Genomic DNA, 57,671 nt, shown 5'->3' with positions numbered 1-57,671 from the left:
GTGCCGGAAACTCTTCATCTCCTGCATACCGAAGTGCAATAATCTGAGCTAATTCAAGCTTTGGATTTAATGCTTCGCCTGTCAATCGGAAATACCGGAACTGCTCCTCCACCCTCACTACTCGATCCTGATTTTTTGTGGCATAAATTCGAATTCGAGTAATCGCAAATAACAGGCATAGAGATAAACCAAATAATAGCAAGGGCACTGTTAAAGCACCATCATCACGTAACACCTGAACGACATAAATTCCCGACCACACAAATATAATCAGCGCTAGCGGCATAGTTACAAAATGATAAGGCCAATCAAAACGCATAAAACCTTTAGGCTTCCCCTTGTTCATAATTCATCTCCATATTTATATGACTTGTATATTGCTTAAAGCTTAGTCTCTCCGGGAATAGCTACGACAAAAGGTTCATTATTCCCCCAGTACAGAGACTGTCCTGAAACTTTAGTAGTTCCATCCGCATTAACCATTCCATAAATAATCTGACTTCCCCAAACACTCGTATAAAAAGAGGCATAGGATGGAGCTAGAACAGGTGCTTTACCATATTCCTTCGCAACTGGGTAACCGAATATCGCGGTAAAATCTTTATTTGTAGCCTCCTTGGACATATCCAGATCAGCTTCCCAAACTAATTTTACAATATTATCCTTGATCTCATAATACTTTACGAAATGTCCATACAATATAAAATAATCATCAGATCTGCCTTCAGGAAAATAATACGTCATAGACAATGCTTCATTATCACCCGTCAAGTTGGAGGGTTCTCTTTCTTCAACCGGGAATTGCAAAGCAGCTATGCGGGAAACAACTAAGTCATTACTATTATAATTCTGCACAAGTTTAGCATTGGCCCGTTCCTGAACCCAGACTGTATTCGTAGCAGCATCTACTGTTACTCTCGCTCCAAGAGCCTCCGCGATAAACCGCAGGGGTACCGCTACTCTTCCATCCACTATTTTGGCCGATACATCCAGTTGTACAGCATCCGAGTTCTTCCAAGCCGTCCGTGAGCCAACCGCAAGCTTAATCTTCATAGAATCTCTAGCAATCGTAGCTTGCTTGGTATTGGCATCCCATTGAATAGAAGTATTCTTGAATCTTTCAAAAGCCTTCAGCGGAACCAGCGTCTTCCCCGACACGATTTGCACACCAACATCCACACTTGAATTGTTCACCATAATGCGAAGCTTGGGGGCAGCTGAGACCGTACCGATCATACTTAAAGATAACAACATGACTATAAAAAACAGAAGCCCTTTCCGTTTCACTATTCGTTCACCCCTAGTCATAATATGAAAAAACTATACCCATTTATAGTTTCATTATAACATTCTCCCAAATTATGGATTACAAAAATCTCCGTTTGATCTCTGGGGTAGGGAGCATACACTGCTCATCACGTCCGAACCAACGATAGCGGTTCTTGGCTACATACCGATAAAGGGCATTGCGCAATGGGCGTGGTACTAAGATGAACACGTATGCGGCAGGCCAAGGAAATCTCAATTTACGGGCAATTCTTAGCACAGCGGCCGACTCTGTATAATACACTCCGTTCTCCAGTAAAATCACTGTGTTTAATTGTCCAGGCTGAAGTCCGGACTCTTTCATTAGCTTTGCCGCAATCTCATTCTGTAATGGTGCGAATAGAAATTTAGCGTCGGGGTCACGCGGGATAATGAAACGAACTACCCCCTGGCAAAGATGACACACTCCGTCTATCAACACGATAGACTTATCTTTCATAAGGTTCAGTTCCTCGTTCATGGCTCCCCCTCCGTCTTAAAGGCGTAAATTTCTGCTTTTTTGGGTAAACAAAAACGCGGGATAACCTCCCGCGCCATCAAGTGCCGTTCTTTAATTATTCTGCGATTGCTTTCTCAATCCATTGATCCCCGATCATTTGCCCTTCGAAATCAGCAGTGAATGCCTCCATGCATTTGCAGATGAAATCTTTGCGGCAAATTGGACATGGAGTTTTAAGCAGGCGGCTGATGTTCGTCATTTTCCATTCCGGAAACCGATGATAAAACGCGCGGCACTCCGTTCCATCAGCAAGCTTGATAATGAACTCGTACAATCCTTCCTTATCGTTGCTGCTGGCTTTGGTCACATTCGTAATATTCGGTCTGTAAGACATCTTCATCACCCATTATTTAAATTTTTGGTTGTAAATTGCACACGCAGGCACATTCTCAGATACTTAGACATATTAAAGAATTTTAAGGGTGATGTCAACCAAAGACGCCTAACACGGCAGCTATTTATTACTCTTTTATGATTTACGTCTCTATTTAGCCATTATTTCCATAAAATATATACAGATACATTTAATCGACAATCTTTAATTCAACCTCGATATTACCTCTGGTTGCTTTGGAGTAAGGACAGAATTCGTGAGCCTTCTTCGCCAGTTCCTCTGCTTTGTCGTGTTCAATCCCTGGCAGCTTCACATCCATTCTCACAGCAAGTCTAAAGCCTCCATCGCTGTCATCCTTCCCAATGGACACATTACAAGTTACCTCCACGTCATGGAGTTTCACGCCCTCTTTACGGGCGATATTCGCTAGTGCACTCTCGTAACACGCTCCATAACCAGCCGAGAATAGTTGCTCTGGATTGGTACCGGAACCTCCCGGCCCTCCAAGCTCTTTAGGCATGCTTAGATTATGCTTTAACACGCCATCCGAGGATTCAATGGAGCCTTCACGACCGCCATGGACTGTTGTAGTTGCTGTGTATAATGCTTTCATGAGTCATCTTCTCCTTCATCAAGCTGTATTGGTCATGCTCATACTTTATACTTTAAACAACAGGTATGATTTGAAACGATGATGAGGAATGATTCATAATACTTTCTTATTTGGCTCCAGACCATAAATAGTGTACAATTAAATTGTTAAAAACTTAAATTAGCTATGGAGGTGTCATCCATGAGTATTTATGATTTTGAGGTCAACACTCTTAAGGGTGAAGAGGAATCATTGTCAAAGTACAAGGGTAAAGTACTCCTGGTTGTGAATACTGCCAGCAAATGTGGATTTACTCCCCAGTATAAAGGTCTTCAGGAAGTGTACGAGAAATTCAAGGACCGCGGGTTCGAAGTTTTAGGATTTCCAAGCAATCAATTTGCTGGACAAGAGCCTGGCGAAAGTGATGAAATTGCGGAATACTGCGAGATTAATTATGGGGTAACCTTCCCTATGTTCGAGAAGATTGACGTAAAAGGCGATGAAGCACATCCATTATTCAAATACTTATCCAAAGAAGCCCCTGGTGTCTTAGGCTCAAAAAGCGTGAAATGGAACTTTACGAAGTTTCTGGTTGACCAAGATGGCCGTGTTCTAAAACGGTTTGCTCCTAAAACCACTCCACAGCAGATCGAATCCGATATCTCCAAGCTTTTAAAATAATTCATTAGAAAAAGGATACTCACCACATCACACAGCCCCCTGTTGTTATGCGGTAAAGTATCCTTTTTAACTAGAAAGAACGTCATAATATCGCTATATATCAGCACCCTTTAATCTCTTGGAATATTTTATAATATTGTTGAAATATTTTTGCTGGGAGGGACAATCGGTGACTGTTCAACTGCTTGATATACCCGAACTAAATGTTATTGGCTGGGCAAATGTAAACTCATCCGGGGAGCCATACGCGAATCTTTGGGAATATGTTTTTGGCGAGCTGGATATTGATACAAAATTTGATACTATACACACAAAAGTTCAAAGCAGCGGTTGTTATCTCGGTCTATTTCAGAACCGTACATCCGTGCCTAAACTGTGGGAGCATACCGCATGGGATATTGATTTTTTCCTTTGTGTTGAAGTCGAGCAGTTAGATTGTATCCCTGAAGGCCTTGTTCATAAGAAACTTCCTGCGTCTACCTATGCTATATTTACTGCTAACGGATTCCCTCAGTTGGCTTTTCAACATACCTGGAATTATATATATAATGAATGGCTGCCGGATTCCGGTTATAAGTTCAACCCTGATGGAGTCTTTTACATCCAATACACGGAAAAGTCCGGTCCGGATGATGAAGGATTCGAAGCCAATCTATGCGTGCCGCTTGTAAAGAAGTAGGTTGTGTGATTGAGGATTGAACAAAAAAAGAAGCCTTGCATCGCAAGGCCTCTTTCTTCATTCTGTATGCGGTAGAGAGGACTCGAACCTCCACGGGTATACACCCACTACCCCCTCAAGATAGCGTGTCTGCCATTCCACCACTACCGCGCGGTGTGTTAAACATAGAACATAAATTTGTTTGAGGTCAACATTCATTATTATAAATGTACTTTTCTCAAAAGTAAAGATGCAGATTTTAAGATTCTTCGTCGACCATTTTCTGTTTACGATATTCAGCAAAAGCTATATATTCCTTGATAAAATTCTTTTCTGCTGGAAGTAATTCATCTACTCGGCTTTCCGATAGCTGAACATCACTCAAATCATAGTCTACGCCGCTCTCTCGTACAGTATCCGGTGTATCTTTGCCGAGAATGAGCCAGTCCAGACTAACATGAAAAAAATCACCGATCTCAATCAGCTTATGTGTTCCTGGAGTAGTCTTCCCCCGCTTCCAATCTCCCATATTACCTGTGCTGATATTTAACTGCTCACAGAATGATTTTTTGGTCAAACCTTTCTGCTTAATCAGGTATTCTATACGTTCGTATATGGTCTGCATCGGTGAATCGCCCTCCATCTAAAAATAAATTACTTATTTACGTAATTACCTATTGCAAAATAACGTAAAAAAGTATATAATTAGTATTGTTATGTATTATCCGATTATATCATATGGCTGGAGTGACGATAAGAGGCGACTCAGGTGACAAGTATCTGTAGAATACCGTCTGGCCCCCTTTGTTAACTTATCATCCTGAATGATCTCTAGGAGGGAGCGGTGACTTTTGTCAAAATGCTTATCATCTTCCATTATCCATTCACTTGAAGCTTTACCGCACAATGCGGTGGTAATCAACAGTCATGGGATTATCCAGTTCACCAACAGTAGGTGGAAGACCTTTAGTCATGAATATGGTCTTTCTACTAATAAGAAATGGATTGGCGCGTATTACTCAGAGCTCATGCAAGATGTGATTGTCGATCCCGATCAATGGGCCAAGCTTTATGAATCAGTGAAATATATACTCCGCAGAGAGCATCAGGTTTATACTTCCGAATTCTCCATACAAACCGCTAATAAAGGGAAACGAATCTTCCGTTTGGAGATCTACCCATTTCTCTCAGATCCGCACCCAGAAGCCACTTTTATAATTTCACTATATGATGTGGGCCCCTATAAAGAAGAACCTCTTCATCCGGAGATCATAAACCTCCGTTCAACCTTACCATCATCTTTTGAGCTAATCCCAATCTGTGCTTCCTGTAAATGTATTCGTAATCCCAAGGATGAATGGATCACCATTGAACATTTCTTAAAGCATCAGCTTTCTTTGCAATTCACTCATGATATCTGCCCAGACTGCATAAGACAGCTCTATCCCCAGTATGCTGGGGCTTTTAAGAGATGACCTGACGTCACTGAATTTCACTTCTAATCTTATAAAAAAAAGTAAGAAATCCTCTGCGAACAAAGGGTTTCTTACTTTTTATTTGTATGCGGTAGAGAGGACTCGAACCTCCACGGGTATACACCCACTACCCCCTCAAGATAGCGTGTCTGCCATTCCACCACTACCGCATAATATGACCCGTATGGGATTCGAACCCATGTTACCTCCGTGAAAGGGAGGTGTCTTAACCCCTTGACCAACGGGCCATGCTTTACAAGTTATTTTCTTGTCACAACAAAAATGAGTATATCAAACCATAAGAATTTTGACAAGCCTTTTTTTAAAAAAAGTTTAAACTAAAAGAAACGCGCACCAATAAAGGTACGCGCGTCTAATCACAACACTTATGGATTTACTTTTGCCTCAAAGGTTTGTACCCCATCTACAAACTTTAGCACCACAGCTGCTTTTACCGGGTCATGCGTTTCATTCATTGTGATTTTACCCGTGGCCAGTTGTAAATCCTTTGTCCCCGCCAGTGCATCCTTCAGCTTCTCAGGTTCTGTGGAATCCGCACGTGTAATCGCGTCTGCCACTAGTTTCACAGCATCATATCCAAGCGCAGCCATCCCATCTGGAACAAGATCACCGTTAGCAGCCTTGAAGGCATCTACGAACGATTTTACTTCTGGCGAGCTATCTTCAGGTGAATAGTGATTGGACATAAACGTATTGTTTAGGGCATCCGCTCCGGCAATCTCAGCCAGCTGAGGTGAATCCCAGCCATCCCCGCCCATAAACGGAACGGTGATCCCCATTTCGCGAGCTTGCTTTACGATTTTGCCGACCTCCTCATAATAGCCTGGAAGATAAATAACATCGGGATTAGCTTCTTTAATACGTGTTAATACGGCTTTAAAATCAGAATCTTTTTGTTGATAGGATTCTTCGCTTAAGATTGAGCCACCGTTCTTAGTAAACGTTGCTTTAAAGAAGGTCTGCAGCCCTTTGGAATAATCGCTTGAAGCATCCGTATAAATAACAGCCGTCTTCGCTTTAAGTGTATCCTTAGCAAAGTTAGCCATTACTTCGCCTTGGAAAGGATCAATAAATGAGGCCCGGAATACCCATTCGTTCAAATCTCCAGTACGTTCATCAACTGTTACTTTGGGATTGGTGGCTGAGGAGCTAACCAGCGGGATGCCTTTTTCTTGAGCAACGGGAACAATCCCGAGTGTATTCGTAGATGTAGTTGCACCTATAATAGCTACAACTTTATTGGTAGTAATCAGCTTTTGCGCTGCGCGTGTCGCCTCTTCCGACTTGGAGGCATTATCCGCTTCAATCAGTTCAAGTTTTTTGCCGAGTATTCCACCTGCGTCATTAATTTCTTTTACCGCCAGCTTTGCCCCTTTGAGTGCAGAATCACCGAAGGAAGCCTGGCCGCCTGTAAGCTCAAGGTCTGCTCCAATCTTGATGGTCCCTCCACCAGCATTCCCACCTTCAGCAGAAGTGTTGTCTGTCTTGTTCCCACAGCCTGCCAGCAATCCACCAGCCAGCAATGCAGTCAGCAATATGGCCCCGATTTTCTTCATCCTCTTCCAGCCTCCCAAAATAAATATTTTATAGGTTCTTTCTGTGATACTGTTGTGAACTAGCCGATGAATTAATGTCCCAGATAAGCCATTCTGATCTCTTCCGAATCTGCCAATTCCTTGGCATCTCCCTCAAGCACCACTCTGCCCGTCTCAAGAACGTAAGCCCGATGAGCAATTTTAAGCGCCTGATGGGCATTTTGTTCTACAAGAAGCACTGTTGTTCCAGAGGCATTTACTTCCTGGATGATCCGAAAAATATCCTGAACGAGCAATGGAGCAAGCCCCATCGAGGGTTCATCTAATAATAAAAGCTTGGGATGCCCCATCATCGCGCGCCCCATAGCAAGCATCTGCTGCTCCCCGCCGGATAATGTGCCGGCAAGCTGTTTTTTTCTTTCTAAAAGACGCGGGAAGGTGGAGTAAACCTTGGCAAAATCAGCAGCTAAGCTGCCTGAATCCTGTAAAAAAGCTCCTAGCTCCAGATTTTCTTCCACAAACATATTAGCAAATACACGCCTGCCTTCCGGACAATGAATAAGCCCCTGTTTTACGATGGACTGAACACTCTGATTCGTAATAGATTTATCCATGAAATCTATACTGCCTGTTTTGGGTTTCAGCAGTCCCGAAAGCGTCTTAAGCAACGTGGACTTGCCTGCTCCATTTGCGCCGATTAGAGTTACAATCTCGCCTTTTTTTACATTCATACTTAAATCCTTCAAGGCATGAATAGCCCCATAATATACATTGATCCCCTGTACGCTAAGCATGGTCCACTACGCCTCCTGTCCCAAATAGGCTTCTATGACTTTGGGATGATTCCGTATTTCAACGGGCGTACCTTCAGCAATCAACATTCCGCGATCCAGCACATAAATCCGGTCACACACCCCCATAACCAGGGACATATCGTGCTCGATAAGCAGGATCGTCAGCTCAAACTCTTCACGGATCCAGGCAATAAGATTCATTAGATCCCGAGTTTCATTCGGGTTCATCCCTGCGGCTGGTTCATCCAATAGCAAAAGCTTAGGTCCTGCTGCAAGCGCGCGCGCAATTTCCAAACGCCTTTGATTTCCATAGCTAAGATTCCCGGCACATTCATCACATTGATCGGCAAGATTAAATATTTTGAGAATATCCATAGCCTTTTGCGTAATTTCGTTTTCTTCTACAAAATGCTTAGGCAGACGAAGCATGGAAGTGAACATCGAATGTCTGGCATGCTGGTGAAATGCGATCTTAACGTTATCCAGCACCGTCATAGAAGTAAATAGACGGATATTCTGAAATGTCCGCGCTGCCCCTTTTCGGTTAATCCGATAAGGCTTCATCCCGCCTACTGCCTGATTGCTGAGGATAATATCGCCACTGGAAGGCGGGTATACACCTGTCAGCAAGTTAAAAAGGGTTGTTTTTCCCGCGCCATTAGGTCCGATGAGCCCAATCAACTCGCCTTTATTAATATGGAGAGATACCTCGTTAAGCGCCTTAAGCCCGCCAAATGCACGACTTGCTTGTTGAACATCAAGAAGCACTTCCACTGTTGATGCTGTCACTTGGCTTGACCTCCTTTTTAGACCATTTCAAGAAAGAAAAACCCGTGCTGCCAAGCAGCCCTTTAGGCCGAAAAATCATCATCAGAATTAGAATCGCCGAGTAAATAATCATCCGCAGCTCCGGATATTCCTGAAGCACCGTGAAGAGCACCGTCAGTACAATCGCACCCACGATGGCCCCGCTTGTACTTCCTAGCCCACCTAACACTACCATGACTAGAATTTCGAATGATTTCAGAAAATTAAAGCTGCCAGGATTGATGACGTAGAACTTATGAGCAGAGAGACCACCAGCTATTCCCGCAAATAATGCTCCAAGTGAAAAAGCAATGACTTTGTACAAAGTTGTATTAATCCCCATCGCTTCAGCAGCAATTTCATTCTCCCGAATCGCTATACAAGCCCGGCCGTGAGTGGAACGTATAAAGTTATTGATCACAACAATCGTGACCAGTGTGAACAGAAACATAATCGTCCAAGTCGTTTGATTGGGGATGCCGCTAAGACCTGAAGCTCCGCCCACATATTCTGTATTGAGCAGGACAATCCGGATAATCTCACCAAATCCCAGCGTAGCAATCGCCAGATAGTCTCCATTCAGCCGCAAGGTCGGAATCCCGATAAGTACACCGAAAAATGCAGCAACCAGTCCAGAGATCACTAGCGCCAGCACGAATGGCATCTCAAAGTTCAAAGTTAAAATGGAAGAAACATAAGCACCAATAGACATAAATCCAGCATGCCCGATTGAGAATTGCCCCGTTATCCCATTAATCAGATTCAAAGACACCGCCAGCATGACATTTATACAAATTAGAATTAGCGTAGACTCCATGACATCATCAAATATTCCCGTTGTTAGAAGAACTTGAATGACGATATATAGCATGATAGAAAAGACAATGCCTATCCAAAATGACTTGTTTATCTTCTTCATAGGCATCTCCCTACACTTTCTCGCGGACATTTTTACCAAATAGCCCGGATGGTTTAAAGATAAGGATTAGGATGAGTACAGCAAATGCCACACCATCACGCCATGAAGAGTATCCCAGAGAAGAAACCTCTGTCTCGACTGTGCCCAGCAGAAGTCCCCCTACCAGAGCACCAGGAATACTGCCAATGCCACCTAGAACCGCAGCCACAAAAGCTTTAAGCCCCGGAAGTACCCCCATCATCGGATCCACTGAATTGTAAGTCATTCCGAAAATAACGCCTGCTGCTGCCGCAAGTGCAGAACCTATCGCGAAGGTGGCTGAAATGGTCCGATCTACATTAATCCCCATCAACCGTGCTGCTTCCATATCAAAAGAAACGGCCCGCATCGCTTTACCAATCTTTGTTCGGTGCACAATATACTGAAGGATGATCATCAAAATAACCGTCGTCCCCAAGATCATGATTTGATTGGAGTCCACCTGAATCGAGGAACCAAACAAGTTGTATTGCTGCTTATTAAGAATCTCCGGAAATCCTTTAGCCTGAGGACCAAGCACAAACACACCGCTGTATTCCAACAAAAAAGAAACGCCAATTGCAGTAATCAACACAGCGATTCGCGAAGCTTTTCGTAGAGGTTTGTATGCTAGCCGTTCGATTGACATCCCCAGCAACGCACTGATTGTCATAGAGATCACCAATGAGATAAGTAAGACCAGTATCGGAGGAAGCCCTGCTGAAGCCAAGTACCTGGCACTGAACAATCCAATAAACGACCCAACCATAAACACATCCCCATGGGCGAAATTGATCAATTTAATAATCCCGTAAACCATGGTGTACCCAAGTGCGATCAGAGCATAGATGCTCCCTACAGAAATCCCGTTAATTAACTGTTGAATGAAATACTCCATCGCCGTCCCCCAATCCCCATATTTATTTTTAAAAACACCTTTCTTTAGCTTACATTCATTTTCATCGTTTTATGTCACTTATATTAACACAGTACTATACATGCGTCAGTAAAATTTGTGGTTTTTACTATAATATTCAATATTTTATGTTATATTACATAACATTTTGAGTTAATCCTTTGGGACGTATATAGATAGAAAGTGGGTAAAGAGAAGAAAACAGGAGAATTATGGAGATTTTTAAAGTTTGATTTTCAGAGGGGGAGTCTTTGATTTTACCTACAGATTGCATTTAATGATAAATAATATAACATTTGTCTCTTTGGATATGTGTTTTTCGAGTTTATTATGAGTTACTGGTCAAGTTGTATCTCTATTTTTGCGCAAAAAAACTCTGTCCCACACAATAATCGAGTGAGAGAAAGCTAATTAGGGTGGTCAGCTCCATTCTTTGCACTTCCGTCACGAGTCAATTACTCATCATTTTCTTGTTTAATTCTTTAATCTGCATCATATGATGTAGGTCATGCGATATAAAATCCTTTAAATAGGACTCAAAGGAAAACCTTCCGTCCACATATTTGCCTGAGTATTTTCCCTCCTCAAGACTACTTATACAATCTAATATTAAGTTACGATACTTCACAGTCAATTCTATTAATTCGTCTTTGGTTTTTGTTTTACCATATGTAACAGCATCATTATTGAATTGATCGAAATCAATAAGTTGAAGTGTTATCGCTTTATCGTATGCTATCGGTTCGATCGTCGATTCATAGAAGTATTTATCCCATAACAAAATATGACTAACAACATCATGAATGGTCCATTTTCCTTCAGCGATGGGTGTTTTCCAATCTAAATCAATAATTTCTAGAACAAATCCATTCCATTCCTTAAACTGATTTAGCAAATCTGATCTGTTATTCATTGGCACATCTCCTTTCTGGTAAACATCAAAATTCTAACAAAATCTCTTTAATTCATTCTTATATAGTTCATAGTTCGCTTCATCGAAACATATAAAAATAACCTTATTTATTTCCGACTTATTACCTAGGAAACAGTCGCTAGCATTAGACTCGCGGGGTTGTCCACCTAGCTAACTCTTCTTCAAACCTTTACCTTCTATCGAACCAACACCTCGTGGTCCACAGCGTGAACGTATTGTTCGCAGATATCTAGTTTTTTCGGAGCTACTAATATGTTCTTCAGCATCCAGCTATTTTTTATATATGTAATCGATAAATCCTTGTCGTATCCATTCGCCTTCAAACTTTCTTTCCAGTACTCGATCTTCTTTGTATAATAACTGCAAATCATCAAACATAGAATCCGCCTCATGATAATCATAATATGAGTGTATTACGAATTCATCGTCTTCCATTTGTTCAAACTGATTATCCCCCAAATCAACTCCATCGCCGACTCTAAAATCCTTTAGGGTTAAAAAATTCACAAATAATAATCCATTAGGTTTTAGAACGCGTTTCATTTCATTTATCGCTTTTTCCACATCTTGTTTTCTCATATGAAAAATAGAGTTATATGAATACACAAAACTCATCGACTCATCACTTAGTACCAACTGTCTCATGTCGCCTTGTTGTATATTTAGATTCTGTCCTCTTTCAGTTGCAAACTGACTAGCTCTTTTAATTTGTTCGTCATTCATCTCAATACCGTATGTACTGTATCCATAGTTTGCAAACAAACTTAGTGGAGGTGAATCCCCTCCCGCTCCGCAGTCTAATATGTTTTTTTCCATACCACTTTCATTGCATAATGCCAAAAATCTGTACAAGGGGATCTGCTTAAACAGTTCCATGTTGATTCCACTCCTTTGATCATGTAGTTATTGGATTCACTCATAGATCTCTCCCATATAAATTATTTGAGCACATCTCTTCCATGGGTTTTCAGGTTTACTTTATTGAATCCCCGCAGTTCCAAATGTCTCTTTAATAACTTTTTCGTATTCATCCCATTTAAAGCAAAAAGGGCCTATATCAATAGTCTTATTACCGGATTCTAATTTGAAATCTCTCCATATGATAAGATCCTCTTCTTTCTCAATAAATACGGATATAAAGCCACACTCTTCATCGCCACACCAGGGACAGACTAATATTGGGTACCTGTAGTACAAATATTCATGCATTTCGTTTAACAAAAAATAATTAATCATTTTCCTTTGATGCTCTTCACTACCCCACCCGAGGGAAGGAACCCTATCATATTTTTTTAACATTTGGTAAAGAGATCTACCATCAATTATTACGTCGGCAAAAATAGTATTTTTATTCCCCTCTTGATCCGGATCAAAACTATCATATCGGCTTGACGGTTTTGTTTGTATTTGATTTATTGTTTTCATGCTCCCTCCTTTAAACTCTTCACACTTATCAATTAAACATTCGATCCCTCCACACCATTCCCCTTCCAAAATATTGAATACACCGTTTCTCAGAATCGCATATAGCAACCGAAAAATAAATTCACACACAACAAAAAAGAGCTCCCAGAATGGAAGCTCTTCTTATGTAATTCAGAACGGAGAGAGTGGGATTCGAACCCACGCACCGCTTACGCAGTCTAACCCCTTAGCAGAGGGTCCCCTTATAGCCACTTGGGTATCTCTCCATGAAAATGGCTCCCCGAACAGGACTCGAACCTGTGACAACTCGATTAACAGTCGAGTGCTCTACCAACTGAGCTATCAGGGAACATTACAAGTGAACATGAATTAATTTATCATGATTTCAAGGTCTAGTCAAGCGGGCAAAATAATTTTTGTGATCGTTTTCAAATTTATGCTATTATTCGGCCGCTTGCTAGATTTTTTAAAGAGATTTCCATCCCTCTCCGTCTATAGATTACACCATTCTCCATCCTGCGGAAGCTGTACCCGATCCCCCAACGATTCCTTCTCTAAATGAGCTTTTAGCTTATCTCGGGTAACCAAACAATGGTTAATGGCGTCCATGTGCACAGCAATCACTTTAGTAGAAGGAGCATATTCACATAGGTCTACGACATCCTGCTCATTCATTGTAATATGGCATCCGCTTAAAAACTGCGCACCACCAGCATTCACAACGGTCACCTCAGGTTTAAAAACCTCCAATGCCATTCTCACCTTATCACACCAAATCGTATCCCCAGCCACATATAGAACAGGTTCGCCTTCCGCCTGAAACACAAACCCGGATACCTTACCCATAAGTTTACCAGTCACTCCAGTGCCATGCCGTCCATCAGTACGTGTTATAGTTATTCCATTAAACGTCAGTGAACCGCTAATTTCCGTGGTATGCTCAAACCCCTGCTTCGCTAATTTATCTCCATCTCCTTCCTGACATAATAGTGGTAGATCATGCGGCAACAAAGAAATGGCAGCAGCATCCCAATGATCCTGATGAAGATGTGTGACAAGAATTGCATTAGGACTCAGCCATTGTTCTACGGCTCCCGGCAAAGGAACGAGCGGATTGCGGCGATCATTTTCAGTATTAAAAATAGGCGGATTAGCACCCTGTTCACTCAACATAGGATCAATTAAAAATGTACTGCCACCATACTCTAGCCATAGGGTCGCGTTGCGGATATGCTGTATTTTCATCGGAAGCCCTTCTTTCTTTCAGTTATCTTCTGCTACAATTAATTATAGTTGGACCTTAAAACAGAATACATTGAGATTGGAAAAAGATTGGCCTGTTCTACTTTCACGCAGAAAGGATTTTAGATAATAATGAGTTCTTATTTTATAGATGATGTGGATTTTCGCATCCTGCAGCTTCTAATTGAAGATTCCACGATCAGTCACAAAGATATTGGGCAGCAAGTGCATATGACCGGTCAGGCTGTGGGCGCACGTATTCGCAAAATGCAGGACACCGGAGTGATTGAAGGCTACACGGTCCGCTGGAATCCGGATAAGGTTGGGGAGACTATTCATGCCTTTATTACTGTTTTTTTGGGTTCGAATACGGTTCACCCAGCCTTTCAGACATTCGCAAAGCAGCATGATAGTGTAAAAGAAATACATAGGGTCAGCGGAGAAGGCTGCTACTGGATACGTGTTCGTACCGGAAGCCAAAAGGAGTTGAATAGCTTTCTCGACGAACTGCTGAAGTTCGGAAATTACAGAGTCAATCTATCGATGGGAAAACTGAAATAAGTCTGTATCGGAATCGGATATGAAGCTACTATCGGACCCAGTTGACCTTATACTCAGCATAATCGCATATTTGGCATACTATCGGACCCCATTGCCTCTATTGGCACGAAAAACACCAAATATGAGCCTCTTTCGAACGAATAGCATCACTTGAGTCCGAAACCCTGCCCAAAAGGCTAAAAACTTGCCAATAGCGTCATTGGGGTCCGCAAGCCTCAGCCAATGATAGCTCGGCGATGTTGGTGTTGGTGTTTATGCAAGTGATTGGGTTACTCAAAGTCAATGAGCTTTCGCTTGCCCATAAGCTTTTATAGCAGGCCAGCCATCGTCAAAAACGCAGAGCAGCGATTCTCCAATAACCGGAGGATCGCTGCTCTGCTGTCTTTTTACTTATGCCATATTGTAGCTTCTACCGCGGTAGCTAATTCAATAATTCAGCCGCTCTAAGCAACCGTACAAGAATTACGGCGGCTTCTGCACGGCTAGTATCACTGCTAGGTGCAAAGCTGCCTGATGGTTGACCTTTCATAATACCTTTTGCAACCAGGTCAGACACTGCTTCTTTAGCCCATGAGGAAATAGTTGAAGCGTCTGTGAAAACATCTGTAGCAACGATTGCTCTAGATCCTTCAGCTTCTAGATTCAGCAGCTTCATTGCTCTGGCTGCCATAACAGCCATTTGCTCCCGTGTAATAGGGGCGTTCGGACGGAAGGTTCCATCCTCATAGCCTTGAACCAGTCCTAAGGCTGCAGCAGCTCTGGCGTCCGCTGCATACCAAGATAAATCGGACACATCACTGAAGGTCTTCGTCGTGTTCGCAGCTACAAGACCTAACGATCGAATCAGCATAGCTGCAAACTCGGCACGACTGACAGATTTCTGAGGTGCAAAGGTATCTGTGGATTGTCCGGTCAAGATCAGTCGGCTGGCAAGTCTCTCAATCTCATTTCTCGCCCAATGTGTAGCAATATCCCCAAAAGTCACAGGGTGCAGCGCAGCGACAAATACACCGCTCGCAATACTGCTCTTAACCGTAACCTTGGTCATCCCATTAACGGGCTCATACAATGCAGGTACATAACGGAAGGAACCCGTCTGTTCATCGTAAATAAGGACTACACCTGTCTTCGCATCCAGCGCCTCCTTAAGCATAAATGTACGATCTACATAAGTGGTACCGAACCCGCTTGCTGCTACAGAGGTTTTTCCATCCGTTACCTTTAGAGTGAAATTAGCCGGTGTTCCTTGCACAGTAAAGCCTTGCTGCTTAGCTTTGGCAATCAGTTGTTCCAATCCTTTTCCGCTTAGCGAATTTACATTGAACTCCAGTGTGCCTGCCGGCATTTGTGCGGCTTTGAGCACACTCTCCACAAGCTCTAACGGGAAGCGGTAGCTCATCCCCCCACTTTCAATAACAAGCACAGCTTTGGGGCTAAGTGCCGCCGCCTTACGTAAAGCATCTGCACTAAACCGGGCTGTGCCGTCACCGTTAGCTGAAATCTCGATAACAGCCTGCCCTGCAGTCGCCTTAGCTTTTAGCTGCGCATCATGATTAGCTGCTGGCGTAGGTGCTGGTGTAGCCGTCGGTGTGCCGGGTTGAACAGGGTTCACTGACCCTGTAGGGTCTGTTGGACCAGGAGTACTTGTTGGTTCTGGAGTACTCGTCGGACTGGGAGTACTTGTTGGATCCACAGGATCGATCGGGTCTACAGGATCTGTCCCGCCAGGTGATAGCACCTCAATTGTATATCCCCTCTTATCGTTGCCCACAGTTACCGTGAAGTCTGTGATACCCGCTTTAATTCCATTAAGACTGTCGTTGGTAAATGTAGCAATCTCATTGCTCATAATATTTAGAGTAGCTTGTGCGGTAAGATCTCTGCCTTCTTTATCTAGTACCTTAAGCGTAGCTGACTTACCCTGCTCTAATACCACAGGCCCGCTCTGTCCATCTGCTAGTTTGATAGAGAACGGTTTAATGGCTGAGGCTATTCCTTGATTTTGTTCTTTAATGCTTAAGTCAGGAGAGGCATTGGTCATTAGGTTCATCCGTTCACCACGAATAATCATGTTGTCGACCAGCAGACTCCCTTTCAGATTTTTCGTAACTTCTATACCGCTTGTACCTGCGCCATCCAATACATTATTCGTCAGCACAACTCCATCAATGGAAGTGAGAGTATCTCCCTCTAGATCACCTTGAGCAATCAACCCCGAATAAGTGCTGTCCAGTGCCGTATTGTTGCGAATGAGTACTTTTCCTTTCAGATCACTCTCACCAGCATAAAGCCATAACGCACCCAGATTTACGCCGTAACCGGAATCGTAACTGCCAGTTCTAAGCAAGGTATTTCGCTCCACAACCGTTGTTCCTTGGAAGGGCTCGGCGGTGAAACGGGTAGAGACTGCAATCCCGGCTCCATTAGTCACAGTGTCTTTTACCACGTTGTCCTGGACTTTGTTATCTTTCCCCCCAAAGATTACAATGTTATCCGCTAACCAAGGCAAGGATACCGTATTAAAACGTGCCGTGTTATTATAGCTCGGTGTACGTTCCGTACCATTCACATCCGTCAACTTGCCGTCTGTAAACGACCACATTGCGATTCCATCATCCCCTGGATAGCGGATGTCACTTTGTTCCATCATGCTGTTGCCAGTCCCTACGGCAAAGTTAATTCCGTCTGCCATAAGATTGCGGATCCGCAGACCTGCCATGTACAGACCATTCGTACGCGCCTTTTCACCCATCGGCTGAGTTAACCACAAGCCTGCTTTGGTATGTTCTATCCAAACGTTCTGTATAATCGAACCTTGGCCAAAAGCACCATGGAAAGCGTTGGTGATCGCTTCATCATCCCGTTCGTTAATGCCGCCTTCAATCATCAGATCGTAAACACCAACCTTACCGCCGTGACCATAAAACTTAGCTCCATTCAGAACCGTATACCACATGCCGGCACCACGTATTTCAGCTGTATCCAGATCCAGCAGACCCTCACCGACATTAAAGGTACCCGCCGGGAACCACACACCTTTACCTGTCGCATTCGCTTCGGCAAGGGCTGCCTTGAGGGCTGCGGTATCATCGCCCTCATCATTCGCTGCCGCTCCAAAATCCGTTACGGAAATAAATCCGTCCGGGCGAGCCAACTCAGGGGCAACCTGCTCCATATCCACCAGGTCAATGACGTAAGAAGCTGCGTTGTCTTCTGTTCCCTTCTCTAAGCGAATAGTTGCTCCGGCAGGAGCATCGCCGATCAGAGCATGGATTTCGTCAAAGAAGCGGTGTCCACTGCCTTGGCGAGGGTCATTTGACCATGGGTAGCTGCCATATTCCCAAGCATATTTGGATGTCAGCTTAAGCTGCTTCTTAATTCCATCCACATATAGAGTCAAGGTTTCTTCCGCACCAGCCCCATCTGGACTATCAGGAATAGAATATCGAAGAACGATGGAGTTAGCTGATTCTGCAAGCTTGAACTCTAGATAATCTCCCGTATTCTTTAAGGCCACCGCTTGTCGTCCAGAAGCCTCGGAAGCCATGCTGAGATATTTCCGCGACGAACCAATCAGCGTTCCGTTTGTTGCCGCATCCTCAGCTTCATAGCTGATATATGGAACCGTTGCTCCACGGTATGTTTTGTTTACGCTGTTTTTTACGGTCAGGCTATCAAGGGTTACTTTACTCCAATCCACGTTGTCACTGCTTAGAGAAACCGTGTTGATGCCTGCACGAAGCTGTAGTTTTACCGCTACAGTCTTCCAAGAGGCAGACTTGCCAAGACTAACCTTGCCCCCTTCGTTTAATCCATTCACCTCTAGTGCCAGATCCGTTGCGGCAGCAGCGGTATTTTTGTATCGAATAACAGTATCGTATTCCCCAGCCTGCTGGGCGTTGACTGCAAACCGTATAACACGTTCCCCTTTGAATGCTTCTCCTCCTGCATAAATTGCATCAGCAGGGATAGGTAAGAAGCTCCAGAGCTCACTATCAGTTCCATTTGCAGCAGAACCAAGCTGAACAGCCGATGCGCTGTGAGAAAGAAGACCTGTTCCATTCGCACTTAGCAGAACAGCATAACCTAACTTCTCTTCCAGCTTCCATTGGGATCTTTCTGTATCTCCAGCAGCTAACAAGACCACTTGGCCCGATTCATTGAGTGAAAGATAATGTTGTGTCTGAACATTCATAATTCGTTTGCGTCCGTTTATCTCCTGCACCAGCCACTGGGATTGAGCCGCCACATCGGAAGCATCTGCATATAGGACAGCCCCCTCTTTTTCGGCCAATACTTTACCAGCCATGCCTTTCGGTACAATGGTTATGATGTTGGTATCATTTTGAACTGGAGTTGTTGTATTGTTATTGCGCAGTTCTCCAGATGGAGTAGTAAACTCCTGTGGAGCCGCCTCAAGTGTCCATAGTGCCGTACCCTCACTTTCTAGCAAAAGCGCACGTTCAGCATATCCTGTCTTATTGGCAATGTTTATTAATTCATCGTCGTATTCTCCAAAGAGACTACGAATGGTGTAATGTGTATAATCGGAAGCCAAGCTTACTTCCCAGGCGGATGCTCCGTCTACAGCAGGATCTGTACTACTGCTCTCCAAATATGAATAATCACCATTCAGCGTTAAAAAATGACCTGTTGCCCGGTTGGTGATCGTCTGTTTACCCTCCTGCACAGATACATTCCAGTGCGAAAATCCATTGTCTGCTGACGGCTGCCCGTACAGAACAACCCCATGCTCATTTTCGTATAAATACTCTCCACTGCTTGCATTCTTGAATCTTACAGGGTAATCAGGCAATGGCGGAGCAATCGCTTCAACCGCTTCAGCAGTAAAATGTGCACTGCTTTTTTCCGCTGTATCTGCAGCTTTACTGATTCGGAGAATTGGGTTGCCGTTATCATCCGGCGCACCATAGATATAGTGACCAGCCCATGAGCTCATAATGGTAGTCACACCGGACGGTTGCATATCAACCTTCCACTTAATGCTGGCCCATACATCGTACACTGTTTGCAAAGTCTGAACGCTAACTTTAGGATCAATCTCATCTACAGCCCCACCTATATGCTCAAGGGAGAGATAACGTCCAGTGCCTTTATTTTTTATCTTAACCGATCCATTGCTGCCGGCTATTTCTTGCAGCTGCCAGACAAAGGAATCGTCATTCAAATCAAGTGGACCATAAGTAGCCTGGCCTACTGTTACATCCTCGTTGGCAGCTGCTAGAGGTGCAAGATTTTGGTTAGAGTGTGCAGAGTCCTGGTCAGCATAGACAGCTTCAGTAACCGTCTTGGATTCTGGCAATTCCTCTATTGCAGCTGGAGAAGTCAGCAAAGGACCGTCCTTAAGATATTGATCCTCTCCATTTACAGCATCTAGCTGAAAACGGAACAAATCTTGTTTTTTCTCGGTGACCGGAACAAATCTCCACTGCGGACTGCCCCAACCTGGATTGATCACTCCGTACTCAGCATATTTAGTGAGGTTTTGAAGTGAAATATACTTCTCTGGGATTTTATTAGGTTCCTTGTCGAGAACGCTACTGATTACGTAGGTGTTGTTCCCAACATTTTTGCCTGTCCAGATGTATTCTCGTTCCACATGATTTCTGTCTGGAAGCTCTGTGACCTGAAGGTGGCCATTTGGCATATTCATCGTGTTCATGTAATGGCCTGTTTTCTTGTTTTTGAACAGCTTGCGGCCGTTATATTTCTCCACGAGCCACTGATCGGAGCCGTCCTTCTGCATATTTCCATATTTTAAAAGACCATCAACACTCTCATACCAATAAAATGACTTCCAGCCATTCTGAATCCGGTAATAGGGCACTGTGCCGTCAGTCGGTGTGTTAGGATCTAAAAGCTGCCACTGAGCGCTCAAAGAAGTCGCATCCCCAATCGCACCCGCATGTTCTCCACCCAATGTAGACAAATAAATGCCTGTGCTTTCGAGATTCTGAAGCGTCTGGTAATCATCATAATCATCGGAATCATTAAAAATCCATTGATCCGACGGCTGACTTCCGCTAATCTGCAAGGCCTTGGCAGTACCTTCACTATAAGAAACATAATGATCGGTTGCCGCATTACGAATACGCTTATTGCCGTCATAATCTTCTATATACCATAGATAGTCAGAGGTGTTAGCGGCATCTGGTGTAATAATTCCATGCTTAAGCTCGCCGTTTGCGGATTCATATAAGAAATCTGTAGCCACTTGTGCATCCGTATAAGTTGCCAGACGTACAGGCTGTAATTCGGAAATAGGCACGATTCTCCACTGCGCGCTTGGATTAGAGGCTGAACCCGGCCAGCTGTTAGATCGCACATTATTGTCATCGCTGAATTGTGGATTTAGCCATAATGGACTCTCCTCTTCAGTTAAACCACTGTTACGAAGGGTAATGAAGCCCGTCCCATCAGGGCCTGGTGCATGCTCTTGGACCCATTCACTTAGCTTCACATGATCCATATCGACTTCCTGCGAAAAAACCCCAGCCCAGGTCACTTCATTTTGCTTAATATAATGACCTGTCGCACGGTTGCGAATCATTACTGTTCCGTCATCCGTCCCTGATTCAAGATACCACTGGGCCGCTTCATTGCTGACAGGCTGTTTACCGTAAAGAACATTCCCTTCACTTTCATACATTACCTGACCGGAGCGGAGACGACTCTCTAGCCGTACAGGTGCTGCATTTGGATCTATAAAAGCCCACTGCGGACTCTCAAACGTAACATTGATATCCGAGCTTACTTGCGCATAACCAAGCTGATTCTCCTCGTGGATAACCAATTTCCCCTCTGGCACAGTCGCACTTCGGATGATCATGTATCCATTGCGATTGGAAGTATCGATTAGCCACTGATCCGCAACACTTCCTGAACCTTGGCGTTCTGCCGCCTTAAGTGAATCCTCTTTGCCGTTGTTACCAGCCATTGTAATGTAATGGCCTGTCTTCACATTCTTGATTCGTGACAGCCCGTTCACCGTCTCAACCGTCCAATGCGCTGAAGCATCGGCTGGATTGGTCATGCCATAACGCACGATTCCTGCGGATGTCTCATATAAAAAGTTGTTTTTCCACTTATTCTTGATGAGTACCGTACCTGATGGAATTTGCTCAGCGCCTGTTCCTCCAACCCCTTCTGCTCCCACGGAACCACTACCGGTTCCCATTACAGGCAAGCTTGAAAAAATCAGCAGCAGCGCGAGCAGACCCGCCATTGCGGACCTGATTCGTTTCATACATGTGCCCCCTCTAATTAATATGGACTTCCTTTTCATATTAGTTTGGTAACGCTTACAAAACGATGTGCGATTTTATCCAGAAAAAGGTGTATTTGTACGGATATCCAATCCCTACAACCTTCATGAAGATTGACAAATCGGTTTAACGCGATGATAGTTAGTTTTAGCTACCCGCAAGGAGTAAACAAACGGAGGTACATATGAATTTCAAAATTGATTCGCCAAAAATAGCAGATCCAGACTCTCTTCTTCCTGAGCAAATATATTCGCTGCAAACCAAGGACGAATTCAGCTGTTGCAGCATCAGCGATACGGTTATTGATAATCAAGAGGCTAATAAGGTCAGCTTTGATCGCGTGATTTTTAAAAATGTAACGATTACGGAGTGCTCCCTAACTGGGATCGAGCTTATGGACGTGATATTTGATCGCTGTGATCTATCTAATGTGGATTTTACGAATGGCATTATTCATCGAACTGAATTTAGAAACTGCAAGCTCATTGGCACAGACTTTACAAGAGGCAGATTCCAGAATGTTCGTGTAGTAGATTGTATCGGGGATTTTGCTACGTTTCGGTTCGCTAATCTGAAGCAGGTTGCTTTTGAGAGCAGTTCATTAATGAGTTCCGACTACTATCAGTCAAATTTCCAAAAAATCAGCTTCAGCGAGTGTAATATGGATCAAGCCACATTGTCAGGATCAAAGCTTAATGGGATCGACCTTAGTGACTGCGAGTTCAGTGGCTTGATCGTGGATATCAAAGATTTAGAAGGATGCGTCATTTCGCCTCAGCAAGCTGTTTCTTTTGTCGGATTATTAGGTTTGGTTATAAAATAAATAACTTCAACTTGCCCGAACATTTACCACAGCGATAACGCTTAGGGTCTACTTTTCGCTTACGCGGATACTCCATGGCACAGGCACTGCATACAAGCTTATATCGATAGGGCAGCGGCTTCCGAGCTTTTGCACCCGGCAGTGTCTGACAGTAGCGGCTTCCGCCGACTTGCGCCAGCAGGCTTTTGAAATCAGCGTCACGATGCATATACCCTCGCTTAGCCAAATGCAAATGATAATGGCAGAGCTCATGCTTTATAATCCGCTCCGTCTCTTCTCTGCCAAACATGGCAAGCTGATGGGGATTAATCTCTATATTATGGCTTTTGGTAAAATATCGGCCACCCGTTGAGGACAACCGGCTGTTAAAGCTCGCCTTATGCCTAAACGGCACGCCAAAGCTGTCCCGTGATACCTGCTCAATCCACAGCTGCAGCTCTTCGTTGCTCATAGTTTCCATAGCGTTCTATCACAAGTCCTTTCCACGGGAAATAAGATCTCTACTTGAATTGTAACTTGTGCATAGGCTAAACTGTCAAGAAGGAAGACAAGTACGGAGGGAGAATGAACAATGCCGAAAATGCGGTATGTAATTTTGCAGCAAAATCAAGAATTACAATTCGTGGAAATGCCTGAGGAATATGCGTACCAACTAAGTGCGCTCAATTTACGCCTGAACAAAGAAATCGACAAGCTGACAGCCGATAATGTTCCGGATCTGCCCTTAGCCATCGCCGAGTGCGATTCCCTGGATCTGTTACGTGAGGATTACTCCCTGGAGTCCGGTCTGGATTATATCAATAGATTGGAACAAGCCTTCGCCTCTGTTCAAGAGCAGAAGAACTACCCACTGATCTCCCTGCTTACTGAGATACGAGCACTACAGGCTCAATTGGAGCAGTGGTACGAAGAGGAAGCAGAAAGCCTACTGTAATCCGCACCTTTAGGCTTATTTCTCCATATTCTAACTTACGTAAGTTGTTAGAGGAGGGATTCGCTTGCCACAGTGGCTCTGCCATCAGCTAATGAAAGCTTATTACAAAAAAGACCGCCGTCAGATCAAGCTGCTGAATGAGTGCTGGTTCTTTTATCGTAATTCTGCGGAATCGAGTAATGAGATGAAGTTATAGCCTCGGATGATTAAGATCTAGGACATATTTAAAGCAGCGGCTACCGTCTTTTAAAAAGACGGTAGCCGTTTTTGTTAAGAAAGGGGACTTATAATTATGATCAGTAGAACAAGACATATACAGCTGTCTCCGGAAAGTGGGACTGAGGAAGAGGACAATTATAATCTCTATGTCATAGTCACATTCCCTGACCGCTCCCGCTGGGCATCGGATTTCTACACCTTCAAGAACATCGAAGCGATCCGACAAGACTACATCCAAAGTGGTGCTTGTCTAAATGGGGCCTACTGGAGTGCACCTAATTATCTAACTGTCGTGGATCATATTGATCGCAAGCGAATTGAAGAAATCGTCGATTTATATATTTCGGAAGGTACATTCGAATACGCCTTTGAATACATAGGACAGGTCACGGAGCGGGATCTGGAGATTATCGATTATCCGGAAGGCTTTTTCAACCCTTTAGAAAAGCTTGAGCACAGGTACGTTATGCGGCAGTTCGCTGCAATTGAGTTTATGCTGGAGAATGCTGCACCAGAAACTATAGCAGTAATAAAAAAGATCATCGCAGAGAAACAATAAGACTCCGCCTTAAGAATCAATCCTTATTAAAACTTAGGAAATACATATTTAACCAAAAAGAACAGAAAACCAAAAAATATAATAATGTAAGCAGCATATTTAATAAAGGTAGATGCGACAACGCTGGAATCCGATTTCCGTTGTACCTCCCTATGCTCCACTTCAACACTTCTATCCTTATAGCCCGGTTCCATCAGCAATCTCTCCTTTCGAATGTTCATCTTTGATAGCCTCCATTAACCCGAGGCTTTCAAGATTGAATCAAAATTCTAGATTGGATTAAAAAAAAGACCGGAATTCTCTTCAGCTTTTCGAGCTGAGAAATTCAGGTCTTCTTTCTACTTACCCTTTAACCGAACCCGCCGCAATTCCCTCAACGATACGGTTACTGAGGAACAGGAATGTAATCAGAATAGGCAAAATACTGATCATAAGCGTTGCCCCGATCGCACCCCAATCCGTCGTATATTGACCAATGAAGTTTTGCACCCCCACGGTCAGCGTCTTGTAAGAATCAGAACTAATAAATGTGTTTACAAAAATAAATTCGTTCCAGTTATAGATCATATTAATAATGGCTGTAGTCGCGATCACCGAGCTTGTCATAGGAAGTATAATTCTAAAAAACATTCTGTTCACGGAACAACCATCAATTACTGCAGCCTCTTCCACTTCGCGTGGCAGTGCGTAATAGAAGCCCAGCAAAATCATAATCGTTATCGGCATGTTAAAAGCGACATAAGACAAAATAAGTGACAAAGGGTGATCCGTTAAGCCAATCTTATTGAATATACTAAATAACGGAATAAGCGTGGAGTGAACAGGAATCATCATCGCTACCATAAACAATCCCAGTACGAACGAGCTTCCCTTCCATTTCATTCTGGTAACTGCATACGTAACCAAGCTCCCGAAGATAACCGTTAACACCGTAGCCACGATGGTAATCCATACGCTGTTGAAGAAATACACGTTGATGTTCCCTACATTCCAGACCTTCGCGTAATTCTCCCAATGAGGATTCATCGGCAACGATAGAGCAGGAAGGTTGAACACTTCCTGATTATTTTTTAATGAGAAAAACAGCAGCCATACAAGCGGAAACAATTGCAGAACAGCAACGGCAATCAACACGATATATAGCAATGAGTAGCCTAATTTACGTGTGATCTCCGCACCTGCGCCGCCTGGCTTTGGCCCGATTTCTAGCCTTCCTGCAGTTCCAGACATCATGAAGCGCCCCTCGTTATGAGTATTGGATCGAATCTTTCGTAGCAGTTAATTTGCGAATGACCCAAGTAATGACGAGACAGATGACGAGCAGGAAGAAACCAATTGCGCTCCCGTAGCCAAAATCATAAGCCCGAAAAGCCTGATGATACATATAAGACGCCATCACTTCACTAGAGCCATTAGGACCTCCATCCGTCATAACAAAGATTAAGTCAAAATACTTCAGAGAACCTACAACGGCCAGAACAATCGTAACTTTAATGACTTCCATTGCGAGTGGAAGCTTTATTTTCCAAGCGATTTGTAAGGCAGAGGCTCCGTCAATCTTTGCTGCCTCTTCCAGAGAGGTCGGGATATTCTTGAGTGCTGCGTAATAGATCAGAATATAGAAACCAGCATATTGCCACAGAATGGGAATAAATAAAGCAAACAAAACTAATGTAGGCTCTGCAAGCCATGCAGGAGGATTAGCAAAACCAATGGATACTAATAAGCTGTTCACAATTCCGTTCGTCGGATGATAAATTCTTAGCCAAAGCTGCGCAATCGCAACGGACGATAGCAGCATCGGAATCAGATATATTTTGCGAAACAAGTTAGCTCCCTTGATCCGGGCGGCTAATACCATAGCAATTGCCAAATAAATAATGAGACTTAGGGTAGAAAACAACGCTAACTGCAGAGAATGCCAAGCACTATTCCAGAACGTTTGGTCTGTTAGCAAAGCTTTATAGTTATCAAATCCGATAAAAGTCAGAGCACCTATGCCATTCCATTTATTCAGTCCATAATAACCCGTTAGAACAATCGGAATATATACAATAGCCAGAATTAGAAGCAAGGCGGGAAATACATATAACGCGATTATTTTTTTGTTAGACATCACTTTATCCAAAGTGTCCGACTCCTTTCCTTCATAAACCGTTTGAGGAAAGGCTTATCCGGCATCACGCTGCCGGATAAGCTAATTGTCCCCTTCGCCTAGTTGTCGAAGCTTTAGTTGCCTTTGGAGATGGCCGCGTCATGCTCCTCGGAATACTTCTCTGGCGTCACCGCTTTGCCAAAAAGAGCCTGGATCATATTCAGATGCGTTTCTGCTGCATTGGCACGCATTTGAACATCTGCGAATAAAGTGATGCTGCTAGCTTTGTTCATTTCGTTAAACAAATCGATGTAGAGCTGTGGTAGATCCAGTGTGGCGGTGTCCACCTTCGTAGCTGGAATAACGCCTGCTCCAGTTACGGATTGCTCTCCCCATTTGGATACGAAATACTCGACGAATAATTTTGCTTCTTCTTTTACCTCAGAATTCTCAGCAACAAATAATCCTACACCTGGTCCACCTACCCAGCTGTTAATGTCTCCCTTCCCGCCTTCCACTGTCGGGAATTTGAAGAAACCAACACTATTACGGAATTCCAGTGGAATTTCTTCATTCGTTGTGAAGTTTGGCAGATCCCATGATCCCATCATGTACATTGCCGCCTTGCCATTTACGAACTCTGATTTTGCCTCTTCATTTGATAAACCGTTGAATCCCTTAACAAATGCATTGCTGTCTACAAGTGATTGGACCTCTGATGCCGCCTTTACTAATCCTTCATCCATAAATGAGCCTGATCCACTGATCGCACCTGCAAGTGCCTGTTGGCCTGCGATCCGATCAGCCAGATACATATACCAAAGCGATCCTGTCCAGCGATCCTTATTGCCGAGAGCAATCGGTGCAATGCCCCCATCAGATAGTGTTTTTACAACTTGCTTAAACTGATCGTAGGTTTGTGGAACCTCAAGATTATACTTTTCAAAAATAGCTTTATTGTAGTAGATAGGTGCGATGTTAAACTCAAGTGGAAGCGCATACGTTTTATCGTTAATAGCATAAGCCTCTGTAGTTCCTGCGACGAACTTGTCTTTTAATTCACCATTCAACAAGTCATCTACAGGTGCGAACAGATTTCCTTCAACGTAAGGCTGCAAAAAGCCAGCGGCCCAAGTTACTCCAACGTCTGGCAATTCGTTAGAAGCAGATAATACCTTCAACTTATTTTTGTATTGCTCGTTGTCCAGAACCTCTTGCTTGATTACAACATTGGGATGCTCTGTTTGATATTCTTTAATGATTTGATTAACAATTTTATTTTGTCCGGCAGAAACACCTTCTGGCCATAAATGCATGAAGTTAACGGTGACTTTGTCGCTTCCCCCATTTGCACTACCTTTAGATTCACCTGCATTGTTATCTTTTTGGCCACAACCAGCTGTGACAAGAACGAGGCACATCGTTAAGAACAATATTGTCCATTTTTTATTGCGCACGCTTACAACCCCTTTTCTATTGTTGTCTAGCGGCCTTGTAACCGCTTAACTAGATTGTAGCTTGGATCCCATGATGTCGTAAGGTCATAAGGATTGGGACTAATACCACTATTATTGGATTCTTTCCTCCGTGGTCATGACGTTCTGCCGGTATTGCCCTGGACTAACATTTTCGAGTGCACGAAATACCTTCACAAAATATTTGGCTGTTTGATAGCCTACTTGTTCCGCGATTTCAGCAATAGACAACCGTGTGCTCACCAGTAGTTCTTTGGCTCGTTGTACTCTCCTTCTCGTTACATATTCACTGTAAGTCAGTCCCGTCTGCTCTTTGAAAAGGACGCTGAAATAGCTGGCATTCATGTGTAATTGATCCGCTATATCACGCATGGATATCGATTCGTGAAGATGTTCGTCTAAGTATTGGAGTGCCTCACGCACTTGAGTGCTATACACTTTCTCCTGCTGTACCGTTTCCATAAGCTTGGGATCGATCAGCTTCTCCATTCGTTCGATTCGATAAATATCATCCTTGCGTTTCAATGCTAATTCCACTGCTCGGACCAGCTTCGTTTTGTCGAGTGGCTTCAGTAAATATTCAACTACACCAAACTGCAAGGCTTTCTGTGCATAGTCAAATTCAGGATGGCCGGAGATCACAATAACCACTGGAGGATGAGGCATTTCGTTCAGCTTTTCAACTAATTCTAGCCCTCCAATCTCAGGCATGCGCACATCGGTAATAAGTAGATTAACTTCGTTATTTTGCAGCCATGCCAGTGCCTCAACACCGCTTGCTGCGGTTTCGATGCGATATTGACCGGATGACCAAGCTTCTAATGTTTTACGAACCCCTTCTCTTGTTCTCGGTTCATCATCTACGATGAGTATAGTTTTCACGTGTTTTTCCCCTCTCCAGGTTCATTTGGTATTTCAAAAGAGATGCTAGTTCCATAACCTTCTTCACTTCGTATTTCAAGCCCGTCCGTATTGTCTACGTAACTGAGTTTCAGTCTCCGCTCTATATTAGCAATACCAATCCCAGTCCCTTTGGAAGACCTCATGCTCCCCTTCTCCATGGTGTGATAGATAGACGATATCTTTGCTGCATCCATCCCTGGACCATCGTCAGTTACCGTAACCAATGTATATCCCGGACGACTTGAAGGTCTGACAATTAGCATGACTGTCCCCGGTCCAACCCTTTGCTCTACGCCATGAAGAATCGCATTTTCGACAAGAGGCTGGATTAACAGCTTCGGTAGCGGGACACTTCGGCAAGCTTCATCTGACTCAATCCGCCAGGATAACCTGTCGAGCATACGCATCTCCATAATCTTCAAATATCTTTCGGCATGGTCGAGCTCATCGCCGATAGTCACCCATTCATCATCATCAGTTCGATTGATGACATAACGAAAAAGCCCAGACATATCAACCACAATTTGAGCCAATTCCTCCTCACCTTTTTCATCGAGTGCCCAGTAGAATGCTTCTAATGTGTTAAATAGAAAATGCGGATTGATCTGAGCCTGAAGTGCCTTTAATTCTGTGCGACTCTGAACGATCTCCTTCTGATAGACGACTTCAATTAGTTCATTCAGAGAGTGAACCATCTGGTTGTAAGTATTATTGAGCTCATTGATCTCCATAGTTGTAGAAGTGACTGAAATCGGTTTCAAGGTTCCAAATCGTGAACCGCGCATCACTTTTATCAAATTCAGTATGGGCCGTGTAATCATCGTGGATAAAATAAAAGTAAAGATGAGAAACAATAAACTGCCAACAACACCGGATACGATGATCGCTGTACGAAGGACAGATATCCCCTCTGTCGTATAGTCAACTGGAGTAAGGATTACTAGCCTCCAACCTGTTGCCTTGGACTGCTTCTGAATTACAATGTAGTCTTCTCCGCCAACCTCAACCTTTTCTCCTCCATGATCCAGTATCTTATTTGCATTGACATTTACGGAAAAATCGGAAGAAATTTGCCGTCCCGCTTCATCAAATAATCTCATTAATTCACGCGTTTCCGCCTGTGAGCTGTCCACCTCATCCGTAAGCTGGAAGTAACTTTTCTCAATTTGAACCATAATATAGCCAGCTTTCGTGAATGAATGATCAATCAGCCTAATATTACGAATCGCAATGACGATATCCGAATTCCGCGGGTCAAGTCCAAACCATACGAGACGTCCTTTGCCCTCGTCCACCCGGCTGATCCATTCTTCGGATACTCGATTGTTCAGGCTGGCGTCATCAACCGAAAGTAATTTCTGATAATCACCTGCATACAGCTCAATGGAACGAATCCCTGTCGCATACGCCTCATATTTACGTACTTCCTGCTGGATGGTTTGACGTTCGGCGAAGCTGATCGGCTTTCCTTCAGCCTCTTGAGCGAGCAATCGCTGAATGGAGGCGTTGGTTGCCACTTGCGCCGTCAACGTATTAATCTGCCGGATCAGTACATCCAATTTGCCCGTTGCCTGAACTGCAGTCTGTTCAATGTGCTTCTCCGCACTATTGCGTAATAGAACCGAAACTTGCCCGTACATAAAAAAACCAACCGTGGCGAGTACGATCACCATGACAAACATGAAACCCAGGAAAATTTGATTACGCAATGTGTTTAACTGTCCAAACCTCGTCAATCTTTACACTCCCTTCCGCCTGATAGACTTGATTCCTCATCAAAAAAGATGACCCTTAAATCTTCAGGAATCATCTGCAGCTCTAGTTATTTGTTAATTCAGCCTTTGGATTATATGATATCAGTGATTAGTTTCTGAGCCCATATCCATATCGCGTTTTAATTTATCCAAATCAACCAAAAAAAACAATATAGAATATATACTCGTGCCTACCAGAGTTGCACACAAAAAAACCGTACCTCCGCTGACCCGGGTATACCGGAATAGCAGTGTACGGCTTGTATTTTTAAATGTGGAGGTTCTAATTAAAACTACGGTTGGACACCCATGAACCCTGCAATTTACGCAGCATAATAATTTGTCCAGTATGGTAAGAATCGTGTAGGATAAGGCTCATTACCTCTTCCCCTGGCGCATGACCCGAACCGCCCCAATCATACGCGCCTTCTTCCAACGCTTCAACGATTTCTCTAAGAGCAGCATGCACGTCCTTCAGGTCTGCAACGGTTTTCGCCCATGCTTCTTCTCCTTCAGCTGTTACAGTAAAGGTATCATCGTTGCTTTCAGCATCGGGTTGTTTGGGCAACCCTTTTAGCTTTCGCAGCAAACGCACCTTATAATAAGTTAGATGGTTAACCGTTTCCCAGATAGAATTGGCCGCCCCACCCTCTGGCTTCCAGAGAGCCTGTTTGCTATCCACACCTTCCAGCGCATCGCTAAGCGGCGGAGCCCAATCCTCGATATCCATGCAATAATCCCAATTTTGGAGCAAGACCTCACTGATTTTATTTTGCATGTTCAACCTCCTAAAAATTTGTGTAAACATAAACTTCATGGTGTAGCTTCAAAAAGAACTACTTCAAAGCGAACTAATATGTAACGACTTAAACCATAATATAGTGGTTACAAAAGAAATGTAGCATATTTCCAGATTGTATTCAAGTAACTAGCTAAACTTATTTTTAACTGTTACAATGATTTGTAATGAGCGTTGAATCGGAAAGGATGAACAGACCGTGTTGTGGGAGGATTTCATTAACAGCTACTGGCGGGATTGGCGAACAGGAGATAAGAATAAAGATCGGGACAGGCTCGATGAAGAAGAATGGGTTTTTAAATGGCTGAAGGAGTATTCTCTTTTAGAAACACAGATGCCGAACACGATAGAAATGGCGCAGCTTAAAAAGCTTCGCTCACTACTATGGAACTGGGTACAGGCTATTGTGCAAGGAAACACGGTGTATGGAGAAATGCTTGAACAGCTCAATATCTATTTGGACAAGGGTCCTGTTACACGGCGAATTGTATGGAAAAGCGACGAGCAAGCGGAAATAAAGCTGTTGCCACTCCATAGCGGTTGGGAACAGGTGATGGCGGAGATTGCGGCGTCTTTTGCCGAGGCATTGCTTGAAAAAGAACCCACCAGATTCCGCATCTGCGAGAATCCCGATTGCCTCTGGGTCTATTACGATGATACACGCAACCGTTCCAAGCGATACTGCGATGACAAAGCTTGTGGCAACCTTATGAAGGTGCGGCGCTTCCGGGCGCGGAAGAAGGCTGAGTCTGAGGGGGAATAGAGTCTATAGGCTAATAGTTTATATTAAAACTCTTATACTTAATGTAAGCTTGTTCCGTGTAGGAAGAATAAACTTGAGGTTATTAGCGCAGTGTGAATTACGTACATTTTTCACTCTCTATGCATCCATTAGAGCCTATGGTTAAGCTGGTAGTGAGGGAGGCGTGATCCAACCCACTGTCAGATCCCCCTCGTGATAGCTTTCAATGATAATTCCTTTATCCATATTTATAATCCATGTATCAAATCCAACAGCAATAACATCATTGAAGTTATTTATAATATTATTTAAATTAGTTTCCACTACCGGAAGATTGATCTCATTCCACACAATAAAATAGTTATCACGCAATAAAATAGATTCTATGTCTTTCAATTCTTCCGGCGTCTTAAAGGATTTCTTTTGATCAATAGATTCCCAGTCAATCCGCGCCCACTGTGTGAAATTAACTATACTCTCCATCATAGATACAATCTCGGACGACTTTTCTAAACTATATATTCTTGTGTTGGGACCTAAAGCTTCGATACACTCACTGTAAAGAGAACCTAGTGGGTTTTCTATTTTCACTCTTTTTTTCAGTTGCTCCATACGTAATAGCCGTGCTTGTTTATCACTCACTTTCTCACAACCTTTAACTCATCCTATTTTTTAGCGAAAAAAACCTGGCCTTCTCTAGATAGTTTTGTGCACGGAGCTTTATGAACTCGTAAAATAACTGCATTTCATACACTTATTCCGCATCCAAAGGGGATCATCAGGACTTTAATTGTATTCTGTACACTTAAAAACTATAAAATGTGCCCATAGAGTAATAAATCACAAAAATAGATGTACGAAATACAGTTATATCCTTTGGCGGGTTATTTGCAGGATTATAGTTGTACAAAATACAGTTAAAAGCTTCTGCACATCGCTCTCCTTGGCTCTTAATCCCCAACAACCCCAATATCCCTCCACCCGATCATGATCTCTTCAACAATCTCATTCCCAATCTTCACTTCTTTTGTCGCAACAGATTGCCCACGCACTTTGTGGTAGAAATGAATCGCGGGATTTCCTGTTACCACCCAAGTCATGAATGAGCTATAATTTTTCTCCAATAAATTCTGTGCTACGCTTCTTATGAGTTGCCTTCCAAGACCCCTTCCTTGCTGTTCCTTAAGCAAATAGAGTGCATATAGCTCCGCATCATAGAGATCTGAGAGATCTGACCCTCTTCGCGCTCCTCCATTTGCAAAACCAATAATCGTCCCAGCCCCATCTTCAGCCACATACATAACCTCGTCTTTATTGGGGTTTTCAAAATTCCGAATCCAGAGCTTTCTTCTTGCTTCCACGGTGATTTTATCGAGAAACTCGTCCGAAATTAGCCCTCTGTACGTGGTTTTCCAACTCGCAGCGTGGACAACAGCGATCCCGTCTATATCACTAGCTGTTGCTTCTCTAATCTTCAATTTATTTCCCCCTCAGATTTCCGATAAAAGCTTCAGCTAGTCCAAGATTGACAGTACTTGCTTATGAATAGTAACTATTTAAGGATTCTCTAAAGACATTAATGGGCTCTTTATAATCAATAGGTTTATATATAATAGTGTTCAACCACTTATTCCTCTCAAGCAAGCTGCTGAAATCACTTTGAGCTACCGAATTGTATAGTGTTATTTCATTCATTGTTCCAAGTACACTTTTATTATTTGTACGGGATATAGTGATTTCTCCGGCCTCTAATAAATACTGATTTATGAGCTGCTTCTTAAAACCCTCCTGCAATAAATACTCCTTAAGTTCTATTCTGAACTTTTCAACCAATTTATCAGCTTGACCACTTCTTATTCCATCCAATAATATACATAACCGGCTTGCATCATGTACAAATAAAATATGTTTTTTTCTGAGCTGCATAATATTCACATGCCAACTAAAAAAGGAGGAGATGTCTTCTACTTCTACTGGAGCTACTTTCATATCTTTTAATAATTTCTGAGTATATCTTAGTACTAACATCGCTGACACGCTCCTTTGTCTTCACCCTGCCTATTAGTCTCAATAGTCCTTCTACCTCAATTTAACCTTGCAGTGCCTTTCGTACACTTAATATATATTTCGCCTGATCAAGTGGATTCACGCCCCGGCGGGTGCGCTCAGCAGATACGTCTGGTGGACATTTTTCATAGCCGGCAAAAAAAGAAGTAAACGTGCTGCGCCCCTTCGTGTAGGAGCTTAAGCTGACAGGATAATCGAGCGACGTTGCCAGCGGCAGACGTCCTTCGATAATCATCCGTTCGCCTTGCAGCACGGGAGGCTCGAACGTGCCGCGCATCTGCACGAGGTCGTTCATCACCCGTCCGCCATTCTCCTCAGGAACCACGATGCGAACCTGCAGAATCGGCTCCAGAAGCTTAGTGCCTACCCGAGCGAGTCCGTCCATAATTCCCATCGGAGTCGCCACAGCAAAATCCAGCGGATGGGTATGCCATACATGATGCTGTCCCTCGGTCAAGGTCACTTTAAGGTCGGTAACCTCCCAGCCATACAAACCCTGCTGCAAGGCTTCCGGTACACGGCGTGCGGTTTCGCTCTGGTATTGCGGCAGCAGATCGGAACTCCGCACTTTCGAATCGTAGACTAAACCACTGCCCGGAGGTCCAGGCTCAATCTGAAACCGCAAAATCGCCCAGCACGGTTTCGGCATCGTGTAAGCGATAAAACCTTCCCCTGCACGGGCTGGCGTTTCTTTATAAATGACAGAAGGCTGACCGAAGGTCACCTTCAGCGCATATCGCTCCTCCAGAACACTGTTCAGAATCTCCAGCTGAATCGGTCCCATTACTTTGATATGCAGCTCCCGCTCATCCTGCAGCCACTGTGCATCCAAAAGCGGATCTTCATCCGCCAGCTCCTGCAGCGCCCCGATAACCTTATGGTCATCCATATCTGGCTCCCAGAATACACGCACCGTTAGCAGCGGTACAGCCAGCTTCGCCTCCTCCGGAATGGCCCCCGGATGGCCGAGCACATCTCCGATGCGCACCCCGGAAAGACCATAGATAACAGCAATATCTCCCGCTTCAAGCGCTCCGACATCCTCGGTCCGACCACCTTCGACCTTGCGGATCTGGGTCACTTTTCCCTGAATATCCTGCGTATAATTCAACAGCGTATCGCGGTTACGGATCGTCCCTTCATAAAGGCGGACAAACGCCATCCGTCCCATACTTTTATCACGTTGAATATTGTATACGATGCCTGACACCGGACCCTCCACATTCCCACCAGCGCGCGGAAAATACTCAACCATCGCATCCAGCAAGGCAGTAATCCCAAGCCCCTTGGCGGCGACGCCATAAACCATCGGAAAAAAGCGACCTGATGAGGAGGCTGTTTTCATATATTTTTTCCATTCAGCCAAATCAATCGGACTACCTGACATATACTTCTCCAACAGCTCTTCGTCCCGTTCAGCTAAAGCCTCTAATAATTCTGTTCGCTTGTTAGCATCAGCTTCATTCTCCCATAAATCTCTTGCTCCTATGTACTCCTTCTCTTTGCCGATGGGTTGCTGAACCGGAATAATATCACTAGACAAATAATTTCGCGCCTCTGCCAGCACAGCTTCAGGGTCAGCACCTACACGATCCATTTTGTTCACAAAAATAAGTGTGGGGATTCCCAGCTTGCGCAGCGCGTTCCAGATCATCTCGCTTTGGGCCTGCACACCCTCCACGGCTGAAAGAACAAGCACCGCACAATCCATCACCCGCAAAGACCGCTCAACTTCGGACAGAAAATCGACGTGCCCCGGGGTATCGACCAGATTAATCTGCACACCTTTCCAAGCAAAAGAAGCCAATGCCGCCCGTACGGATATCCCCCGCTGCCGCTCCACATCCATAGAATCCGTCAATGCCGTCCCCGTATCTACGCTGCCAAGCGCTCGAATGCGACCGCTTTCATACAAAATATGCTCCGTTGTTGTTGTCTTCCCGGCGTCCACATGGGCAAATATCCCCACATTAATCCGTTCTGCTCCCTGCTGCTGAATCATCTATAGTTCCCCTATCATGAGCTAGATTTATCTAAATTTATGTGAATTTATATTATTTACATCCTTATGTTCCATAGTAATATATCCATCCACGTTGTTCCACCCTCCAGTTCAAATGGTTAGATTCAGCTATGCCGGGTATGTAATTACTAATATAAGAAATTTAACGCCGAGGAGGAAATTCATCATGACAGATAAACGTTTACAGGATAAAGTTGCAGTGGTTACAGGTGCTGGTTCCGGTATTGGAAAAGCTACAGCGATACGGTTTGCCCAACAGGGAGCTAAGGTATATATGCTTGACCGCACTCCCGAGGATTCCTATGAAACTAAACGTGAGATTGAATCTATTGGCGGTACAGCAACAGTAATTGAATGCGATGTCTCCAATCCAGGTCTGGTCGAAGAAAGTATTCGTAAGGTTGGGGAGGCGGCCGAGAAGATTGATATTGTTTTTGCCAATGCTGGCATTAATGGTACATGGTCTCCCATCGAAACACTAGAAATCGAAGATTGGAACCAGACACTGAATACCAACCTACGCAGCACCTTTTCCACAGTAAAATACGCCATCCCCCACATGAAAGAAAATGGCGGCAGCATCATTATCACCAGCTCCATTAACGGCAACCGAGTATTCTCGAACATTGGCGCTTCCGCTTACTCATCTTCCAAGGCAGGACAAGTTGCTTTTATGAAAATGGCTGCACTAGAGCTGGCGCAATACGGCATCCGTGTAAATGCCATCTGTCCTGGATCAATCGATACACAAATTGGAGATAATACGTATAAAAGCGATGATCTTCAAGAAGTGAAGATTCCTGTGGAATTTCCGGAAGGTAATCATCCGCTGGAAAATGCACCGGGTAAGCCTGAGCAGGTTGCCAATCTGGTATTATTTCTCGCATCGGATGAATCTTTTCATGTGACGGGAACTGAAATTTATGTAGATGGTGCCGAATCGCTACTGCGTGGATAATATTTTACTTGAATCGTTATAATATTTTAAATTCTATGCAACATTTTGGTCTAATCTACCATCTAAGAGTATGGAGGTGACGCAAATGAAAAAACCATTATTCATAAATAACGCTAAAAAAATGACTATAGCCTGCGGCATTTTGGCAGCGAGTGTGTCTTTTGGGGCATCCGCTTTTGCTTTTTCAGATTTGAAAGGTGATCCTGCGGAAGCAAAAATCAACTCTTTGCATAAAGAGAGGATTATAAACGGAGTTGACAAAGATAAGTTTGCTCCTAAATCTAAAGTAAGCTTTGCGCAAGGGATACAATTCATCGTTGGGGGTCTGAATCTGACTCCGCAACCAGCGGCAGGTAGTAGTTCTTCCAAAGCCAGTGATTATTTTGATAAAGTGAACGACAAGGCCTGGTATGCTTCGGCTTTCCTGACTGCCAAGGAAAATGGTCTTTCACTCGACCGTACAGTGGATCCTAATGGAACTATCACCCGTGCTCAGTTCGCGCACTTATTGACGCAAGCGTTGCAAAGTAAAGGTAACTTCCCTGTTACGCTGATGTATGTAGACATTAAGGACGGCGATAAACTCTCTACAGAGGTTATAAATAGTCTCCAGATCCTGCTGAATACACATATTGCCACACTCGATAAGAACGGTAGTTTCCGGCCGAATGATGCTATTACCCGCTCTGAAGCAGCCGCTCTGATCTATGATGCAGCCGCTTTTGCTAAACGTGTAATTGTATCTAATGGCAGTCCCACTACTCCAACCTACGAAACAGAGGTTACGTTGACCAAAGCGGGTGAAGGCGTAAATAAAGCCACCCTTACCGTTAATAATCTACCTAACCCCGGGTATGGGCTGGTGATTGAGCGAATCGAATTTGGTAAAGACAATACAGCTGTGATTTACTTTAACGTGACTGCTCCTGAACCAGGGAAAATGTACGCGCAGGTGATCACAAAAGCATCTGTTGCCACTTATCTGCCAGATGGATACAAAGCTATCGCTCAACCTGTAACTGGCTCCGCCTCTTATTCGTCTAGCGCGGCACAATAATATAAATTGAACTTGAGGGTTTTAGAGTTAAGGGTCAGTCGCAGCTGCGGTGAATATTTGGATTTCCAGCTACCGTTTATGACGGCTGAGATACGGAGAAGCTTATGCTTACGAAGATGGCTTTCCCATGGAAATCTTAGCAGCGGTTGCTATCGCTCCTACAGTCCCAAAGTTCCTCTTCGCCTCTCTTCCCTTTCCTCAGGTATCTAAGTTCATTTTTATAAACAAATAAGGGATGCCTCAAAAGCCATCATATGGCTACTGAAGCATCCCTTGTTTGTTGTTCCTTCCCCCTTTATCCCAACTCCAAACTCTGATTCATTAGGTAACGGATGCAGCCGCTATCGGACTACATAGTTGCTATTGTCTTAAAAAGTATCCAATATGGGCCTATTTCTAACGACTAGCTGCACTGGGCCCGAACTGTGCTCCAATCGCAATAAATTTGCAAATAACGTCGCTGGGTTCGCAAGCTAACTCAGGCTCAGAAATGCTGATTACTTAGCAGTGATGAACATCAGACTTCGAGCGATTAGATCATTTTTGTGTGCATAAAGCTACTTGACGGGGATGAACATCAAACTTCGCGAGATTAGATCATATTTGTGTGCATGAAGCTACTTGATGGGGATGAACATCAAACTTCGAGCGATTAGATCATTTTTGTGTGCATGAAGCTACTTGACGGGGATGAACATCAAACTTCCAGGGATTAGATCATTTTTGTGTGCAAGAGGCTACTTGACGGGATGAACATCAAACTTCGAGCGATTAGATCATATTTGCACGGACGTAGCTTCTATCGGACCCAGATGACCTTATTCGCAGAAAAATGCCAATTTCACGATACTATCGGACTCCACCGTCGCTATTGGCACAAAAAGCACCATAGATATGCCTTTTTCTAATGAATAGCTGCACTGGAGTCCGAAACTATGCCCTAATCGCTAAAAACACGCGAATAGCGTCATCTGGGTCCGTTAGGCTCAGCGTATATCAATGGATATGAAAATCCGCTAAAGCAGGTAGCCAAAAACAAAATACAGGTCAGCGATGCTCCAATGTTTGCGGTATGCGAACGTAGCAGATGGGTGTGTAGCAGTTAGGTATGCAGTAACTAGGTGTTCAGTAACTAGGTGTGCAGCAGTTAGGTGTGCAGCAACTAGGTGTGCAGCAGTTAGGTGTGCAACAGATGGATTTGCAGCGGATGGGGTTGCAGTAGCTATCGGACCCAGATGACCTTATTCGCAGTATAATCGCACATTTGGACTACTAAAGGACTCCATCGTCGCTATTGGCACAAAAAGCACCATAAATGTGCCTTTTTGTAATGAATAGCTGCACTGGAGTCCGAAACTGTGCTCTAATCGCTAAAAACACGCGAATAACGTCATTTGGGTCCGTAAGGATCAGCGTATACCAACGGACGTGAATAATAAGTTGAAGCAGGCAAACAGCGTCCATAATAGCGCCATCTGAGTCCGTAAGCTAAGGCGTCCATAATAGTATCATCTGGGTCCGTAAGCTAAGGCGTCCATAATAGCATCATCTGGGTCCGTAAGCTAAGGCGTCCATTGATCATGAATAATGCCGACTAATGCATGGTCTTCTCCGATCTTTTCGAAGACTAGACGCAGGCTGCGCCAATCCATTCCCTCGACAGAAGGATCGATGCCAGCAATATGATATTCAACGAAATCATATTGCTCCTTAGGATACACTTCGTTTAAGTTATTGATCGTCGTCCCTTGCCCAAGCCCCTTGTTCACAGCAATTTCGGCCTTCTGAATGAAGTCCGCATCATAAACAAACCGCTTGTAGTAATCTGCGAATGTCAGCTCGATTAAATCACCGGAGCCAGCAAATGTTCGCCAGACTCTTTTGGTAGAGTCATTCATTAATCCTTCTACTTCCTCCCGGGTGAATACAAGATCATTTTTTGTATCCACGTATGCATATGGAGAGAAACGTAGCCCTTTATCCCGATGTACCCATGCCGCTAATTGCTTCATATCCTTGTTTTTAATTGACCTTATAACCGTCGTCGCTGCTTCCTCAACTGATGGCGGTAATCCCTCTAGATCCTGCGGCTGCCCCGTACTTGATGTCTCAGTCTCCTGTGGTGATTCCGTAGTAGCCGCTGACTGTGCAGTTGATGTCTGCTCTGGCGTCTGCTTTTGTGTCTGCTCTGGTGCCTGCTCGGGTATCGGCTTTTGCGTCTGCACTGGCGTCTGCTCTTGTGAATGCTCTGGCGTCTGCTTCGGCTCCGTCCCTGCTTCTGGCGTTCCGCTACATGCTGTAAGCCATAACATTGCTGCTATCAGCGCCAGCCCACCGATTTTTTTTGCGAAGTACATAATATCCCTCCTTAGCTTCGATCCTTCACTCTTTAGACTGATTTGAACAAATGAAGGTTGCAAGCTTATACTAAAACTATCAATCATACAACTCTTATGAGAGGGCGGGGTTACCATTCATTTAACAGAAAAACTTAAAAGCCTTCCCCTAACTCCCGGCGTTTATCTCATGAAGGATAATCTCGGTCATATTATATATGTTGGCAAGGCAAAACAGTTAAAACGGAGAGTCCAATCTTATTTTCAAAACTCAAAATCTCATTCCCCAAAGGTTAAGCAGCTTGTAAGAAATATTAAAGATCTAGAAATCATCCTTACGGATACCGAATTCGAAGCCTTTATGCTGGAATGCAAATTAATTAAAGAGATCAAACCCATGTACAATAAAAAAATGAAAAATCCGCAGGCTTATACCTATATCGTAATAGGAGCGAATGAAAAAATACGTTCGTTAGAGATTACGTATGATCCTGCGGTCAAAGAAGGCACTCAGGTTTTGGGTCCCTATACAAGCAGAAGCACGGTTGAACGGGCAGTACAAGGCATTAAAGAAAGCTCAAAAATCCTTTGCAGCAACCCTAGCTTTAAAAATTCCCTATGCCTAAACCATTCGCTTGGCCTATGCATTGGGATGTGTGCAGGCGGAGATGCCGCTGTTCAATATAATAAAATTATTGATCGGGTCATTGGCTTACTAAACGGCTCAGATTCCAGCATCCTCGAGGAAATGGAGCAACGGATGGCAGTGGCCGCGGAGCACTATGACTTCGAAACCGCCGCCAAATACAGGGATTATATTGGAGCTGTTAGCTTCCTGATTCACAAAGAGAAGGTCATCGAATTCGCTCAAGAGAATCAGAGTATTGCTGTTCTTGAGGCCATGAATGAACAGACGCTTAAACTCATTCTGCTCAAGGGCAACCGTATCCTGTCCCATACCAAGCTACAATATGATCAACCGGATATCACCCACCTGCAAGCGGCAATAAAGTCAGTGATTATGACCACTTTTCACAGTGAACCCAATCAGACCCCGGCAGCGATCGGCCGCCATGAAATTGACGAAGCACAAATAATATACAGCTATTTAAAAAGCAGCTCCTGCAGCTATATCATCATTCAAGAGGATTGGCTTGCAGCTGAGCAACGTTCCAATATGGAGGCTTCGGTAAATGAGCTGTTGCAGATTTTTTTAAATGCGCTTCCCTCTCATTCCTATAATTAAAAGGTACGGGTTGTAACTGCGGTAAATGTTTGGACTTCCGGCTGATTATAGTAAACGGCGGCCTGCCTTTGCAGGCTGCATTTTTCGGTTTTGCTTCTTCAACAATCTTTTATAGCGTTTCTGAGTGTAAAGCACCTCACCCGCCTCCATTACCGTTTCCTTCGCCTCATTAACAACCAGCTTAGTTTCCTCCACACATTCCTTCATACGATTGATCTCCGATTTGAATCCCCCAGATCTGTCCTTCGCCTGCTCCAACGTGATCTGAATGTTTCCCTTCATCTCATCTATAGGTTCTTTCAACCCCTCTACTGATTGCTTAACTCCGTCAAGGGATTGCTTCAGGCCATTCACACTATTTTTTAATTCTTTCAATGGATTTCCCACATCTATCTCCTCCTAATAATAAGCCATTAGTTCAACTGTTACTCTAAACTTACCCAAAGAGTGCACGTCCTTCACTTCTATAATGACAAAAAGGGTTCCAGCTGAAAATAATCAACAAGAAGCCAGTCCCCAATAATGGAGACTGGCTTCTTGTTGTCGTTCTTTGAGGATCACTGCGATCTGTCTACTTTACGCTTCCCGCCTCAACACGCGGCGGACGCATCGTCAAGCTGACCCGGCCCTTCTTCAGGTCAACCCCCATCACCCAGACGGTAACATTGTCTCCTACGGAGACAACGTCCATCGGGTGCTTCACAAAGCTGCCGCTGAGCTGGGAAATATGCACCAGCCCATCGTTTTTGATGCCGATATCGACGAATGCGCCGAAATCGATAACGTTGCGGACGGTTCCCTGCATTTCCATGCCAGGAACCAGGTCCTCGATCTTCAGCACATCGGTGCGGAAGATCGGCAACGGCAGCTCCTCGCGCGGATCGCGGCCCGGACGCTGCAAGCTCTCCAGGATGTCGCGCAGCGTAGGCACGCCGACATCCAGCTTCACAGCCAGCTCCTCGGCATTTTGCACCTCAAGCTGTGAGGCCACTTCTTTGCTGCCAAGCTTATTCACATCGAGGCTTAGCTCACGGAACAAACGATCCACCACCGGATAGGACTCGGGGTGAATAGGCGTGCGGTCCAAGGTGTTGTCTCCACCCGGAATCCGGAGAAAGCCGATACATTGCTCATAGGACTTGGCACCTAGACGAGGTACCTTTTGCAGCTGCTTCCGAGTCGTGAACTTGCCGTTCTCTTCCCGGAATTTAACGATATTCTTAGCAATTGTTCCATTAACCCCTGCTACATAAGAGAGCAAGGCAGGAGATGCCGTGTTCACATCCACGCCAACATGGTTTACCGCTGATTCCACGACGGCTTTAAGACTCTCCTCCAGATGCTTTTGGGAGACGTCATGCTGGTACTGTCCCACACCAATAGCTTTCGGATCGATTTTCACCAGCTCCGCCAGCGGGTCTTGCACACGACGGGCGATAGAAGCCGCGCTGCGCTCCGCTACATCCAGATCCGGGAATTCCTCCTGCGCCAGCTTGGAAGCCGAATAGACACTCGCTCCCGCTTCATTAACGATCAGGTACGCCAGCTCTGGATTGCCAATCTCGGCAATCACTTCTGCTGTAAACTGCTCCGTTTCACGCGAGCCTGTACCATTGCCGATTACGATGAGCTGAATGCCGTACTTAGCAATCAACTCTTTGAACTTAGCAGCAGCTTCGAGCTTCTTGTTGTTCGGCGGCGTCGGATAGGTCACAGCTACCTCTAGCAGCTTACCTGTATCGTCTACAACAGCCAGCTTACAGCCAGTACGGTATGCAGGGTCAACACCCAGCACACAACGTCCCTTTACTGGCGGTTGCAGCAGCAGGCTACGTAGATTGCCAGAGAAGATCGAAATCGCCTGGTTCTCCCCACGTTCGGTCATCTCTCCACGAACTTCACGCTCTACAGAAGGAGCAATCAAACGTTTGTAGGCATCCTCAGTCACTGCTTCCAGCAGTTCCTTCACCGGGGATGGCCCTTTAATGATCTTCCGTGCGATATAGGCATGAATTTTATCAGTGACGACCTCAATGCCTACCTTTAATATATTTTCACGCTCACCACGGTTAATTGCTAGGATGCGGTGAGGTGGCATTTTGTGTACAGGTTCACGGTAACTATAGTAATTTTCGTATACAGATTCTTGTTCTGCATCCTTTGCTTCAGACACAAGAATACCTTGACTTGCTGTATACTGGCGAACCCAAGAGCGGATCGCAGGATCATCTGCTATGTTCTCGGCAATGATATCCAGTGCGCCTTGCAGCGCTTGGTCTGCGCTCTCTACTCCCTTTTCCACATCAATATATTTCGATGCTTCAGTCTGTGGATCCCCTTGTCTTTGCTGCTCCAAGATCCAGTTAGCAAGCGGCTCAAGTCCTTTTTCCTTCGCAACACTAGCCCGCGTCTTACGCTTTTGCTTGAAGGGACGATACAAGTCCTCTACTTCCTGAAGCTTGACCGCATTGATAATTTGCTCATGAAGCTCTTTGGTCAGCTTGCCCTGCTCTTCAATATTGCGTATAACGTCTTTTTTACGTTCGCCTAGATTGCGAAGATAACCCAGCCGTTCTTCAATATCACGAAGCGCATTTTCGTCCAGCTCACCCGTCATTTCCTTCCGATATCTGGCGATGAACGGAATGGTATTTCCCTCATCCAGCAGTCCTACCGTAGTGCGTACCTGTTTCAGACTAATGTTCAATTCCTTGGCAATCGCTACGGTTATCAATTCCTGCTCCCGCTGTGCGTTTGCCTCATCCGTAATGACTTCCGTATTGCTGTTATCTACCGCCATTAGTATCCCTCTTCCCGTACACAATCTGCTTATACATATCTTGATCTCATAATTAAAATAGTATCACAGATTCGGCTCTGCACCAAAGACCAGCCCGAATAGCGCGCTTTGTACTGAACCGCTGTGCGATAAAGCGAGGCATGGTAGAGTGGTCAGAGCCCGGATTCGGCGATTACGCCCGCTGTCCCATTCCCCGTTTTCCGGAACTCAGTGACAATACAAAACACAAAGCCAGAACGAGCGCGGCTGCCCCATATGGGAAGTTAATACTAAGATCAAATAAATACCCTGCGACGATAGGCCCAGCAATATTTCCGAGACTTGTATAAGCTGAGTTCATTCCCGCTACGAAACCTTGCTGCGATTCTCCGGCCATCTTGGAAAGCTGTGTGCCTACTGCTGGACGCAGAATATCCATTGCAAAGAACACAATAAAGGTAACCGTAATAATCGCCCAAAAGCCGCTTACAAACAAGGTCAGCAGAATAAACAATGATGAGACTATAAGACAAGTGGAGATCACCTTGTTCTCCCCGAATTTATTCAAGATCCAGCCAAACGCGGACACCTGCACCACCGCACCTGCAATAGAACCAAAGGTAATTACAAAAGCGATATCCTTAGGCGTAAAGCCAAATTTATGGTCCACGAACAATCCGAACACCGTTTCATAATTAGCCAGCCCAAAAGCCATGACAAATACAATAATTAAGCCGAAAAAATACGGTTCGCGATAAGAACGCATCAGCTGCGTCAAGAAGCTTTCCTGATTATTTTTTGATAACGTCGCTTCCTTACGTTTCTCTTCAGATAGAGACTCAGGCAAAATTAAAACTGTAATTAGAGCTGCAACTCCAGCTGCACCCGCTGCACAGAAAAAGGGTACCCGCATTCCAAGCTCAGCAAGATAACCGCCAATCCCAGGACCAATAATAAAGCCGGTGGTAATGGCTGCATTAATTAGCCCCATTCCTTTAGCTCTCTCTTCAAAAGAAGTCGTGTCCGCTACATAAGCCATAACTGCCGGCATAATTAAAGCAGCTCCTGCACCACCAAGCAATCTCGAAACGAACAAGAGCCAAGGTACATTGGCCAGACCAAAAATCAGCTCCGATATCGCAAACACGATCAAGCCTGCTACAATCACCTTTTTTCTACCGATTCTGTCGGATAATCTGCCGGCAAATGGCGATATTAATAATTGGGCAAGCGAGAAGGAGGCGACCAAGAGCCCGACAGTACTTCCGCTGATCCCAAGCTCATTCATGTAGGTTGGCATTATTGGGACTACTAGCCCAATTCCAGTAAAAGCCAGAAAAATATTAAGCATAACAAGCAGCATAGCGCCTCTGTTTCTAAGTAACAATGACATTGTATTAACCCTCCGTGTGTTTAAAGCCAAAACTTCGAATATTATGCATGTTAAGACCGACCATCCGGTCTAAATAATAATAAAAAAATAACCCTTCCTATTCCGGTGCCTTTGAGAAGCTTCAGCCTTCATGTTCCTGAATGTAAAGCTTCTTTTCATGCCCCTCGTTATCTTACCCCGTACGGATCCCTTGTAATAATAAATTTACTGCTTCCCGGTAATATTTTTTTATATCCTCCTGGGTCTTCTCATGAATCGAGAATTCAGAAACTCTTCCAATCCCTTCAAGCATGCCACTCACGATGATTACATAGTTCTCTAAGTCGCCCTTTACCAAATATCCCGTTTCAATACCTTCCTTCAAAAGATCACGACAAGCATGTGAGGCTGCTTCATAAAGAAGTGAAAGCCGCTTGCTAATCTCTTCCGGGTGGCATCTGCTTCTGGAGAATTCCTCGAGCGCATGAATCAATGGATTCTGAAAATCATTTGCGTAGTGTTCGGCTAACGCATAAAATCGTTCTTCGATCCCTACAATTTCCTGTTTCTTATCATCCCACGCTTGCAGCCACTCTAACGTATCCACTTCCACTACAAATAGAAAAAGCTCATCCTTGCTCGGAAAATGGTGATACAGACTGCCTTTACTGACATTCGAGGCTACACAAACTTCATTCATAGTTACGGCAGCATAACCCTTTTGTACAAACAGCTGCGTGGCCTTGCGCACAATTCTTTTTTTAGTTTCTTCTCCGTCTGAGCGTCCTTTGATTCTAAGCACCTCCTAAACCGACCGTACGGTCTAATAATATCAGATCATTTTCAAAAAGTGAAGACCTAACGATTCTTTATTTACTATACGCAAAAACGCACATTAAAAGACGCCCGGATTCGTACCCGAGCGCCAATCTCATGAGTTATCTATAACCTAGGGTGATTAAAAATCAATCAGACCAAGGCTGATTTGCAGCGATTCATCCACCTTTTTCATCGTTTCATCATCAAGGTGGGTGATCTTGTCAGTTAAGCGTTGTTTGTCAATCGTCCTAACCTGTTCCAGCAAAATAACAGAATCTCTGTCAAAGCCATGAGCAGCTGCGTCAATTTCCACATGTGTAGGTAACTTAGCCTTCTGGATTTGGGCTGTGATTGCAGCCACAATTACCGTCGGGCTAAAGCGATTGCCAATATCGTTCTGGATGACCAGAACTGGCCTTACTCCGCCTTGTTCAGAACCTACAACCGGCGAAAGATCAGCAAAAAAAACATCGCCACGTTTAACGATCAATGTCTACACCCCGCTTACTAAGCGGCCAAGAGTGCTGTCTGCATCTTCCTCCGCGAGGAAAGCCTCGCATGCCATGGTCAAGTTGATCTTAGCCATTTCCATGTAGCCGCGCTGCATGGACTCCCGGATGGAACGTTTCCTCCGTTCGCTCAAGTACAGCTTCATGGCCTGCCTAATCAATTCACTCCGGTTGGAATTCTCCAATTGAACAATTCCGTCCACTTCCTGCAAGAGATGATCGGGCAAGCTGATCATGATTCTTTTGGTGTTCTGCAAATTAGCCACCTTCTCTTCCACCCCCACAAACCTTCTGCCCTTGTGTTCCAGTGTTACAATATACAAGGAATTTTATACAAGGAATATATGCCGCCAGTATATCAAGTATGCTGCATCCCATTATAAACTAGAAATGGTGGTTCGTATAGGCTTTTAGTCACATCTCCTAATACGATACAATTCCTTCTATTTTCTCCCTTGTATAACATCACTGTCAAGAACTTTCAGTTTGTGAGCAGAGCATTTACTAATTTAGGAAGTGTGCCTTCACTTATATAAACGCGGGGCACCCGATGAGCCAACATGCAGATAACCTCGTAGTGAATTGTTCCAAGCTGGAGAGCCAACTCGTCTGCCGTGATCATCACGTCAGCTTGACGGCCGATGAGAACAACTTCTTCGCCTGCTTTAATTTGTTCCGCTTCTGCAGCGAAAGATTTGAGTGATACCATACACTGATCCATGCAGATTGTTCCGACGACAGGAACGCGGCGTCCACGTATTAGCACCTCCGCTTTGCCAGTTAGCATGCGGGAATATCCATCTGCGTACCCCACAGGTAGCGTTGCAATAATCTCCTCGCTCTCTGTGATGTACCTAGTGCCGTAACTGACGCCCCAATCGGCAGGCAGGCTTTTGACATATACAACCTGCGTCTTCAGCGTCAATACCGGACGTAGTTCTACCAGTTGACGGTTCACCTCTGTGGAGGGATAAAATCCGTACAAGCTGATGCCTACACGCACCATGTTGCTGGATAAATAAGGTGAATCAATGGCCGTAGCGCTATTGCCCGTATGTATGATCGGGATCTGAATGTTCTGCTCCCGCAGCGTTTCCGCCACGCTCATGAACCGTCGATGCTGTTCCAGTGTATAGCTTTTGTCTTGTTCGTCTGCCTTGGCAAAATGGGTAAACATACCCTCCAGCTCCGCCTGCGCAACAGACTGCACTTCAGAGATAAATGCAGGTGCGTCAGCTGGTAAAAGACCCAGTCGTCCCATCCCGCTATCAATCTTGATATGCACCTTCAGCCGATGTTCCGGATCTATAGGAAGCTGTCTTATAGCCTCCAGTACCTCCGGTGTGAACAGTGTTACAGTTACATGGTTCTCCCAGGCAACGGCTATTCCTTCTGGGGAAGTGTAGCCAAGCACCAGTATAGGAATCAGTATTCCCGCCTGACGCAGCTCCAATGCTTCATCCAAAAAAGCCACACTAACATAATCTGCTCCGAGTCTTTCCAGCTCCCGTGTCACTTCCACTGCTCCATGGCCGTACGCATTTCCTTTGACGCATCCCATAAACTTTGTCTCTGCCGGCAAGTAGCGGCGAAAGGCTTCGTAATTGGCACGCAAATCATCCAGATTAATTTCGGCTACTGTCGGTCGATAGCTTGCTTGCACTTCAAGTCACCTTCTTACGTTGTAGTAAAACGTCATTGCTGCATTGCATTAATCATTGTCTTAGTACCAATGGTAATGCTACAGAAGGTAGCTGTCAATGTGTGCTGGAGCCCCGGCAAATAAAGAAAAGCGGATACTACGTTGTAGAGGAAAGAATCCCACAAAACGCAGTATCCGCCTACTTTTTATTATTTACCCGATTGTGCCTCCATAGAAGCGGCAATTTGCATCATTTCATTAGCAGGAAGATTGGCACTTGTAATTCGGTACTCTACTCCCTCAGACATCCAAGTCAATGTCTGCTGCTCATCCCCACTCAGAACTCCCCATGTAAAACCAAGGTCTTTCAGGGTTCCAGGCGCCAGTGCTACCGCACGGTCCAGTGGACGGGATTCCATAATAGTGTACTGATAAATCCCATCATATCGGATGAGAACAGCATGGTCTTTGTTCCCCTCCAATTTATGCGAGTCCTTAAACTCTACACCAGCTGGAATATAATCAGGTTCAATGATCCCAAAGTCTCCAAGCTCTGCAGCCACTGGTTGCTCAGCCGGTTCTTGGCCTTCAGGAGCTGTAATTGGATTACCATTCTCATCAACCTCAGCTACTGTGCTCTCTGCGGACTTACCCGAGGCCATGTTCTTTTCCATATCAAAAGAATCCTTGGTGAAATCCGTATCGAATTTGAAGGTGTCAAACTTCACGTTTACAACTACCTTCGCTTCAGAATCCGAGACTTGAACCTGTTTAGGTTCATAAGTCTTTTTATCAAGCCAAATCTTTTGCCGTACAAGGGCATTGCTTTGATAATTCGCGGCTACCTCGAACACATAGTTATCCCCATCTTCCACAAATTGGCGATTATTATCCGAAACTATGCCACGAACCAACGTCTGATACAGATAGACCTGACCTTGATCATCCGGCCAATCGCTTTGGAAACGGAAGCTCTTATTCATACTTGGTGTGAGTACGAACACTCCCTCATCATTACGAAGTACGATCTGCGTAATATCCTTCTGAACATTTGCCAAGCTGATCCGGTAGTAGGAAGGATTCTTGTACCATACCTCTACCTTATACTCCTGCGGCTGTTCCCCGGTATACAGGGTCATTGTGCCAGAACCTTGGTACGTTCCCTGCTTACTTTCCAACTTGTCAGCCACATTGTTCAAATCCTTGACTACGGAAGCGGCATCCTTCTTCCCGCACCCCGTCATCACCAGGGCCACGCTCATAATGATCGCGAGTACCCATGTTATCCGGCGCATGACATCATCCCCTTAACCTGTTTTGAATGCATTGATTAGTACATGTCTATGAGGGACTTGGCCGCAATATGCAGACGGGCATGACAAGCGTGCAGCATTGATTTATTTTATGAGCTCCAACAAGCCAAAAAGCCCGCGCACAGCGCTGGCTCTATACTTCATCAGAAGTTGCAATATCATTATGTAGGGTGTTTTAACCATTCTCTTCAATTCTCGTTATCACTATGTACTGCTTTATTGTACTGATTAATTAATTCATCTAATCTCATGGACTGTCTGATCACATTTGGATGCGAAAGCCCTCCATGTTGCCTCTCCATCAAATAAAGTTTGTTTCTAGCACCCTCTATTCTCTTTTGGATAATTTCCTGATCATTCATTAACACTACCTCCCTAATGTAATATTTTAGAGGTATATGTCAAATTCTTAATTTTACATTGAAGTGCATTACTAGAATTGAAAAAAAAGCGATTCCAGATTTAATCAGAGAACTCTCTTTATTGATATCTTCTATGAAACTATCACTACTAAGCACTGTCAATAACAAAACAATTTTTCTTTTCATTGATTCTAAGCAGATTCTGGTACTCCTTCTGCGTTTCTAAAGATGCAGTATGCCGAAGCTGCTCAAACATTCCGACACACTTAATTATACATGATTCGTTATTAATCCTCACAGAATTCTCCAAACTATCCATTATATATTTTATACTAAGCTCATATTTTCCTCTTCTTATATAATACAATGCTATTTCAGCCATAAAAAAAGTGTATCTGTCTTCGATAATTTGTCGATTATAACATTTAAGATTTCTCTGCTGATCTCTAAAATCTGATATTTCTTGCTCAAACCGCTGAAGAATATCATCCACATTAAAATCATAGTGGTTGGCTGCCTGAAGGATTTTGAACAGGCCTGGAAGAAATTCTTCTTTTCTATCTTCAATATAGGTCACATATTCCGGAAGCATTGCTGCATCACCTTTTAAAATTTTCAGCAAAAAAATATTAGCCTGCGCCCAACCCATACATTGATTCATGAGTTGCAAAGCTTCCTCCGTATCCTCACGAATCCAGCTCATGTCCATGTAAAGGTTGATATAATGCAATGCTCTATCATAATCTCCAAGCTCTCTGTAAACTACTGAACGTAACACATAAGAATATAAAATATATGAAAATAAGGGCATTGCAGGTTCCTTTTGTACCCCGTTTTTTCTGGCTCGCTCATTATTATAATTATATTGAATGGATGCTTTTTTGCCCAATTCCTTAGTCATTACCATTACCTTATCCCAATGCCTCAAAGCGCTATATGTATTCGCCAGAACCTTCAGTGCGTCAAGCTGATCAACTTCATCAAGCCGATTTACAAAGCCCTCAAACTGCACCGCTGCCCGCAAATTCACATCCTGATCGCCCCCTAGAGCAATCGTAAACAATCTGTATTGGCAAAAAGCCAGCCGCTCTGAATGCTGATACTTCTCACTCTCCGCCACACTCCGGTATAACAACGCTGCAGCTTCATATTTCCCTTGTGCAAAGAAATCTTCTGCTGTATCAAACAACGGGTGTGTATAAGATAGGCTGTCCATCATGATTCCAATCACCCGGCTTATACATTCCAGCTTATCTAGTTCAGCACAGCGATATAGAAAAGGTCGAAGACGTCTCCAATTGGGATTGGAATGTATAAAACACTCCTCCACATACATATCGTAAAAGCAGCCTTCCTCTAATCCCATACCTTTTGTAATCCGATCTAATTGCTGCATGGCTATAGGACGATTCCCATTCATAATGTTGCTAATCGTGCCTGAATTTACTTTAGATACCTCTGCGAATTGATTAATTGTTATTCCATTCTTCTTGAGGTAGTCCGCCAGTTCTGCACGAATGGTCATCTGCTTCATGATCAAAGCCACCTTTCGCCATCATGATTCATATATAGATCAATAGTATTTAAATAATAATATGTCTAATTATTCCAGTGGTCAAATACTTTTTTTGACTCAATTGATTATACATTTATTCAATTAGTGATGTATAAAATACAAATTAGCCGAATGTAAAAAACCACCAGAACACAAGGTGTATTAGACCTTTTCTGGTGGCTTTTCTAATGCTACTTCTATCCATCGTTATTCAATACATGCATTTAAATTCAACTAAGAACTAGGTTTAATCATCATGTCCAGCTTATTTATATAAGAACCGAGCGCTTCAATTAACTTCTCTTGGTTTTGTATCTCCTCTTTCGAAAGCCGATCCATATGAACACTTCCATCTGCATCAAATACCTTGGCATCATAGCTTTGCAACTCATTTATTAATTGTTCGATCTCCGCAAACTCTTCTTTAGTAAGCCTCTGTTCTGCTTTTTCCAGCAAGCCATCCCAGAAAGTATCACGATCAACGACAGCCGACTTTGCCTTAGGGATTTCCGTTTCATTCATTTTCTCAAAATAAGGTTTAAGCTCAACCTGTAAATCGTTATATGCCTTTTGATCCTTCGCACTTAACTGTTCCAGGTGAAAGACTCCTTCAGCATCGGCGATTTGCAGATTGTAAGCTCCCAATTCCTCTAGTAATGACATCAATTTTGTGAATTCCTCTTCGTTAAAACTTTGCTTCGCGCTCTGCAGTTTGGCTTCAAGCCTGTCATATTGTTGCTGGGTTACTCCAATCGTAGCAGCAGTTGCTTGTGAGCCATACAGGGTATCCGCCAAATAATTATATCCGGCATATGCTCCAGTAGGAATTAATAATGCAGCCGCCAAAATGCTTGCTACAAGCCATTTTTTCATTCGTCTTCCCCCTAACCTAGTCTCGGTCTGATTTAGTATTTGCTCCTTCAGTTCCGGTGGGGCACTTAGATTTCTCGCCTCTTCCTGCAGAACTGTCCGTAACTCTTCATTGAAATTCATGCAGGTCCTCCACCTTTCCCTTAAAAAGAGTATGATTTTCTGGCTTCTGACGAAGCTTATGCAGTGCAGCATGAATACGGGATTTCACCGTACCCAGAGGGATACCCAGTATCGCGGCACTTTCTTCCTGTGAATATTCATTTAAATAGTGCAGAATAATCACCTGCTTCAGCTTAAATGGAAGACGATCAACACTTGCTAGTAGACGGCGGTTAGCTAACCTGTCCACAACATCACTAGTGAAATCAGGTTCCATCCTTAGATCAGTCTGCTCTACTTTTTTGACCATTCGGAGATGCGTCCATCTCTTTCTTCGATAGGCATGAATTTGCCGCATAACCAGCCCCATAAGCCAAGGCCTAAAAGGACGATTGACGTCAAATTGCTCAAGCGACCGGTGCACCTGAATATAAATCTCCTGAACAACATCATCCACATCGGAGGTTTCGCGAACGAGAAAATGAACGGTCTGATACACATCCCGAATCGTTGCTTCATATAGTTCACTGTACGCTTCACGGCTGCCGGCTAGCGTAAGCGCAATGAGCTGAGAATATTCATTTGGATGTTTCATCCCTCTCAATCCCTCCTTCGGTCTTACACTATGTATTGGTAAATAGAGAATAAATCGTTCGATTTATTTTAAAAAACAACCAGGCAGCGATTTTCCGGTTATTGGAGAATCGCTGCCTGGTGTTTTTACTCTGCAGCGGCTTATTGGAGTAGATGAAGTCGGCGGATGACCGCCGGCTTTGCTTGAACAGATTATGGGCGGTGGAAGCTGATCTTCAGCTTTGCTTGAGCAGATTATGGGCAGTGGAAGCTGGTCTTCAGCTTTGCTTGAGCAGATTATGCGCAGGTGGAAGCTGGTCTTCAGCTTTTCACACCCGCTTTGGCCGGACCCTGCCGAAATCTATGGGATAACTGCATTCTGTACACTTATTCCGTATGTAAAAGGGTTTACTCTGATTTTAAGTGTATTCTATACAATTAAAAAGCAGAGAAACTTCCTATAGTGGTGTAAATCGTGAAAATAAGTGTACGAAATACAATTATATCCATCGAAGCGTTGTTTCGCAGAAATATAGTTGTACGAAGTACAGCTATATTCTCCCAATCGTTGTTTGCATGTGCCCTCAATAAAGCGAAAAAGGGGAGATCCATATGGATCATCCCCTTACCCGTTATACTCGAATAGTAACCACCTATCTTACTAAAAAATCAGTCAGCGGATAGACTCAGCAACTTTGATCAAATCATTCTTGTCCAAGCTAGCTGATGTTACACCGTATAACACTCCATTGGCTTCCCAGTCCAACCCTTTTCCATTAACCAATACAGCATCAACTCCGTTAATCTTCACTTTTTCGATGGTGCCATCCGTCGACATCTCATAAGCCGTTTCGGAATCAGCGTGCCGCTGCTGCATCGAGATGATCTCATCGGTAGCTTCATTAACAAAATATAAATTAATATATTTGCTATTGATCACATCACCATTGCTATCCTTATAAAACTCTGCACGATCAAAGGTATAACCCTCTGGTAAATACGCCGGTAAGCCCACATCAAAAATCGTATATTCGTTTAGCTTGCTAGAATCCCTCTCGATCAGCAATTCCGCTTTCTCTTGATCCCTCTCAGATTGCGTAACCAGTCTGCCGTCTTCAACTCCGACGATTTTTTCCCCATCAGCATTGTAGATATCACCTGCCTTTTGAGCAGCGTCGAGGGTCACAAGCGCATTTCCTTTGCTATCAAAAATCTTCCCCTTTAAGTCATCCGGAATCACGTTGGAATCCGCAGAAAATTCTACTTCATGGGCTACAATATGGCCTAAGTTTATCGTTTGCAATACTTTCATTAACAGCTCCTGCGCAAATGACGGCTGCACAAAAGTTACACTTAATACGCTAACCACTAGCAAAGTTGCCAGCATAACAGCAGGACGTCTTAATCTATGTTTTGTATGCAATCCTTTCTCCTCCTTTTGGCCGGCATACTTTCTCCGTGCCTTATTCAGAATGGCTGTTTTGTCAGAGCCCTCGCTGAAATCTTTATGGGCCAGAACCCTGCCTAGCTCAAGCAGCTCCTTGTACTCCCCAGCACCCTTTAAATCATTTGCCGCTCCATATATACTTTCATCTAAATCTGCTGAGAACTTCTGCTGTATGTCTTTACTGTTCATAGCTGCTCCACGCTCCCTATTTCAGTCTTCAGCTTTTTCATAGTCCGGTAGAGTATCACACCGATATTGCTCTCCGAAATTCCCGTAACCTGGGCAATCTCTCTATTTCTCAGATTAGCACCAAATTTTAGAGCCACAATATTCCGCTCCTTTGAGCTCAATGTATTCAAGGCTTCGTTAAGCCTTCCACTACGTTCTCCCTGGAGGATCAAGTTTTCCGGATCTTTCCTGCTAGAAACCAGTTCCTTGACGGCATCCAGCGAAAAGAAAATTTTCCTTTTAAAACTCCGGTAATGATCATTGACCACGTTTCTGGCAATGGCGAATAACCATACCTCTAAAGGAGCTTTTTCCTGAGAATAGGTCGATAGTTTCGCCAACGTTTTCTCAAAAACGAGGCTTGTCAGATCCTCAGCCGTATGGAGAGAACTAACCCGGTAAGCGATGTAGTTAAATATTCTTTTATAGTAGGTTTCAAAAATCGTTGTGAACAAAACATCTATGTCAGCATTTTCCTGTATATTCTCTTTTACAAAAGGATGAAGCAATGCGCGCTCATGCATCAATCGAACTCTCCTTTCCCACCACATTTTCACTTAGCTAAGTAAATTCATCAGTTAATACGATACATTTCCAATTTCATTACAAGATATAAAAAAAGAAGAGTTCCAGCGCTAATTTCAGTCTTTCTAACCAAGCTACAGTAACCCGGCAACTTGACAAGCTTATTATAGCTTCTATATATTTTAGTAACTAAAGTAAATTGGAGCGAGGCAATGTTATGAGCACAAAGGAAGAGAAACAAAATGCTATCCATAAGGTCATGGAATCTATGGCAAATGTGCAGCAGAAATCCCAGTTTTTCATTGATATGATCACTAAAAAGGAAACCCTGACTCACAATCAGATCATGCTGCTGTTTCAACTCCGGCTTACCGGAAGCTTGAACATTACTGACATCTCTGAACGCTTCGTGGTTACACCCGGAGCTGCTTCTTCCATGTGCGATAAGCTTGAGGAAGCTGGACTTATTGAACGGGTGCGGACTAAAGAAGACCGCAGAGTTGTCAATATTGTCCTTACAGAACAAGGTGATCAGCGTATCCATACAATATTTGAAGCATTTCCTACCCCTGATCTGAATAAAATCTCCGGAACTTTAGAACAAATAAATAAATTGATGGAACAAATGATGCACTAACAGCCTTCATTTTGCTCCTTATCAGCTATACTCTTTTCTATAAACACTGTCTGTCAGGAAACTGACGGCAGTGTTTTTTTAGGTTTAACTCCCAAATTATTATATTGACTATATATTATAATCAATATATATTTTAATCATTAAAATATATTTCAAAGGACGGTACTGTAAATGTCCAATAATAACAATACTTATGAACGTACTGACATGATCGATCCACCCTTGAAGGTAAGAGGTTCGCAGTTTGTTCGAGAGAATATTAATACGGTCACAGTTGATGTGTTTGGCCACTTAAGTACCAAAGGGAGCGTCTCGACTTCTAAACTCAAAGTATCTGGTGACTGTACAATTGGGGGGAATTGTAAGGCTAATCAGGTAAACAATCTAGGGAGTCTGCGCGTTCAAAATATCCAAGCAGATAATCTCCGCTCTTCTGGATACATGTCCGTAGCAGAAAATGCTGCAGCTGGGACTTTTTATGCTGAAGGTGCCGTGAAGATAAAGAGACTAACTGCAGATTCATCGATTGAGATCCGTTTAGGCAATAGAAGCACTGTCGAGGTTATGAGAGCTGGCGGTAACATTATCGTTAAACCCTCTTCCAAGTTGATTAATGCGCTGATGCACCCTTTTCGAAAACTTACCTGCACAACAATTGAAGGAACTAACATAACGTTATACCGGACGACAGCTGACCTTGTGTGCGGTGAAGAAATCATCGTCGGACCGGGTTGTACCATTGGGGAAATCCGCTATAGCAAAAGTCTGACGGTGGATCTTAAGTCGCAAGTTGACCGAACTGTATTTTTAAACCCATAAGGGAGAGTTTACATGGAAAAAAGCACTCATTTGTCAGGAGCCACTGTGCTCAAAAACATCGCCAAAGGAGCCATCATCTTATTCTGTGTACCAATCCTTAGTGTCT

Annotated in this window: 59 protein-coding genes and 5 tRNA genes (2 of these 64 running past the window's edge); 16 read left to right on the top strand and 48 right to left on the bottom strand. The window is 43.9% G+C overall.

What is annotated here, in order from left to right; translation table 11 throughout:
- From NST94_RS05750 to NST94_RS05730, 5 genes are all read right to left on the bottom strand, one after another.
- Positions 1–346, bottom strand: partial view of a DUF6526 family protein gene (locus tag NST94_RS05750; RefSeq protein ID WP_076099053.1) — the 5' portion only. Its footprint begins 89 nt before the window's first position; only the first 346 of its 435 coding nucleotides appear in the window; it begins with the start codon at positions 344–346; its stop codon lies beyond the left edge, outside the window.
- A 35-nt stretch (positions 347–381) separates the two neighbouring features.
- A complete protein-coding gene (locus tag NST94_RS05745; RefSeq protein ID WP_339281769.1) occupies positions 382–1,254 on the bottom strand; it encodes a copper amine oxidase N-terminal domain-containing protein in 873 nt (290 codons plus the stop codon).
- A 112-nt stretch (positions 1,255–1,366) separates the two neighbouring features.
- Complete coding sequence (locus NST94_RS05740; protein WP_076099055.1) at positions 1,367–1,786, bottom strand: thiol-disulfide oxidoreductase DCC family protein; 420 nt, start codon at positions 1,784–1,786, stop codon at positions 1,367–1,369.
- A 94-nt stretch (positions 1,787–1,880) separates the two neighbouring features.
- Entirely contained in the window at positions 1,881–2,159 is a 279-nt protein-coding gene (locus NST94_RS05735) for a hypothetical protein (RefSeq protein WP_036681678.1), read from the bottom strand.
- Positions 2,160–2,349: 190 nt separating this feature from the next.
- Positions 2,350–2,772: an organic hydroperoxide resistance protein gene (locus NST94_RS05730; protein WP_036681676.1), complete on the bottom strand. Its 423-nt coding sequence runs from the start codon at positions 2,770–2,772 to the stop codon at positions 2,350–2,352.
- A gap of 180 nt (positions 2,773–2,952) precedes the next feature.
- On the opposite strand from NST94_RS05730, the gene NST94_RS05725 reads away from it, so the two are divergent.
- On the top strand, positions 2,953–3,432 hold the full coding sequence (locus tag NST94_RS05725; protein WP_038569095.1) for a glutathione peroxidase: 480 nt from the start codon (positions 2,953–2,955) through the stop codon (positions 3,430–3,432).
- Between the two features lie 169 nt (positions 3,433–3,601).
- Positions 3,602–4,111: a GyrI-like domain-containing protein gene (locus NST94_RS05720; RefSeq protein WP_339281768.1), complete on the top strand. Its 510-nt coding sequence runs from the start codon at positions 3,602–3,604 to the stop codon at positions 4,109–4,111.
- A gap of 67 nt (positions 4,112–4,178) precedes the next feature.
- Here NST94_RS05720 and NST94_RS05715 read toward each other — a convergent pair.
- Both NST94_RS05715 and NST94_RS05710 read right to left on the bottom strand, forming a co-directional pair.
- Positions 4,179–4,261: transfer RNA gene (locus tag NST94_RS05715), tRNA-Leu, on the bottom strand.
- Between the two features lie 88 nt (positions 4,262–4,349).
- Complete coding sequence (locus NST94_RS05710; protein WP_036681672.1) at positions 4,350–4,715, bottom strand: helix-turn-helix domain-containing protein; 366 nt, start codon at positions 4,713–4,715, stop codon at positions 4,350–4,352.
- A 226-nt stretch (positions 4,716–4,941) separates the two neighbouring features.
- On the opposite strand from NST94_RS05710, the gene NST94_RS05705 reads away from it, so the two are divergent.
- Entirely contained in the window at positions 4,942–5,565 is a 624-nt protein-coding gene (locus NST94_RS05705; RefSeq protein ID WP_076185837.1) for a hypothetical protein, read from the top strand.
- A gap of 87 nt (positions 5,566–5,652) precedes the next feature.
- On the opposite strand, the gene NST94_RS05700 is transcribed toward NST94_RS05705, so the two are convergent.
- The 13 genes from NST94_RS05700 to NST94_RS05640 all read right to left on the bottom strand — a co-directional run bounded on the left by NST94_RS05700 (position 5,653) and on the right by NST94_RS05640 (position 14,179).
- A tRNA-Leu gene (locus tag NST94_RS05700) sits at positions 5,653–5,735 on the bottom strand.
- Positions 5,736–5,741: 6 nt separating this feature from the next.
- Positions 5,742–5,813 (bottom strand) — tRNA-Glu (locus NST94_RS05695).
- Between the two features lie 138 nt (positions 5,814–5,951).
- Positions 5,952–7,142: an ABC transporter substrate-binding protein gene (locus tag NST94_RS05690; protein ID WP_076185840.1), complete on the bottom strand. Its 1,191-nt coding sequence runs from the start codon at positions 7,140–7,142 to the stop codon at positions 5,952–5,954.
- Between the two features lie 71 nt (positions 7,143–7,213).
- On the bottom strand, positions 7,214–7,915 hold the full coding sequence (locus tag NST94_RS05685) for an ABC transporter ATP-binding protein (protein ID WP_339281767.1): 702 nt from the start codon (positions 7,913–7,915) through the stop codon (positions 7,214–7,216).
- Between the two features lie 6 nt (positions 7,916–7,921).
- Entirely contained in the window at positions 7,922–8,704 is a 783-nt protein-coding gene (locus tag NST94_RS05680) for an ABC transporter ATP-binding protein (RefSeq protein WP_076307110.1), read from the bottom strand.
- Positions 8,673–9,641 carry a branched-chain amino acid ABC transporter permease gene (locus NST94_RS05675; protein WP_076302274.1) on the bottom strand — a complete coding sequence of 323 codons (969 nt, stop codon included), beginning with the start codon at positions 9,639–9,641 and terminating at the stop codon, positions 8,673–8,675. Before NST94_RS05675 ends, NST94_RS05680 begins: the two co-directional genes overlap by 32 nt.
- A 10-nt stretch (positions 9,642–9,651) precedes the next feature.
- Complete coding sequence (locus tag NST94_RS05670; RefSeq protein ID WP_038569087.1) at positions 9,652–10,557, bottom strand: branched-chain amino acid ABC transporter permease; 906 nt, start codon at positions 10,555–10,557, stop codon at positions 9,652–9,654.
- 469 nt (positions 10,558–11,026) lie between these two features.
- Positions 11,027–11,488, bottom strand: coding sequence for a DinB family protein (locus NST94_RS05665; RefSeq protein ID WP_076280575.1), 462 nt, complete (start codon positions 11,486–11,488; stop codon positions 11,027–11,029).
- Positions 11,489–11,779: 291 nt separating this feature from the next.
- Entirely contained in the window at positions 11,780–12,385 is a 606-nt protein-coding gene (locus tag NST94_RS05660; RefSeq protein WP_339171899.1) for a class I SAM-dependent methyltransferase, read from the bottom strand.
- 102 nt (positions 12,386–12,487) lie between these two features.
- Positions 12,488–12,934: a hypothetical protein gene (locus NST94_RS05655; protein WP_038574166.1), complete on the bottom strand. Its 447-nt coding sequence runs from the start codon at positions 12,932–12,934 to the stop codon at positions 12,488–12,490.
- Positions 12,935–13,111: 177 nt separating this feature from the next.
- Positions 13,112–13,200, bottom strand: a tRNA-Ser gene (locus NST94_RS05650).
- Positions 13,201–13,207: 7 nt separating this feature from the next.
- Positions 13,208–13,283 (bottom strand) — tRNA-Asn (locus NST94_RS05645).
- Positions 13,284–13,426: 143 nt separating this feature from the next.
- Complete coding sequence (locus NST94_RS05640; protein ID WP_248547870.1) at positions 13,427–14,179, bottom strand: MBL fold metallo-hydrolase; 753 nt, start codon at positions 14,177–14,179, stop codon at positions 13,427–13,429.
- Between the two features lie 129 nt (positions 14,180–14,308).
- Here NST94_RS05640 and NST94_RS05635 point away from each other — a divergent pair, with 129 nt between their 5' ends.
- Positions 14,309–14,737: an Lrp/AsnC family transcriptional regulator gene (locus NST94_RS05635; protein ID WP_038569079.1), complete on the top strand. Its 429-nt coding sequence runs from the start codon at positions 14,309–14,311 to the stop codon at positions 14,735–14,737.
- Positions 14,738–15,158: 421 nt separating this feature from the next.
- Here NST94_RS05635 and NST94_RS05630 read toward each other — a convergent pair whose 3' ends face one another.
- Positions 15,159–22,004 (bottom strand): S-layer homology domain-containing protein, encoded by a 6,846-nt coding sequence (locus NST94_RS05630; RefSeq protein WP_339281766.1) that lies wholly within the window; start codon positions 22,002–22,004, stop codon positions 15,159–15,161.
- Positions 22,005–22,207: 203 nt separating this feature from the next.
- On the opposite strand from NST94_RS05630, the gene NST94_RS05625 reads away from it, so the two are divergent.
- Positions 22,208–22,846 carry a pentapeptide repeat-containing protein gene (locus NST94_RS05625; RefSeq protein ID WP_280752564.1) on the top strand — a complete coding sequence of 213 codons (639 nt, stop codon included), beginning with the start codon at positions 22,208–22,210 and terminating at the stop codon, positions 22,844–22,846.
- On the opposite strand, the gene NST94_RS05620 is transcribed toward NST94_RS05625, so the two are convergent.
- The gene (locus NST94_RS05620) at positions 22,836–23,297 is read right to left on the bottom strand and encodes a SprT family protein (protein ID WP_081383508.1); all 462 of its coding nucleotides are present in this window, start codon (positions 23,295–23,297) and stop codon (positions 22,836–22,838) included. The two genes, NST94_RS05625 and NST94_RS05620, sit on opposite strands and share 11 nt — an antisense overlap.
- A gap of 120 nt (positions 23,298–23,417) precedes the next feature.
- On the opposite strand from NST94_RS05620, the gene NST94_RS05615 reads away from it, so the two are divergent.
- From NST94_RS05615 to NST94_RS05605, 3 genes are all read left to right on the top strand, one after another.
- Complete coding sequence (locus NST94_RS05615; protein ID WP_036686808.1) at positions 23,418–23,780, top strand: hypothetical protein; 363 nt, start codon at positions 23,418–23,420, stop codon at positions 23,778–23,780.
- Positions 23,781–23,844: 64 nt separating this feature from the next.
- The gene (gene cmpA, locus NST94_RS05610; RefSeq protein ID WP_094903512.1) at positions 23,845–23,976 is read left to right on the top strand and encodes a cortex morphogenetic protein CmpA; all 132 of its coding nucleotides are present in this window, start codon (positions 23,845–23,847) and stop codon (positions 23,974–23,976) included.
- Between the two features lie 96 nt (positions 23,977–24,072).
- Positions 24,073–24,558, top strand: coding sequence for a hypothetical protein (locus NST94_RS05605; protein WP_076280204.1), 486 nt, complete (start codon positions 24,073–24,075; stop codon positions 24,556–24,558).
- A gap of 26 nt (positions 24,559–24,584) precedes the next feature.
- Here NST94_RS05605 and NST94_RS05600 read toward each other — a convergent pair whose 3' ends face one another.
- The 7 genes from NST94_RS05600 to NST94_RS05570 form a co-directional block, all read right to left on the bottom strand.
- On the bottom strand, positions 24,585–24,779 hold the full coding sequence (locus NST94_RS05600) for a hypothetical protein (RefSeq protein ID WP_036686806.1): 195 nt from the start codon (positions 24,777–24,779) through the stop codon (positions 24,585–24,587).
- A gap of 121 nt (positions 24,780–24,900) precedes the next feature.
- The gene (locus NST94_RS05595) at positions 24,901–25,791 is read right to left on the bottom strand and encodes a carbohydrate ABC transporter permease (protein WP_076129520.1); all 891 of its coding nucleotides are present in this window, start codon (positions 25,789–25,791) and stop codon (positions 24,901–24,903) included.
- 13 nt (positions 25,792–25,804) lie between these two features.
- Positions 25,805–26,686, bottom strand: a complete 882-nt coding sequence (locus NST94_RS05590) for a sugar ABC transporter permease (RefSeq protein WP_036686803.1) — start codon at positions 26,684–26,686, stop codon at positions 25,805–25,807.
- 101 nt (positions 26,687–26,787) lie between these two features.
- Entirely contained in the window at positions 26,788–28,110 is a 1,323-nt protein-coding gene (locus NST94_RS05585; RefSeq protein WP_038569072.1) for an extracellular solute-binding protein, read from the bottom strand.
- A gap of 111 nt (positions 28,111–28,221) precedes the next feature.
- Complete coding sequence (locus tag NST94_RS05580; RefSeq protein ID WP_038569070.1) at positions 28,222–29,010, bottom strand: response regulator; 789 nt, start codon at positions 29,008–29,010, stop codon at positions 28,222–28,224.
- Positions 29,007–30,767 carry a sensor histidine kinase gene (locus NST94_RS05575; RefSeq protein ID WP_038569068.1) on the bottom strand — a complete coding sequence of 587 codons (1,761 nt, stop codon included), beginning with the start codon at positions 30,765–30,767 and terminating at the stop codon, positions 29,007–29,009. The genes NST94_RS05580 and NST94_RS05575 overlap by 4 nt, the downstream gene beginning before the upstream one ends.
- A 301-nt stretch (positions 30,768–31,068) precedes the next feature.
- Entirely contained in the window at positions 31,069–31,563 is a 495-nt protein-coding gene (locus NST94_RS05570; protein ID WP_076303352.1) for a DinB family protein, read from the bottom strand.
- 220 nt (positions 31,564–31,783) lie between these two features.
- Here NST94_RS05570 and NST94_RS05565 point away from each other — a divergent pair, with 220 nt between their 5' ends.
- Entirely contained in the window at positions 31,784–32,347 is a 564-nt protein-coding gene (locus tag NST94_RS05565; RefSeq protein ID WP_076280200.1) for a CGNR zinc finger domain-containing protein, read from the top strand.
- 141 nt (positions 32,348–32,488) lie between these two features.
- On the opposite strand, the gene NST94_RS05560 is transcribed toward NST94_RS05565, so the two are convergent.
- The 4 genes from NST94_RS05560 to NST94_RS05545 all read right to left on the bottom strand — a co-directional run bounded on the left by NST94_RS05560 (position 32,489) and on the right by NST94_RS05545 (position 36,395).
- Positions 32,489–32,968: a hypothetical protein gene (locus tag NST94_RS05560; RefSeq protein WP_076303353.1), complete on the bottom strand. Its 480-nt coding sequence runs from the start codon at positions 32,966–32,968 to the stop codon at positions 32,489–32,491.
- Positions 32,969–33,276: 308 nt separating this feature from the next.
- The gene (locus NST94_RS05555; RefSeq protein ID WP_076303354.1) at positions 33,277–33,804 is read right to left on the bottom strand and encodes a GNAT family N-acetyltransferase; all 528 of its coding nucleotides are present in this window, start codon (positions 33,802–33,804) and stop codon (positions 33,277–33,279) included.
- 61 nt (positions 33,805–33,865) lie between these two features.
- Complete coding sequence (locus NST94_RS05550) at positions 33,866–34,354, bottom strand: hypothetical protein (RefSeq protein WP_036686793.1); 489 nt, start codon at positions 34,352–34,354, stop codon at positions 33,866–33,868.
- A gap of 61 nt (positions 34,355–34,415) precedes the next feature.
- Entirely contained in the window at positions 34,416–36,395 is a 1,980-nt protein-coding gene (locus tag NST94_RS05545) for a TetM/TetW/TetO/TetS family tetracycline resistance ribosomal protection protein (protein ID WP_076303356.1), read from the bottom strand.
- A 187-nt stretch (positions 36,396–36,582) separates the two neighbouring features.
- On the opposite strand from NST94_RS05545, the gene NST94_RS05540 reads away from it, so the two are divergent.
- Positions 36,583–37,374, top strand: coding sequence for an SDR family NAD(P)-dependent oxidoreductase (locus NST94_RS05540; protein ID WP_076280197.1), 792 nt, complete (start codon positions 36,583–36,585; stop codon positions 37,372–37,374).
- 85 nt (positions 37,375–37,459) lie between these two features.
- Positions 37,460–38,431 carry an S-layer homology domain-containing protein gene (locus NST94_RS05535; protein WP_339281765.1) on the top strand — a complete coding sequence of 324 codons (972 nt, stop codon included), beginning with the start codon at positions 37,460–37,462 and terminating at the stop codon, positions 38,429–38,431.
- A gap of 1,562 nt (positions 38,432–39,993) precedes the next feature.
- On the opposite strand, the gene NST94_RS05530 is transcribed toward NST94_RS05535, so the two are convergent.
- The gene (locus NST94_RS05530) at positions 39,994–40,788 is read right to left on the bottom strand and encodes a hypothetical protein (RefSeq protein WP_076129529.1); all 795 of its coding nucleotides are present in this window, start codon (positions 40,786–40,788) and stop codon (positions 39,994–39,996) included.
- A 169-nt stretch (positions 40,789–40,957) separates the two neighbouring features.
- Between NST94_RS05530 and NST94_RS05525 the strand changes: the two genes are divergently transcribed.
- The gene (locus NST94_RS05525) at positions 40,958–42,013 is read left to right on the top strand and encodes a GIY-YIG nuclease family protein (RefSeq protein ID WP_339281764.1); all 1,056 of its coding nucleotides are present in this window, start codon (positions 40,958–40,960) and stop codon (positions 42,011–42,013) included.
- Between the two features lie 45 nt (positions 42,014–42,058).
- On the opposite strand, the gene NST94_RS05520 is transcribed toward NST94_RS05525, so the two are convergent.
- The 12 genes from NST94_RS05520 to NST94_RS05465 form a co-directional block, all read right to left on the bottom strand.
- On the bottom strand, positions 42,059–42,400 hold the full coding sequence (locus tag NST94_RS05520; protein ID WP_339281763.1) for a hypothetical protein: 342 nt from the start codon (positions 42,398–42,400) through the stop codon (positions 42,059–42,061).
- 184 nt (positions 42,401–42,584) lie between these two features.
- Positions 42,585–44,813, bottom strand: coding sequence for a Tex family protein (locus tag NST94_RS05515; protein ID WP_076129532.1), 2,229 nt, complete (start codon positions 44,811–44,813; stop codon positions 42,585–42,587).
- A 172-nt stretch (positions 44,814–44,985) separates the two neighbouring features.
- Complete coding sequence (locus NST94_RS05510) at positions 44,986–46,185, bottom strand: MFS transporter (RefSeq protein WP_076100052.1); 1,200 nt, start codon at positions 46,183–46,185, stop codon at positions 44,986–44,988.
- A 172-nt stretch (positions 46,186–46,357) separates the two neighbouring features.
- A complete protein-coding gene (locus NST94_RS05505; protein WP_081383506.1) occupies positions 46,358–46,966 on the bottom strand; it encodes a TetR/AcrR family transcriptional regulator in 609 nt (202 codons plus the stop codon).
- Between the two features lie 156 nt (positions 46,967–47,122).
- Positions 47,123–47,473 (bottom strand): type II toxin-antitoxin system PemK/MazF family toxin, encoded by a 351-nt coding sequence (locus NST94_RS05500; protein ID WP_036686777.1) that lies wholly within the window; start codon positions 47,471–47,473, stop codon positions 47,123–47,125.
- 3 nt (positions 47,474–47,476) lie between these two features.
- A complete protein-coding gene (locus NST94_RS05495) occupies positions 47,477–47,758 on the bottom strand; it encodes a CopG family ribbon-helix-helix protein (protein WP_025698676.1) in 282 nt (93 codons plus the stop codon).
- A gap of 215 nt (positions 47,759–47,973) precedes the next feature.
- Positions 47,974–49,155 carry an alanine racemase gene (gene alr / locus NST94_RS05490; RefSeq protein ID WP_036686775.1) on the bottom strand — a complete coding sequence of 394 codons (1,182 nt, stop codon included), beginning with the start codon at positions 49,153–49,155 and terminating at the stop codon, positions 47,974–47,976.
- Between the two features lie 188 nt (positions 49,156–49,343).
- Entirely contained in the window at positions 49,344–50,429 is a 1,086-nt protein-coding gene (locus NST94_RS05485) for an outer membrane lipoprotein carrier protein LolA (RefSeq protein WP_076129533.1), read from the bottom strand.
- Positions 50,430–50,635: 206 nt separating this feature from the next.
- Positions 50,636–50,809: an aspartyl-phosphate phosphatase Spo0E family protein gene (locus tag NST94_RS05480; protein ID WP_076129534.1), complete on the bottom strand. Its 174-nt coding sequence runs from the start codon at positions 50,807–50,809 to the stop codon at positions 50,636–50,638.
- Positions 50,810–50,957: 148 nt separating this feature from the next.
- Positions 50,958–52,343 carry a helix-turn-helix transcriptional regulator gene (locus NST94_RS05475; protein ID WP_339281762.1) on the bottom strand — a complete coding sequence of 462 codons (1,386 nt, stop codon included), beginning with the start codon at positions 52,341–52,343 and terminating at the stop codon, positions 50,958–50,960.
- 255 nt (positions 52,344–52,598) lie between these two features.
- Entirely contained in the window at positions 52,599–53,357 is a 759-nt protein-coding gene (locus NST94_RS05470; protein WP_339281761.1) for a DUF3600 domain-containing protein, read from the bottom strand.
- Positions 53,344–53,931 (bottom strand): sigma-70 family RNA polymerase sigma factor, encoded by a 588-nt coding sequence (locus NST94_RS05465; RefSeq protein ID WP_036686766.1) that lies wholly within the window; start codon positions 53,929–53,931, stop codon positions 53,344–53,346. Before NST94_RS05465 ends, NST94_RS05470 begins: the two co-directional genes overlap by 14 nt.
- Before the next feature lie 182 nt (positions 53,932–54,113).
- Here NST94_RS05465 and NST94_RS05460 point away from each other — a divergent pair, with 182 nt between their 5' ends.
- Positions 54,114–54,281, top strand: a complete 168-nt coding sequence (locus NST94_RS05460; protein ID WP_339281760.1) for a hypothetical protein — start codon at positions 54,114–54,116, stop codon at positions 54,279–54,281.
- Between the two features lie 301 nt (positions 54,282–54,582).
- Here NST94_RS05460 and NST94_RS05455 read toward each other — a convergent pair whose 3' ends face one another.
- Positions 54,583–55,545, bottom strand: coding sequence for a DUF4367 domain-containing protein (locus NST94_RS05455; RefSeq protein WP_339281759.1), 963 nt, complete (start codon positions 55,543–55,545; stop codon positions 54,583–54,585).
- Positions 55,542–56,108 carry a sigma-70 family RNA polymerase sigma factor gene (locus NST94_RS05450; RefSeq protein WP_076129539.1) on the bottom strand — a complete coding sequence of 189 codons (567 nt, stop codon included), beginning with the start codon at positions 56,106–56,108 and terminating at the stop codon, positions 55,542–55,544. The genes NST94_RS05455 and NST94_RS05450 overlap by 4 nt, the downstream gene beginning before the upstream one ends.
- Before the next feature lie 218 nt (positions 56,109–56,326).
- On the opposite strand from NST94_RS05450, the gene NST94_RS05445 reads away from it, so the two are divergent.
- The 3 genes from NST94_RS05445 to NST94_RS05435 form a co-directional block, all read left to right on the top strand.
- A complete protein-coding gene (locus tag NST94_RS05445; protein WP_076129540.1) occupies positions 56,327–56,746 on the top strand; it encodes a MarR family transcriptional regulator in 420 nt (139 codons plus the stop codon).
- Between the two features lie 171 nt (positions 56,747–56,917).
- Complete coding sequence (locus NST94_RS05440; protein WP_339281758.1) at positions 56,918–57,565, top strand: hypothetical protein; 648 nt, start codon at positions 56,918–56,920, stop codon at positions 57,563–57,565.
- 12 nt (positions 57,566–57,577) lie between these two features.
- Positions 57,578–57,671: the 5' portion of a hypothetical protein gene (locus NST94_RS05435; protein WP_076129542.1), read on the top strand. The gene runs 218 nt beyond the window's last position; the window shows 94 of its 312 coding nt (coding positions 1–94); the start codon lies at positions 57,578–57,580; its stop codon lies off the right edge, out of view.

The sequence above is a fragment of the Paenibacillus sp. FSL H8-0282 genome, assembly GCF_037963825.1.
Classification (GTDB): domain Bacteria; phylum Bacillota; class Bacilli; order Paenibacillales; family Paenibacillaceae; genus Paenibacillus_AQ; species Paenibacillus_AQ odorifer.
This window is presented reverse-complemented; position numbering and strand designations above follow the sequence as displayed.

Excerpts from the sequence above, each read along its gene's own strand:
- NST94_RS05660 (WP_339171899.1), bottom strand. The coding sequence starts at position 12,385 with ATGGAACTGTTTAAGCAGATCCCCTTGTACAGATTTTTGGCATTATGC.
- NST94_RS05685 (WP_339281767.1), bottom strand. The coding sequence starts at position 7,915 with ATGCTTAGCGTACAGGGGATCAATGTATATTATGGGGCTATTCATGCC.
- NST94_RS05440 (WP_339281758.1), top strand. The coding sequence starts at position 56,918 with ATGTCCAATAATAACAATACTTATGAACGTACTGACATGATCGATCCA.
- NST94_RS05515 (WP_076129532.1), bottom strand. The coding sequence starts at position 44,813 with ATGGCGGTAGATAACAGCAATACGGAAGTCATTACGGATGAGGCAAAC.
- NST94_RS05535 (WP_339281765.1), top strand. The coding sequence starts at position 37,460 with ATGAAAAAACCATTATTCATAAATAACGCTAAAAAAATGACTATAGCC.
- NST94_RS05570 (WP_076303352.1), bottom strand. The coding sequence starts at position 31,563 with ATGCAAAATAAAATCAGTGAGGTCTTGCTCCAAAATTGGGATTATTGC.
- NST94_RS05485 (WP_076129533.1), bottom strand. The coding sequence starts at position 50,429 with ATGCGCCGGATAACATGGGTACTCGCGATCATTATGAGCGTGGCCCTG.
- NST94_RS05745 (WP_339281769.1), bottom strand. The coding sequence starts at position 1,254 with ATGTTGTTATCTTTAAGTATGATCGGTACGGTCTCAGCTGCCCCCAAG.
- NST94_RS05600 (WP_036686806.1), bottom strand. The coding sequence starts at position 24,779 with ATGAACATTCGAAAGGAGAGATTGCTGATGGAACCGGGCTATAAGGAT.
- NST94_RS05470 (WP_339281761.1), bottom strand. The coding sequence starts at position 53,357 with ATGAATTTCAATGAAGAGTTACGGACAGTTCTGCAGGAAGAGGCGAGA.
- NST94_RS05540 (WP_076280197.1), top strand. The coding sequence starts at position 36,583 with ATGACAGATAAACGTTTACAGGATAAAGTTGCAGTGGTTACAGGTGCT.
- NST94_RS05465 (WP_036686766.1), bottom strand. The coding sequence starts at position 53,931 with ATGAAACATCCAAATGAATATTCTCAGCTCATTGCGCTTACGCTAGCC.
- NST94_RS05605 (WP_076280204.1), top strand. The coding sequence starts at position 24,073 with ATGATCAGTAGAACAAGACATATACAGCTGTCTCCGGAAAGTGGGACT.
- NST94_RS05640 (WP_248547870.1), bottom strand. The coding sequence starts at position 14,179 with ATGAAAATACAGCATATCCGCAACGCGACCCTATGGCTAGAGTATGGT.
- NST94_RS05455 (WP_339281759.1), bottom strand. The coding sequence starts at position 55,545 with ATGAACAGTAAAGACATACAGCAGAAGTTCTCAGCAGATTTAGATGAA.
- NST94_RS05690 (WP_076185840.1), bottom strand. The coding sequence starts at position 7,142 with ATGAAGAAAATCGGGGCCATATTGCTGACTGCATTGCTGGCTGGTGGA.
- NST94_RS05670 (WP_038569087.1), bottom strand. The coding sequence starts at position 10,557 with ATGGAGTATTTCATTCAACAGTTAATTAACGGGATTTCTGTAGGGAGC.
- NST94_RS05450 (WP_076129539.1), bottom strand. The coding sequence starts at position 56,108 with ATGCATGAGCGCGCATTGCTTCATCCTTTTGTAAAAGAGAATATACAG.
- NST94_RS05725 (WP_038569095.1), top strand. The coding sequence starts at position 2,953 with ATGAGTATTTATGATTTTGAGGTCAACACTCTTAAGGGTGAAGAGGAA.
- NST94_RS05740 (WP_076099055.1), bottom strand. The coding sequence starts at position 1,786 with ATGAACGAGGAACTGAACCTTATGAAAGATAAGTCTATCGTGTTGATA.
- NST94_RS05475 (WP_339281762.1), bottom strand. The coding sequence starts at position 52,343 with ATGAAGCAGATGACCATTCGTGCAGAACTGGCGGACTACCTCAAGAAG.
- NST94_RS05545 (WP_076303356.1), bottom strand. The coding sequence starts at position 36,395 with ATGATTCAGCAGCAGGGAGCAGAACGGATTAATGTGGGGATATTTGCC.
- NST94_RS05635 (WP_038569079.1), top strand. The coding sequence starts at position 14,309 with ATGAGTTCTTATTTTATAGATGATGTGGATTTTCGCATCCTGCAGCTT.
- NST94_RS05445 (WP_076129540.1), top strand. The coding sequence starts at position 56,327 with ATGAGCACAAAGGAAGAGAAACAAAATGCTATCCATAAGGTCATGGAA.
- NST94_RS05655 (WP_038574166.1), bottom strand. The coding sequence starts at position 12,934 with ATGAAAACAATAAATCAAATACAAACAAAACCGTCAAGCCGATATGAT.
- NST94_RS05630 (WP_339281766.1), bottom strand. The coding sequence starts at position 22,004 with ATGAAACGAATCAGGTCCGCAATGGCGGGTCTGCTCGCGCTGCTGCTG.
- NST94_RS05665 (WP_076280575.1), bottom strand. The coding sequence starts at position 11,488 with ATGAATAACAGATCAGATTTGCTAAATCAGTTTAAGGAATGGAATGGA.
- NST94_RS05735 (WP_036681678.1), bottom strand. The coding sequence starts at position 2,159 with ATGTCTTACAGACCGAATATTACGAATGTGACCAAAGCCAGCAGCAAC.
- NST94_RS05525 (WP_339281764.1), top strand. The coding sequence starts at position 40,958 with ATGAAGGATAATCTCGGTCATATTATATATGTTGGCAAGGCAAAACAG.
- NST94_RS05730 (WP_036681676.1), bottom strand. The coding sequence starts at position 2,772 with ATGAAAGCATTATACACAGCAACTACAACAGTCCATGGCGGTCGTGAA.
- NST94_RS05595 (WP_076129520.1), bottom strand. The coding sequence starts at position 25,791 with ATGATGTCTGGAACTGCAGGAAGGCTAGAAATCGGGCCAAAGCCAGGC.
- NST94_RS05550 (WP_036686793.1), bottom strand. The coding sequence starts at position 34,354 with ATGTTAGTACTAAGATATACTCAGAAATTATTAAAAGATATGAAAGTA.
- NST94_RS05710 (WP_036681672.1), bottom strand. The coding sequence starts at position 4,715 with ATGCAGACCATATACGAACGTATAGAATACCTGATTAAGCAGAAAGGT.
- NST94_RS05615 (WP_036686808.1), top strand. The coding sequence starts at position 23,418 with ATGCCGAAAATGCGGTATGTAATTTTGCAGCAAAATCAAGAATTACAA.
- NST94_RS05480 (WP_076129534.1), bottom strand. The coding sequence starts at position 50,809 with ATGAATGATCAGGAAATTATCCAAAAGAGAATAGAGGGTGCTAGAAAC.
- NST94_RS05530 (WP_076129529.1), bottom strand. The coding sequence starts at position 40,788 with ATGTACTTCGCAAAAAAAATCGGTGGGCTGGCGCTGATAGCAGCAATG.
- NST94_RS05620 (WP_081383508.1), bottom strand. The coding sequence starts at position 23,297 with ATGAGCAACGAAGAGCTGCAGCTGTGGATTGAGCAGGTATCACGGGAC.
- NST94_RS05625 (WP_280752564.1), top strand. The coding sequence starts at position 22,208 with ATGAATTTCAAAATTGATTCGCCAAAAATAGCAGATCCAGACTCTCTT.
- NST94_RS05510 (WP_076100052.1), bottom strand. The coding sequence starts at position 46,185 with ATGTCATTGTTACTTAGAAACAGAGGCGCTATGCTGCTTGTTATGCTT.
- NST94_RS05675 (WP_076302274.1), bottom strand. The coding sequence starts at position 9,641 with ATGAAGAAGATAAACAAGTCATTTTGGATAGGCATTGTCTTTTCTATC.